Source organism: Streptomyces sp. NPDC059828 (assembly GCF_042731955.1).
Lineage (GTDB): Bacteria > Actinomycetota > Actinomycetes > Streptomycetales > Streptomycetaceae > Streptomyces.
The window spans coordinates 1-57,053 of the sequence record NZ_JBHWIW010000020.1; the positions used below are offsets into that span (position 1 = coordinate 1).

A 57,053-nucleotide genomic window follows, 5' to 3' on the forward strand; every position below is an offset into this window, starting at 1 on the left:
GACCGCGCATCCCGCGCGGTCCGAGCCCCTCCCCAGTGGGTGCCTGCTCTGCCCGTCAGCCCTTGTGGATCTCCCAGAAACGGAAGACCGTGGAGGCGTCGAGCGTCCACTCCAGGCCGGTGATGTTGCCGTGGGCGACCGCATACTGCTTGCCCTGCCACAGCGGCAGCACCGGGACGTCCTCGGCGACCAGGTTCTGAAGCTCGGCGAACTTGCTCTCGGTCGCGGCGCGGTCCGCCATGGCCGAGGTCTCCGGAATGATCTTGCCGGAGATCTGCTTGTTCTCGTAGTTGTTGTCGAGGACGTTGTCCGGGCCGAAGAACGGCTGGGTGAAGTTGTCCGGGTCCGGGTAGTCGGGGACCCAGCCCTTCACATACACGCCGTACTTGCCGGCCTTGATGTCCTTCTCGTACTGGTCGATCTCGACGGACTTGACGTCCGCCTTGAACAGGCCGCTGTCGTTGAGCTGCTTGGCGATGGCCTGGAGCTCCTGGTCGGTGGCCGGGCCGTAACGGCTGGACGTGGACCACAGGGTCAGCTGGACCTTGCCGGTGACACCGGCGGACCGCAGCGCCTGACGGGCCTTGTCGGGCTGCGGGCGGTCGCCGTAGCGCTCGAAGAACGCGGTGTTGTGTCCGGAGATACCGGCCGGGACGATCGAGTACAGCGGTTCGGCGGTGGCGTCGTAGGTGTCCCGTACGAGCGCGTCACGGTCCACCAGGTAGGCGAAGGCCCGGCGCACGGCGAGCTTGCCCGCGACCGGGTGCTTCATGTTGAAGACGAGGTGCTGGACCTCGGCGCTGTCGCCTTCGATGACCGAGATCTGCTGGTCGCCGGCGGACGCGTCGCCCTGGAGCCCGGCGACGTCCTTGGCGGTGAGGCCTCGGTACGCCACATCGACCTCGCCCTTCTTGAGCGTGGCCGCGAGCTTGTCCTGGTCGCCGTGGAAGAGCTTGAGGGTCACGCCGCCGTTGCGCACGGTCGCGTTGCCCTTGTAGTCCGGGTTGACCGAGAAGACCGCTTCGTCGTCGTTGAAGGAGTCCAGCTTGTACGGGCCGGAGCCGATCGCCTTGCCGTCGGCACGCAGGCCGCCGCCGTCGTACTCGCGGTGGTCGACGATTGAGCCCGCACCGGAGGCGATCTTGCTCGGGAAGGTGGCGTCCGGGCTCTTGAGCCGGAAGACGACCGTCCGCGCGTCGGGGGTCTCGATGCTGCCGATGGTGGCGAGCAGCGGGCCGGGGCCGGAGTCACTGGCTATCTTGATCGCACGCTCGAAGGAGAACTTGACGTCCTCTGAGGTCAGCGCATTGCCATTGCTGAACTTGAGGTCTTCGCGCAGGGTGCATCGGTAGACGGTGCTCGCGCCGCCCGAGAAGCCGCAGTCCTCGGCCGCGTCGGGCTCGGGGGTGGTGCCGCCCTTGGGGAAGCTCAGCAGGGACTGGAAGACGTTGTTGAACAGCAGCCACGAGCCGGGGTCGTAGCCGTCGGCCGGGTCGGTGGCCAGGACCTCGTCGGACATACCGACGACCACCCGGCTTCCCTCGGACGCGCCGTCGCCCTGTTCCCCGCCGCAGCCGGCCAGCAGGACGAGGGAGAGCCCCGCGGCGAGCGGGGCCGTCCTCTTGATGAGTCGTGCCTTCACAGAACCTTGCCTCTTGCTCTCGGATGCCGACCGCGACGTTCGCGGCCTGGTGCTGAAGTTCAGTCGGAGCCCTGCGCGAGCTCCCACAGCTGGAGGTCTGACGACGAGTTCAGCGCCCATTCGACGCCGGTGACCTCCGACCGGGCGGCGACGTACTGCTTGCCCTGCCACAGCGGCAGCACGGGCACATCGGCGGCCACGATGTCCTGCAGCTTGGTGAAGGACGCGGACGCGGCCTCCCTGTCGGCCTCGCGGCGCGAGGCCGGGATGAGCTGGTCGCGGGCGGCGGTGCTCACGTAGGGGCTGTTGAGGAAGTTGTCCTTGTCCAGGAACGGAGCGATGAAGTTGTCCGGGTCCGGGAAGTCCGGGAACCAGCCGAGCCCGTAGACCGCATAGTCGCCGCGCTTCTGGGCGGGGCGGAACTTGGACCACTCGGCGCCCTTGATCGTCACGCTGAAGAGCTTGGTGGCGTTGAGCTGGTCGCGCAGCGCCGCGAACTCGGCGGCCGTTCCGGGACCGTAGTGGTCGGTGGTGTAGTTGAGGGTGAGCTTGACGGGGGTGTCGATCCCGGCCCCGCCGAGGATGGCGGCGGCCTTCTCCCGGCTCGGCTCGCCGTACCGGTTGAAGAACGAGTTGGTGTGGCCGGCGATGGACGACGGAATCAGCGAGTAGAGCGGCTCCGCGGTCGCGCCGTACACCTTGTCCGCGATGCTTCCACGGTCGATGACGGAGGCCATGGCCTGGCGGACCGCCTTGTCCTTCACGGACGGGTCCTTGGTGTTGAAGCCGAGGTAGCGGATCTCCAGGCCGGGCATCTCGGTGAGCGCGATGTCCTTGCGAGGGTTCTCGGAGAGCTCGGCGATCTGGTCCGGGGCCATGGCCCGGGCCATCACGTCGATGTCTCCGGAATCCAGGGCACTGCCCATGCCGTGGGCATCGGCGAAGGGGCGCAGCTCGACCTTGCCGCTGCGGATCTTCAGATCCCCCTTGTAGTGAGGGTTCTTGGTGAAGACGGCGCTGACGAGCTTGTCGCCGTCCCGCTCGGTCTCGAGGGTGTACGGGCCCGAGCCGCTGACGTCGAAGCCTTCCCGCAGCTTCTTGCCGTCGTACGCATCCCGGCTGACGATGCCGGCGACGGGCGTCGAGAGCTTGTAGGGGAAGGTGGCGTCGGGGGTGCTCAGGTGGAAGACGAGCTCCTTGTCGCCCTTGACCTCGATGGTGTCGATGTTGGCGAGCAGACCGGCAGCGCCGTTGTCGGACCTGATCTCGAGGACGCGCTCGATGGAGAACTTCACGTCCTCCGCGGTGACGGGCTTGCCATCGGAGAACTGGAGACCGTCACGGAGGGTGCACCGGTAGCTCTCGCTCGCGTTGTCCGTGAAGGCGCAGCGGGAGGCCGCCTCCGGTACCGGGTCACCGCCGCCGCGCGGCACGTGCATCAGCGTCTGCAAGGTCTGGCGGAGTACGTTCCAGGCACCGGTGTCGTAGGCGTAGGCAGGGTCGAAGGGCGCCGGAGTGTCACTGTTGGCGACGAACTGGTCCGTGGTTCCCACGACAATGGCGCCGCCCTTGTCCACTCCGCCGACGGTCGCCCCACAGGCGGCGAGTACGGGGGCGAGCAGGCCGGCTATGAGCGGCAGCACCAGTGTCTTGCGGTTCATCCTGGATGTTCTCTTCCTCATCCCACACTGGGATACAGCGGCGTATGGATACTTCGCCGCGGGGTGCCCGGTCGGGGCTGGGCGATCGGGTCGGGACACAGCGCGATCGAACCTGTGACGTGGGGCAATGAGTGTGGCCCGTGACACAGGGGGTTTGCGGCAAAGTGCTCGCGTCGAGATTAGTGGGCTAGGCCACGAACACCGGACCGGACCCGAGTTGGGCCGCTGCCACCGGGTGAGCAGGCATGGTGGCGTATCGATAGTCATGCGGGTGGGCAATCCGGACGTCGAGCAGGGAACCGGGACACAAAGGCGCTTGTGAATGAGCTTGGGGCAGGACCTGCCCGTATGACCAGTCCCCGATGAGGTCACTTGGAGTGAGGAACCTCACGTTCTGTCGTGATTACGGAAGAGACACGTCCGGATGCCCAGAGTTCCCGGATGATTTGCGGGCCACCGTCGGTGTGCGCCTCAGTTCATCCGGGTGATCAGGGTGCGCAGGAAGGGCAGGTCGACCTCTTCGAGTGAGGTCACCACCACCCGGCCGTCGGCGGGGGCGATGGGCGCGACGGACGGAACCGCGACCACGCGGCAGCCGGCCGCCTCGGCCGCCGCGACCCCCGTCGCGGTGTCCTCGATGACGGCACAGCGGGCGGGGTCGGCACCCAGGCCCTGGGCCGCGAGGAGGTACGGGTCGGGGTGCGGCTTGGTCCGGGCGACCTCGTCGCCTGCGACGGTGAGCGCGAAGCGGTCGGCGCCCAGGGAGGCCAGCACCCGGTCGATGATGCGCCGGTGCGACGCGGACACCAGCGCCGTGGGCACATTGTGCGCGGCGAGCTCGGTGAGCAGCCGCTCGGCGCCCGGCATCAGCGGTACGCCGCTGGAGATGCGCCGCTCGAAGGTTTCGTTCAGCAGCACGGTGAGCTCCGCGAGGGTGATGTCCGCTCCGGTCGCCTCGATGAGATAGCCCGCGCTGCGGGTCATCGGGCCGCCCACCACCACGTCCCGCCAGGCCGCGTCCAGCTCATGCCCGAGGTCGGCGAACACCTCCACCTCGGCGTCCCACCAGAAGCCCTCCGTGTCCACCAGGGTGCCGTCCATGTCGAGGAAGACCGCTTGCAGGGCGGAGCCCGCACGCGTGTGCGTCGAGGACGCGGGGACCGTACTGGTCATCGGCACACCTCCGAGAGGGACGAGAAGGCCGGCCGCCTCCCGGTGAGGGAGGGCGACCGGCCTGCACTGGACCGATAAGTGTACGTCGCGAGCGTCCGCAGTGCGCCATCGAAACTCCGGGGCGTCCGGGCGACCCGGAACACCCCGGGAACGCCGTCACCAGGAGTAACCGGGCGCCGCGGGCCGCCCACCGGCTTCCAGGTGGCGCTGAGCGGGCGGCCCGGACGTGGCCCTAGCGCGCGTTGAAGTACTTCGCCTCGGGGTGGTGGATCACGATGGCGTCCGTGGACTGCTCGGGATGCAGCTGGAACTCCTCGGAGAGCTGCACGCCGATCCGCTCGGGCTGGAGGAGATCGGCGATCTTCGCCCGGTCCTCGAGGTCGGGGCACGCGCCGTAACCGAGGGAGAAGCGCGCTCCCCGGTACTTGAGCGCGAACATGTCCTCGATGTCCGCCGGGTCCTCGCCACCGAAGCCGAGCTCGGCGCGCACCCGGGCGTGCCAGTACTCCGCCAGCGCTTCGGCCAACTGCACGGAGAGCCCGTGCAGTTCCAGGTAGTCGCGGTAGGAGTCGGAGGCGAAGAGCTGCGCCGTCGCCTCACCGATCCTGGATCCGACGGTGACCACCTGGAAGCCGACCACATCGGTCTCGCCCGACTCCTCGGGGCGGAAGAAGTCGGCCAGGCACAGCCGCCGCCCGCGCCGCTGGCGCGGGAAGGTGAAGCGGGTGCGCTCGGAGCCGTCCTCGCCGAGGATGATCAGATCGTCGCCCTTCGACACACACGGGAAGTAGCCGTAGACCACGGCCGCCTCCAGCATGTTCTGGGTGTGCAGCTGGTCCAGCAAGCCTCGCAGCCGGGGGCGGCCCTCCGTCTCCACCAGCTCCTCGTACGACGGGCCGTCGCCGTGGCGGGCCTGCTTGAGCCCCCACTGGCCCTTGAACAGCGCGCCCTCGTCGAGCCAGGAGGCGTACTCCTTGAGCTGGATGCCCTTGATCACCCGGGTGCCCCAGAACGGCGGCTCGGGGAGACGGTTGTCGGTCGCCACGTCGGAGCGGGCGGAACCCTCGGGACTCTCGGCGGGCTCCTCGGCCACCGCCGCGGTCGCCCGTACCCTGCGCTGCTTGAGCTCGGGGAGGCTTGCGCCGGGGACGCCGCGCTTGACCGCGATCAGGGCGTCCATCAGGCGCAGCCCCTCGAAGGCGTCACGGGCGTAGCGGACCTCGCCCTCGTAGATCTCGTGGAGGTCCTGCTCGACGTAGGCGCGGGTGAGGGCCGCGCCGCCGAGGATCACCGGATAGTCGGCGGCCAGCTTGCGCTGGTTGAGCTCCTCCAGGTTCTCCTTCATGATCACGGTGGACTTCACCAGGAGCCCCGACATGCCGATCACATCGGCCTTGTGCTCCTCAGCGGCTTCCAGGATCGCGGAGACGGGCTGCTTGATGCCCAGGTTGACGACGTTGTAGCCGTTGTTGGAGAGGATGATGTCCACGAGGTTCTTGCCGATGTCGTGGACGTCGCCGCGGACGGTGGCGAGCACGATGGTGCCCTTGCCCACCTCATCGCCTTCGGTCTTCTCCATGTGCGGTTCCAGATAGGCCACCGCGGACTTCATGACCTCGGCGGACTGGAGCACGAAGGGGAGCTGCATCTGGCCGGAACCGAAGAGTTCGCCGACCACCTTCATTCCGTCGAGCAGGATGTCGTTGACGATCTCGAGGGCCGGGCGCTGCTGAAGGGCCTCGTCCAGGTCGGCCTCCAGGCCGTTGCGCTCGCCGTCGATGATGCGCCGCTTGAGGCGCTCCTCGAGCGGCAGCGCCGCCAGTTCCTCGGCCTTGCCCGCCTTCAGGGACTTGGCGGTGGCCCCCTCGAACAGCGCCATCAGCTTCTGGAGCGGATCGTAGCCTTCGCCGCGCCGGTCGTAGATCAGATCCAGTGCGGTGCCGACCTGCTCCTCGTCGAAGCGCGCGATGGGCAGGATCTTGGACGCGTGCACGATCGCGGAGTCCAGGCCCGCCTTGGTGCACTCGTCGAGGAAGACCGAGTTCAGCAGGATACGGGCGGCCGGGTTGAGGCCGAAGGAGATGTTGGACAGGCCGAGGGTGGTCTGGACGTCCGGGTGGCGGCGCTTGAGCTCGCGGATGGCCTCGATGGTGGCGATGCCGTCCTTGCGGGACTCCTCCTGGCCGGTGCAGATGGTGAAGGTCAGCGTGTCGATGAGGATGTCGGACTCGTGGATGCCCCAGTTCGCGGTGAGGTCCGTGATGAGCCGCTCGGCGATCTCCACCTTCTTCTCCGGGGTACGGGCCTGGCCCTCCTCGTCGATGGTGAGCGCGATCAGGGCCGCTCCGTGCTCCTGGGCGAGACGGGTGACCTTGGCGAAGCGGGAGTCCGGTCCGTCGCCGTCCTCGTAGTTGACGGAGTTGATGACCGCCCGGCCGCCGAGCTTCTCGAGCCCGGCCCGGATGACCTCGACCTCGGTGGAGTCGAGCACGATGGGCAGGGTGGAGGCGGTGGCGAAGCGCCCGGCCAGCTCCTCCATGTCGGCGACACCGTCGCGGCCCACGTAGTCGACGCACAGGTCGAGCATGTGGGCGCCTTCGCGGATCTGATCACGGGCCATCTCCACGCAGTCGTCCCAGCGGCCCTCCAGCATGGCCTCGCGGAACTTCCTGGACCCGTTGGCGTTGGTCCGCTCCCCGATGGCGAGGTACGAGGTGTCCTGGCGGAACGGCACGGTCTGGTAGAGGGAGGCGGCACCGGGCTCCGGGCGCGGCCGGCGCTCAGCGGGCGCCAGGTCGCGTACGCGCTCCACGACCTGCCGCAGATGTTCGGGGGTGGTGCCGCAGCAGCCGCCGACCAGGGAGAGGCCGTACTCGCTGACGAAGGTCTCCTGGGCGTCGGCGAGCTCGGAGGCGGTCAGCGGGTAGTGGGCTCCGTTCTTGCCGAGCACCGGCAGGCCGGCGTTCGGCATACAGGACAGGGGAATCCGCGAGTGCCGGGCGAGATAGCGCAGGTGCTCGCTCATCTCGGCGGGCCCGGTGGCGCAGTTCAGCCCGATCATGTCGATGCCGAGGGGCTCCAGCGCCGTGAGGGCCGCGCCGATCTCGGAGCCGAGCAGCATGGTGCCGGTGGTCTCGACGGTGACCGAGCAGATCAGCGGCAGGCTGAGGCCGGTGGCCTCCATGGCGCGGCGGGCGCCGATGATCGCGGCCTTGGTCTGGAGCAGGTCCTGCGTGGTCTCCACGAGCAGCGCGTCGGCGCCGCCGGCGATCATCCCCTCGGCGTTCTGCTGGAAGGCGTCGCGCAGTGTGAGGTACGGGGCGTGGCCGAGGGTGGGCAGTTTGGTGCCGGGGCCCATGGAGCCGAGCACCCAGCGCTGCTGTCCGGTGGCGGCCGTGTACTCGTCGGCGACCTCGCGGGCGATCCGGGCACCGGCCTCCGACAGCTCGTACACCCGCTCGGCGATCTCGTACTCCGCCAGCGCGGCGAAGTTGGCGCCGAAGGTGTTGGTCTCGACGCAGTCGACGCCGACGTCGAAGTACTCGGAGTGCACCGAGCGGACGATGTCCGGGCGGGTGACGTTCAGGATCTCGTTGCAGCCCTCGAGGTTCTGGAAGTCGTCCAGTGTGGGGTCCTGCGCCTGGAGCATCGTGCCCATGGCTCCGTCGGCCACCACCACACGGGTGGCGAGCGCCTCGCGGAGGGCGTCGGCCCGGGCCCTGTGCTCGACTGGGACGGCGGGCTCGGCGGGGACTGCGGACCCCGCGGACGTCGCCGCGGGTGTCGTGCTGTCGGCGGAAGGGGTCGGCAACGAGGCCATGGATTGCTCCCTGGGATGCGACGGCTGTCGGCTTTGCGGGCCCTCGGGGGCGCCGCACCCGGCCAGCCTAGCCGGGAGTCTCGATCTGTGGGGCGCTGTCCCAGCCGGTGGACGGCATGCCGTACCGGCAATCGGGTGATGACCCGATGATGTCTGAAACCGCGCGGTCTTGACACACTGTCCTCGCGGTAACACCTATTCGGCATCGGCCGATAGTGTTCAGCATTGTCGAACCCACGGGGAGAAAGGTCCGGGCGATGGCGAAGAACATCCAGTCGCTTGAACGGGCGGCGGCCATGCTGCGACTGCTCGCGGGCGGCGAGCGCCGACTCGGGCTGTCCGACATCGCCTCGTCCCTCGGCCTCGCCAAGGGCACGGCGCACGGCATCCTGCGCACCCTCCAGGCGGAGGGCTTCGTGGAGCAGGACGACGCGTCGGGCCGCTATCAGCTGGGCGCGGAGCTGCTCCGGCTCGGCAACAGCTATCTGGATGTGCACGAGCTGCGGGCGCGGGCCCTGGTCTGGACGGACGACCTGGCCCGTTCCAGCGGTGAGAGTGTCCATCTGGGGGTGCTGCACCAGCACGGCGTACTGATCGTCCACCACGTCTTCCGCCCCGACGACAGCCGTCAGGTGCTGGAGGTCGGCGCGATGCAGCCGCTGCACTCCACGGCACTGGGAAAGGTGCTGGTCGCTTACGACCCCGTGGCCCACAGCGAGGTGCTCGAGATCGACCGCAAGCAGTTCACGCCCCGTACGGTCACCAAGCCCTCGGAGTTCGAGGAGCTGCTGGATCTGACCCGGGCGCGCGGCTGGGCGGCCGATCTCGAGGAGACCTGGGAGGGCGTGGCCGCGGTGGCCGCACCCATCCACGACCGTCGCCGGATGCCGGTCGGCGCGGTGGCCATCACGGGCGCGGTGGAGCGGGTGTGCAACGACGGCGAGCTGCGCTCCGAGCTGGTGGCGGCGGTACGGGACTGCGCCCGCGCCGTCTCCCGCGATCTGGGCGCGGGGCGCTTCTGAACGGGCGGGGCCGCTCGGGTCGGGACGTACGCCGGGGCCCGTAGAGCGTCGGCGCGACGGTCGGCGCGTCCCGCCGTGACGCGGAGCGGCCGCCGAGTTCATGCCGTCCCGCCGGGCGGAACGCTGGCTGGATCCCGCCGCGAAAGGCCTGCGACTGGGCCCACGTGAACCCACACAAACCCCCCACACCAGGCGCTTCTGATCGTTCAGGCGCATCATCGATAACGATCGGGTTTTCAGCCACACAACCCTTGACGTGGTGTTAACCACAGGGCAAAACTGCCGTTCAACGGTCGGCATTGTCGAACACCTACCGGTATTGCACGCTAGAGTGTGGCAACGCCAAGGCCGGTACCGCTCTCATTCCTCGAGGGCGCGAACCGCGGAGGGGACCCGCTGGTTCGTCTTGCCCTGGACGCAAGTACTAAGGAGTCGCGGGTGTCCAGCTCCGACATCTTCATCGGCGAGGTCATAGGGACCGCCACGCTCATCCTGCTCGGCGCCGGCGTTGTCGCCGCCGTCGTGCTCAAGCGCTCCAAAGCGCAAAACGCCGGCTGGCTGGCCATCACCTTCGGGTGGGGCTTCGCAGTCCTGACCGCTGTCTACATCTCCGCCCCGCTGTCCGGTGCCCACCTCAACCCTGCGGTCACCCTGGGCATCGCCATCACCAGCGGCGACTGGAGCCAGGTCTGGCTCTACTGGCTGGGCCAGCTGATCGGCGCCATGATCGGCGCCTTCGTGGCCTGGCTCGCGTACGCCGGACAGTTCAAGGCCCATCTGACGGACCCGGAGATCATCTCCGCTCCGCCGCACGAGGAAGGTCTGGTCAGCGAGAAGGCTGCCCCCAAGGCCGGTCCGGTGCTCGGCATCTTCTCCACCGGCCCGGAGATCCGTGTCGTCTGGCAGAACCTCGCCACCGAGATCATCGGCACCTTCGTTCTGGTGCTCGCCGTACTCACCCAGGGCCTCAACGACAGCGGCAAGGGTCTCGGCCCGGTCGGCGGTCTGATGGTCGCCCTGGTGGTCGTCGGCATCGGTCTGTCTCTCGGTGGACCGACGGGCTACGCGATCAACCCCGCGCGTGACCTCGGCCCCCGCATCGTCCACGCCCTGCTGCCGCTGCCGAACAAGGGTGGCTCCGACTGGGGGTACGCCTGGATCCCCGTCATCGGTCCGCTGATCGGTGCGGCCATCGCCGCGGGTATCTACAACATCGCATTCGCGTGAGCCGTACGTCCTTTCCTCAGATTTCCGGGAGTACACCGTGACCGACGCACACACCGCCGGCCCGTTCATCGCGGCCATCGATCAGGGCACCACCTCCTCTCGCTGCATCGTCTTCGACAAGGACGGCCGGATCGTCTCGGTCGAACAGAAGGAGCACGAGCAGATCTTCCCGAAGCCGGGCTGGGTCGAGCACAACGCCAGCGAGATCTGGACCAACGTCCAGGAGGTCGTGGCCGGCGCCATCGAGAAGGGCGGCATCTCCGCCGCCGACGTGAAGGCCATCGGCATCACCAACCAGCGTGAGACCACGCTGCTGTGGGACAAGAACACGGGCGAGCCCGTCCACAACGCCCTCGTGTGGCAGGACACCCGCACCGACACGCTCTGCAGGGAGCTCGGCCGCAATGTCGGGCAGGATCGATTCCGCCGTGAGACCGGTCTTCCGCTGGCGAGCTACTTCTCCGGCCCCAAGGTCCGCTGGCTGCTGGACAACGTCCCGGGTCTGCGCGAGCGCGCCGAGCGCGGGGAGATCCTCTTCGGGACCATGGACTCCTGGGTCATCTGGAACCTGACCGGCGGTGTCGACGGCGGACACCACGTCACCGACGTCACCAACGCCTCGCGCACCATGCTGATGAACCTCCACACCATGGAGTGGGACGAGAAGATCGCCCAGTCCATGGACGTGCCCATGGAGGTACTGCCGGAGATCCGCTCGTCCGCCGAGGTGTACGGCCACGTCAAGGGCGGCGTCCTGGACGGCGTCCCGGTCGCGTCGGCGCTCGGCGACCAGCAGGCCGCGCTGTTCGGCCAGACCTGCTTCGCCGAAGGTGACGCGAAGTCCACCTACGGCACCGGCACCTTCCTGCTGATGAACACCGGCAGCAAGATCATCAACTCGTACTCGGGCCTGATCACCACCGTCGGATACAAGATCGGCGACGAGCCCCCGGTGTACTCGCTCGAGGGCTCCATCGCCGTCACCGGCTCCCTCGTGCAGTGGATGCGCGACCAGATGGGCCTGATCAACTCCGCGGCGGAGATCGAGACCCTCGCGTCCTCGGTCGAGGACAACGGCGGCGCCTACTTCGTCCCCGCCTTCTCCGGCCTGTTCGCCCCGTACTGGCGCTCCGACGCCCGCGGTGTGATCGCCGGACTGACCCGCTATGTCACCAAGGCGCACATCGCGCGCGCCGTTCTCGAGGCCACCGCCTGGCAGACCCGCGAGATCACCGACGCCATGACCAAGGACTCCGGCGTCGAGCTCACCTCGCTCAAGGTCGACGGCGGAATGACCTCCAACAACCTGCTGATGCAGACGCTCGCCGACTTCCTCGACGCACCGGTGGTGCGGCCGATGGTCGCCGAGACGACCTGCCTCGGCGCGGCCTACGCCGCCGGCCTGGCCGTCGGCTTCTGGCCGGACACCGACGCCCTGCGCGCCAACTGGCGCCGGGCCGCCGAGTGGACCCCCCACATGGACCCTGCCAAGCGTGACGGGGAGTACAAGGACTGGCTCAAGGCCGTGCAGCGGACCCTGGGCTGGATCGAGCACGACGAGAGCTGACGAGGAGCACCAAAGATGACCACCCTCCAGAGCGTCCCCGTCCCGGGGACGCACCCGGCCTCCGGTTCGTTGCCGAGCCGCGCCGAGACCCGGGAGCAGCTTGCCAAGGCGACGTACGACCTCCTGGTGATCGGCGGCGGCATCCTGGGCATCTCCACTGCCTGGCATGCCGCGCAAGCCGGACTGCGGGTGGCCCTGGTGGACGCCGGCGACTTCGCCGGCGCCACCTCATCCGCCTCCTCCAAGCTGCTCCACGGCGGTCTGCGATACCTCCAGACCGGCGCGGTCAAGCTGGTCGCGGAGAACCACTTCGAGCGCCGTGCGGTCTCCCGGCAGGTGGCCCCCCATCTGTCGAACCCCCTGACCTTCTACCTTCCGGTCTACAAGGGCGGACCGCACGGCGCCGCGAAGCTGGGCGCGGGAGTCTTCGCCTACTCGGCGCTCTCCGCGTTCGGTGACGGCGTGGGCCATGTGATCTCCCCGGGCAAGGCGCAGCGCGATGTGCCCGAGCTGCGCACGGAGAACCTGCGGGCCGTGGCCGTGTACGGCGACGACCAGATGAACGACTCGCGTATGGCACTGATGACAGTCCGCGCGGCCGTCCAGTCCGGAGCGGTCGTGCTCAACCACGCCGAGGTCACCGGCCTGCGCTTCACCCAGGGCCGGGTCACGGGTGCGGAGCTCAGGGACCGCACGGACGGTACCGAGTTCGGCGTCGACGCCCGGCTGGTGCTCAACGCGACCGGACCGTGGGTGGACCACCTGCGGAAGATGGAGGACCCGAAGGCGGCGCCCTCCATCCGTCTCTCCAAGGGCGCCCACCTGGTGCTCAAGCGGACGGCCCCGTGGAAGGCCGCTCTCGCGACCCCGATCGACAAGTACCGCATCACTTTCGCCCTCCCCTGGGAGGACATGCTCCTGCTGGGTACGACCGACGAGGAGTACGAGGGCGACCCGGCGGATGTCTCGGTCAACGAGAAGGACACCGCCCAGATCCTGGACGAGGCGGCCTTCTCCATCCGCGACCAGCAGCTCTCCCGCGATCTGATCACCTACTCGTTCGCGGGGCTGCGGGTGCTGCCCGGTGGCCCCGGCGGCACCTCTCAGGCCAAGCGCGAGACGGTGGTCACCGAGGGTCGCGGCGGGATGCTGTCGGTGGCCGGCGGAAAGTGGACGACATTCCGCCACATCGGGCGCACGGTGATGTCCAAGCTGGCCGCGCTGCCGGGCCGGCCGTTGGCCGACGACATGGAGCCGCTCTCGCAGCTGCCGAAGAAGCTCCCGCTGCCGGGCATAGCCAACCCCCGCGCGGTGGCCCACCGGCTGCTGGTGGACGGACCTGCGCCCGGCCCCCGTATGGCCGCCGACACCGCCCGGCACCTGGCCACGCACTACGGTTCGCTGTCGTTCGACATCGCGCGCCTGGTGAGCCAGTCCCCCGAGCTGGGCGAGCGGATCCACCCCGACGCCCCGGAGATCTGGGCTCAGGTGGTCTACGCTCGCGATCATGAGTGGGCCGAGACCGCGGACGACGTGCTGCGCCGGCGTACGACCCTGACGATCCGCGGACTTGCCACGGACGACATCCGCACCAAGGTCGAGGACCTGCTGGAGCGCACGCCCTGATAGGGCCTGAGCTGGGCCCGGGCAGGGCCTGAACCAGAGGTTCCGCGCCGATGCGGCGACGGGGGCGGCTCGATCTGCGAGCCGCCCCCGTCGTCTGTGCGTCCCCTGTGTGCGCCACCGGCCGCGCAGCCCCAACTGCTCATCGGGGCACTGGGGATCGAAGTTCACCCGGCCGTGCACAGGGGCTCGGGCGGGCTTCCCTGAAGCCGTAAGGTTGGTCCGTACACAAGGAAACGTCGGAAGGAGGCACTGGGTGATCGAGCTCGAGGGGGTTCCCGAGCTGATCGACCCGGTCATGGTGGCCGCGTTCGAGGGCTGGAACGACGCCGGCGACGCTGCCTCCACCGCGGTCGCGCATCTGGACCGGGAGTGGAAGGGCGAGGTGTTCGCGGCGCTTGACGCCGAGGACTACTACGACTTCCAGGTCAACCGGCCGACTGTGTGGCTGGACGGCGGGGTACGGAAGATCGTCTGGCCCACCACCCGGCTCTCCGTGGTCCGGGTCGGCGGCGAGAAACCCCGCGACCTGGTACTGGTGCGCGGGATCGAGCCATCCATGCGCTGGCGCTCGTTCTGCAACGAGCTGCTGGGCTTCGCCCATGAGCTGGGCGTGGAGATGGTCGTGATCCTGGGCGCGCTGCTCGGCGACACTCCACACACCCGTCCGGTGCCGGTCAGCGGAGTCACATCGGACCCCGACCTGGCCAGAACGATGGATCTGGAGGAGACCCGCTACGAGGGCCCGACCGGCATCGTCGGCATCCTCCAGGAGGCGTGCACCCATGCCGGTGTGCCGGCGGTGTCCCTGTGGGCTGCTGTTCCGCACTACGTCTCCCAGCCGCCCAACCCGAAGGCGACGCTGGCCCTGCTGAACCGGCTGGAAGACCTCATCGGCCTCCGCATCCCGCTGGGTGAACTCCCGGAGGACGCACGGGCCTGGCAGCTCGGCGTCGACCAACTCGCCTCCGAGGACAGCGAAGTGGCGGAATACGTCCAGACGCTGGAGGAGGCGCGGGACACCGCCGAGCTTCCCGAGGCCTCCGGCGAGGCGATCGCGCGCGAGTTCGAGCGCTATCTGCGGCGGCGGGACGGTGGTCCGGCCTCCGGACAGGGGCAGCCGGGCGGGCACGCGACGGACGGCGGCGACGGCGGCTCGTATCTGCGCGATCCGTCGAGCGGGCGGACCCGCCCGCCCAGGCCGCAGCGGCCGGATCCGGAGCAGGAGTCCGGGGACGATCCGGACTCACGGGACTCGTCCGAGGACTGAGCGAAGGGACCCAGCGAAGGGACTGAGCGGGGCGGTGCCATACCGGCACCGCCCCGCTGTCGTGTCCTGCGTGCACCTGCGGTGTCGTGCAGGTCCTGTCCGGGGCCTAGAGAGCGACACCCAACAGGGCGTCCACGGCGCGCGACACGAGGCCGGGGGCACCCTCTTCCGTGCCGCCGTCGGTCTGCTGCCGCGCGGCCCAGCGGTCGACGGCGGCCAGTGCGGCAGGAGCGTCCAGGTCGTTGGCGAGGGCCTCGCGGATCTCCTCGACGAGGGCGTCGGCCGACGGTCCGTCGGGCCGCGAGACGGCGGCGCGCCAGCGGGCCAGGCGGCCCTCAGCGTCCTGGAGCACCTGGTCGGTCCACTCCCAGTCGGCGCGGTAGTGGTGGGACAGCAGCGCCAGCCGGATCGCGGCCGGGTCGGTCCCGTCACGGCGCAGCGTGGAGACGAACACCAGATTGCCCTTGGACTTCGACATCTTCTCGCCGTCCAGCGCCACCATCCCGGCGTGGACGTACGCCTTGGCGAACGGGTGCTCGCCGGTGAGGGCCTGGGCGTGCGAGGCGCCCATCTCGTGGTGCGGGAAGGCCAGATCGGAGCCGCCGCCCTGGACGTCGAAGCCCATGCCCAGGTGGTCGAGGGCGATGGCGACGCACTCGATGTGCCAGCCCGGACGTCCCTGTCCGAGGCTGCCCCCGTCCCAGCTCGGCTCGCCATCGCGGGCGGCCATCCAGAGCATGGGGTCGAGAGGGTTCTTCTTGCCGGGGCGCTCGGGGTCGCCGCCGCGCTCTGCGGACAGGGCCCGCATCACCTCGGCGTCGTAGCGGGAGACCTCCCCGAAATGCGGGTCGGACTCCACGGAGAAGTAGACGTCACCGTCCAGCTCGTACGCGGCACCGGCGTCGCGCAGCCGCTCCACGAGCGGGACGATCCCCGGTATCGCCTCGACGGCGCCGATGTAGTGCTTGGGGGGGAGCATCCGCAGCGCGGTCATGTCCTCCCGGAACAGCGAGGTCTCGCGCTCGGCGAGCGCCATCCAGTCCTCGTTGTCCCGCTTCGCGCGGTCGAGCAGGGGATCGTCGACGTCCGTGACGTTCTGGACGTAGTGGACCTGCCGCTTGGTGTCGAGCCACACGCGCTGAACGAGGTCGAACGCGTTGTAGGTCGCCGCGTGACCGATGTGGGTCGCGTCGTACGGGGTGATACCGCAGACGTAGATACGGGCGACGGGACCGGGGTCGAGGGTCACCGGACCCCTGGTCGACGTGTCGTGGATCCGGAGGTCGCGGCCCTTGCCGGGCAGGGCGGGGACCTCAGAAGCGGGCCAGGCATGCATGCCATGAGCGTAACCGGATGCGGCTTCCGGATACGAACCGGATATCGGCTCTTGGCTGGTTGGGCACTCTTGCGCGGTTCGGTGAGCTGGCGATATGGCGCCGGTCGCGGATACGGTACCGAACGGCCATACCGGTGGCGGGCGGGGCCGTATCGGTGGCCGGACCGCCCCGGACGGGGTCAGACGGGCGGCCAGGGGATGGCGGGCCAGGTCCCGGACGGTTCCGGGTGGTGTCCGTCTGCCAGCAGAGCGGCCACCCGCGACCGGACGGCCGTCACCTCGGCGGCCGTGAGCAGCTTCGCCAGCCGGTCCGCGAGGCACGAACCGTCACTGAGTGCCGTGGCGAGCGCCCCGAGAACCTCCCTGGTGTCCGCTGTGAGTGGCTCCCCCGCCCAGCCCCAGAGCAGGGTGCGGAGCTTGTCCTCCACGTTGAAGGTGACGCCGTGATCGATCGCGTACAGGCGGCCGTCCGCCGTCGGAAGCAGATGACCACCCTTGCGGTCACCGTTGTTGATCACCGCGTCGAGCACGGCGAGCCGCCGCAGCCGGGGATCGTCGGCGTGTACGAGCAGCGCGGTGCGGCCCTCCCCCACATCGGCGAGCCCGACCGCCTTCCAGCCGTCGCCCGGCTCGTCCGTGTCGACCAGGGCGAGCAGCCCGTCGGCGGACGGATCCGCCTCGATCCAGAGCTGGACCATGCCCTCGCCGTACGGGCCGTCCCTCAGCGCGGTCGGCGGCACAAGACCCCACCCGGTCGCCTCGGAGATCTCGTACGCCGCGACCTCGCGCTGCGCGAGTGTCCCGTCGGGGAAGTCCCACAGGGGCCGCTCACCAGCGACCGGCTTGTAGACGCAGTGCGCCTCCTCGCCGTCGTAGGCGACGGTGCAGAACAGCACCGCGTTGGACGCCTCGCGAACCCGCCCCTTCACCGTCAGCTCACCTTTGGTGAGCAGCTCGAGGGCGGTCACGCTCCGCGACGGTATCCGTTCTGGCGCGGACATACGTGTCCCTCCGGGTCGAGCGGCAGGCTGCACAGGGGGCATGGCGGCCGCCCCGCGTTCACGACGTCCAGGGCGCGCTTGGCGAAGGCCCTCGCCTGCACCCCGCTCAGCCGGACGCGCAGCATCGGCGGTCCGTTCTCCTCGTCCTGCAGCAGCCGTTCCTCGGCCTCGGCGAGGTCCTCCTCGGAGTCCGCGTCGAGCTCGACGAGCGCCTGCGCCTCGACAATCATGCGCTCTTCCTCGCCGTCCCAGGCCAGCGCCATCGTGCCGACCCTGAACTCCTCCTCCACCGGGGCGTCGAGCGGTGCGGTGTCGGCGACGTCCGTGGGGGCCATGGCCGGCACGGGGGCGTTGCCCCCGGTGCGCCGCACCACTTCGTCGAGCAACTCGTCGATCCGCTCGGCGAGCGCCGCGACCTGGGTCTTCTCCAGGGCGACGCTGGTGGTGCGTCCGCCCGCGGACGCCTGGAGGAAGAAGGTGCGGCGTCCAGGCAGCCCGACCGTACCGGCCACGAAGCGGTCCGGCGGGTCGTAGAGGAATACCTGACGGGACACGTCCTGTCTCCCTTGAGAATCAGCGGGCTTTCGGCCCGTCCACCCTACTGCGCCAACCGATCACCGTGCGCCCGCACCGCCCCCGACCACGGCGGCTCCGTCCTGTGCCTCCGCCGTGTGCTTCGCGGGCGCCAGCGAGCCGAAGTCCCCTGTGTCTCCGAGCCGGAGCAGAAAGGGGCGGGTGCGCGTGTAGCGGATGGCCGTCACGGAACACGGTTCGACATGGATCCGCTGGAAGAGGTCGAGGTGCATGCCGAGGGCGTCCGCCACGAGGGACTTGATGACGTCGCCGTGCGAGCACATCAGATAGACCACGTCTTCGCCGTGTTCCTGCGCCAGACGTGAGTTCCAGTCGCGTACGGCGTCCACGGCACGTGCCTGCATGGCGCGCATCGACTCGCCACCGGGGAACGCCGCCGCGGAGGGATGCTGCTGGACGACCTGCATCAGGGGCTCGTCGGCCAGCTCCGCGAGCTTGCGGCCCGACCAGTCGCCGTAGTGGCACTCGCCGATCCGCTCGTCGGTGTGCAGCGGCAGTCCCGGTCGCGCGTCCAGCAGCGGCTGGAGGGTCTCCAGACAGCGCTGGAGCGGGCTGGTGACCACGGCGGCGAGCGCCACGGGGGCGAGGCGTCCGGGCAGCGCGGCGGCCTGCAGCCCACCACGCTCGTCGAGGCCGACTCCGGGCGTCCAGCCGGCGAGCACCCCCGCGGTGTTGGCGGTGGAGCGTCCGTGGCGTACGAGGATCAACGTGGCCATGCCGGTCAGCGTAATGCCGATGGGGCGGCGGGGAGCCGTCCAGGTGCGGGCGGGCACCAGGCGCGGAAGAATGCGCGCCGTGATCGTGGATTGCGCCATCTACCGGGAGGGCCGCCGCACCAAGGGTCCCGATGATCTGTCCGATGCCCTCGCCGAGGCCCGGGCGAGCGGGGACGCCTTCCTGTGGATCGGGCTCCACGAGCCGACGGCGGCGGAGTTCGACCGCGTCAGCAGCGAGTTCGGACTGCACGCGCTGGCCGTGGAGGACGCGCTCAGCGCGCATCAGCGGCCCAAGCTGGAGGTGTACGACGATTCGCTGTTCGTGGTCCTCAAGCCGCTGAAGTACGACGCCGAGACCGACACCGTTTCCGCCGATGAGGTGATGGTCTTCATCGGGGACTCGTTCGTGGTCACGGTGCGGCACGGGGAGAGCGCGCCGCTCCACTCCGTACGGATGCGTCTGGAGGCCTCTCCGGACGTGCTCAGACACGGTCCGACCGCAGTGCTCTACGCCGTCTGCGACGCGATCGTGGACCACTACATCGAGGTCGCGAGCGAGCTCCAGATCGACATGGAGGGCCTGGAGGCGGAGGTCTTCGCGCCCGACGGGGGCGGCTCCCGGAACACCGCGGCGAGGATCTACACCTTCAAGCGCCAGGTGCTGGAGTTCCGCCGGGCGACCGGACCGCTGGCTGCGCCGGTGGAACGGCTCACGAACGCGACGGTCCCCTTCGTCCACGAACACGCCCAGCCGTTCTTCCGTGATGTGAGCGACCATCTGATGCGGGTCAACGAACAGGTGGAGGGGCTCGACCGGCTGCTGTCGGACATCCTGGCGGCGCACCTCGCGCAGATGGGCGTCCGGCAGAACGACGACGTGCGGAAGATCTCGGCCTGGGCCGCCATGGTCGCCGTACCGACGATGGTCGCGGGGATCTACGGGATGAACTTCGAGCACATGCCCGAGCTGGGCTGGACTTGGGGGTATCCGGCGGTCCTGCTGCTGATGGCGGCTGTGGTGTACGGGCTGTACCGGATGTTCAAGCGTCGCGGATGGCTGTGATGCGGGTGGGGCGGCACCGGTGTGCCCGGTTCACGGTGATCAGAGGACGGGAGCCGTCGTCGCCGGGCCGCCGAGGGCATTGCGCCGTTCGGGCATCTTCAGGCTGACCATGCGCCGCCAGCCTCCGGCGCGCTCATAGGCGTACATCGCGTGGATGCCCGCGGCGAGAGCCGCCGACTTGGCCTTCGGCCAGCGCAGCAGCCTGCCCATATGGGACATGACGGCGAGGCTGACGTCCCGGTAGACGGTGATCTCGGTGAGGGCGCACTCGTGCAGGGTGCGCTGGATCGCACGCCCGTGCCCGGCGTAGGCGAGGCGGAGCAACTCTTCGTGGCAGTAGGCCAGGTGGTTGTCCTCGTCATGACAGATCTGCCGGATGGCCCTGCCGACCTCGGGGTGATCGCCGAAGTACCTCACCAGCATGTCCATCTGGTCGGCCGCGCGCTGCTCCGTGACCCGGCTGTGGGAGAGATAGACGATGATGTCCCGCTCGCTCAGCCGCTGGTCCTGGCGGAGCTTGTCGTGGGCGAGGCCGATGCCCTGACGCTCCAGGAGCATGGTGTAGTCCGTCTCGGGCGGGACGTCGACCGGATCGAGCCCACGCTTCTTCAGCAGCCCGTTGAAGATCCGCCCGTGCTTGTCCTCGTCCGCGCCGTGCCGGATGATCTTCGGCGCGAGCTCGCACATGGAGTCGGGCACCAGTGCCGCGATCCTGCCGTTCTCCCAGCCGCCCTGCGTCTCGCCACTGGCCGCGATCGAGCAGAAGAGCTGGTAGGAGTCATCACTGTCGAGGATTTCCTGGAACAGGCTTCGGGCCGAGAGCATCACTGCCACCTCCAGTCGGACACCCGCAAAGAACGAGTCAAGTGCGGACCGGCCGGTCAGGCAACCGAGGGAGCGGAGAACTCAGCCAAAAGAAGGAGCGCGCGAAGCGTGTGGGGGGCACCGGAGAGCCCGCATCCACGCGGCTGCCCCTGGCGCCGTGACCCGCGGACGCCCGACGCGTTAGACGCCATGACGGCCGTGGCGGGGATGACCCCCGAGCCCCCACCACGGCCGCAGGCATGTCGCATGCGCCGGATCACGCGTCTCAGGCCGGATCAGGCGAGCCCGGAGCGCTCCAGGGCATCGGTGCCGGCCCGCAGGGCGGCGAGCCGCTCGTCCAGGGTGAAGCCCGCCGGGGCAAGCGTCAGCGTGGTGACCCCGGCCGCGGCGTAGGCCTGCATCCGCTCGGCGATCCGCTCCACGGGGCCGAGCAGCGCCGTCGAGTCGACCAGCTCGTGCGGCACCGCCGCGGCTGCGCCGTTCTTGTCCCCGGAGAGGTACTTCTCCTGGATCTCCGCGGCTTCCTTCTCATAGCCCATGCGCTGGGCGAGCTGGTTGTAGAAGTTCTGCTTCCGGCTGCCCATGCCGCCGACGTACAGCGCGGTGTACGGACGGAACATGTCCGCGAGGCCCCTGACGTCGTCACCGAGGGCGAGCGGGAGGGTCGGGCAGACGTCGAAGCCCTCCATGGTCTTGCCGGCCTTCTCGCGGCCCGCGCGGATGTGGCGGATCGCGGTGTCCTCGATGTGCTCGGCGGCCGCGAAGAGCAGCAGGGCGCCTTCGGCGATCTCACCGGTCTGCTCGAGGTTCTTGGGCCCGATGGCGGCGATGTAGACCGGGATCTGCTCGCGCTGGGGGTGCACGGTCAGCTTGATGGGCTTGCCCGGGCCACCCGGCAGCGGAAGGGTCCAGTGCTCGCCCTCGTAGCTGAGGCGCTCGCGGGTCAGGGCCTTGCGGACGATCTCGACGTACTCACGGGTGCGGGCGAGCGGCTTGTCGAACTTCACCCCGTACCAGCCCTCGGAGACCTGCGGCCCCGAGACGCCGAGGCCGAGGCGGAAACGCCCTCCGGAGAGGGTGTCGAGGGTGGCCGCGGTCATGGCGGTCATCGTGGGCTGGCGGGCGGGGATCTGGAAGATCGCGGAGCCGATGTCGATGCTCTCGGTGTGAGCGGCGACCCAGGCCAGGACGGTCGGGGCGTCGGAGCCGTACGCCTCGGCGGCCCAGCAGACGTCGTAACCGAGGCGGTCCGCCTCCTGCGCGACGGCGAGGTTGTCGCCGTCCATGCCGGCGCCCCAGTAGCCAAGATTGATGCCGAGCCGCATACCGCTCCCCTTACCGATGAGTAACGTCTTTCTTCGCGGACTCTAGCGCGACGGTCCCGGGTTCGTCAGGAGTGACTTATCCACAGGGTGGATTCGGGTGGAGCCCTGGCCAGTAATCTCGCCGCATGGAGCAGAGGCATCTCGGCCGTACCGGCCTGCGTGTGTCCCGGATCGGGCTCGGCACCCTCACCTGGGGGCGCGGCACCGACGAGCACGACGCCGCTGAGCAGGTGAAGGCCTTCTGGGAGGCGGGCGGCACGCTGGTCGACACGGCCGATGTGTACGGCGGCGGGGAGGCCGAGTATCTGCTCGGGCGGCTCATGGAACGGCTGGTGCCACGTCGTGATCTGGTCATCGCGACGAAGGCGGGAAGCGTGCTGGAGCCGGACCGCAGGTTCGACTGCTCGCGCGGCCATCTACTGGCTGCCCTGGACGCGTCGCTGGACCGCCTCGGCACGGACCACGTCGATCTCTGGCAGATCCATGCCTTCGATCCGCTGACCCCCTTGGAAGAGACCCTCCAGGCCCTTGACCTCGCCGTGAGCAGCGGACGCGCGCGATACGCGGGTGTGTCGAACTTCTGCGGCTGGCAGCTGTCGAAGGCGGCCACGTGGCAGCTCGCCGCTCCGGGCATACGGACGCGGCTGGCGAGCACGCAGATGGAGTACTCGCTGCTGCAGCGCGGGGTCGAGCGCGAGGTGCTCCCGGCGGCGCTGGACCTGGGTGTGGGGCTGCTGCCGTCGTCCCCGCTGGGGCGCGGGGTGCTCACGGGCAAGTACCGGGCGGCGACGCCGGCGGACTCGCGCGGGGCGTCGGAGACGATGGCGGGGTTCGTCGAGCCCTATCTCGACGACACGGCGAGCCGCATCGTCGACGCGGTGGCGACGGCGGCGGACGGCCTGGCGACCACCCCGCTCGAAGTGGCGCTCGCCTGGGTGCGCGACCGCCCCGGAGTGGTGGCGCCCATCGTCGGGGCACGCACGGCGAAGCAGCTCGAGGCGGCGTTGTCAGTGGAGGGCCTTAGTCTGCCTGACGAAATCTGCCAGGCGCTCGACGACGTGTCGGCGCCCGTGCACCGCTATCCCGACCAGGACTGGAGCACGCTGTGACTGCGCAACCCGGGGCGAACCCCGGCCCCCCGGAGGACGAGCACGAGGACGCCGCCGTCCCCGACGGCGTGGACACCGGGGAGGCAGCCGGGAAGCTCCCGTCCGCGGAGAGCGGGCAGGACGGCGGGGGCGGGCTCTCCGAGACGGAGACCGAGCTGGCGGCGCAGCGGGAGCTGAGGGCCAAGATCGAGCGGCGCAAGGCGGAGAAGGCCGGCCCCGTCGAGGCGGGGGCGAAGCTGAGCGGAACGGCCGCCGACCTGCTGGCGGCGGTGCGGGCGGTGGAGAGCGGACAGAAGCCGGGGAGCGCGCTGTTCGAGCAGCCCACCGCGCCGAGGCCGCCGGCCGCCTCGTCCATGCCGCAGCCGGAGCGGCCACGGGAGCCGGAGCGCGAGCCTCGGCAGGCCGACCCCGCGGTGGTGGCCGCGGTGCTGGAGGTGCTCGTGTCGGGCGGTGCCCCCGAGGGACTCGCGGAGCGGGTCGCCGGGGTGCTCGGGGAGCGGGCCGCACAGGTGCTGCGTGACGATCCCTGGCGGCTGCTGGGCGTGCCGGGTGTCCGGCCGGAGCAGGCCGACGGTTTCGCCAGGGCCCTGCTCGGTGCCGCGTGCGAACCGGGCGATACGCGGCGTGCGGTGGGTCTGGTGACCTGGCTGCTGGAGCAGGCCGCGCAACAGGGCCACACCGCGCTGGAGGCGTCCGCCGTGCACGAGGCGCTCGGTGCGCGCTCCATGCCGGACCCCGGGGAGGCGCTCGAGCAGGTCATCGCCGAAGGCGCCGTTCTGGTCTTCCATGACGGGCTGGAAGAAGACGGCTACGAGGAGGACGAAGGGGCCCCGGAGGGGGCAGGCGGAGCCGGGGAGGCGGAGCAGGTCGCAGACGCGGGGAAGGATCGGCCGGATGTGCCGGTCCTCGTGGGTCTTGACCGCTACGCCCTCGCGGAGGAGAGCCTTGCCGACGGTATGGCCCGCCTGGTGCGGACGGGTCCGGGCGACGTCTGGGAAGGGCCCGAGCTGGTGCGGGCGGCCGCCGGCCATGGGCTGATCGTGCACACGGGCGGCGAGGCGGCGCGCACCGAGGCCCTGGCGCTGATCGAGGCGGCCCGCGGGCACGGGCTGCGTGCGGTGATCGCGACCCACGGCGAGAACGGCCGCCGGCGGCTGGCTGACGGCGACGAGGCGGTCACCGTGCGGGGGTTGCTCTCCGGTGCCCAGGGTCCCGGCCGGGACGAGGACGGCAGCCTCGCCCTCGACGTGCTGGCCGTGCTGGACGCGCCACAGCTCGATGTCGAGAGCGCCGCGATGCTGGTGGAGTCCCTCTCCGACGGCAGCCGACTGGTGCTGAGCGGTGACCCCGGAGTGCTGGGCTCGGCGGGTGCGGGGCGGGTGTTCGCCGATGTGCTGGCGGCCCGGGTGTGTCCGCAGATCGCCTCCCGGGTGCCCGACCCCGGCCCGATCGGTGAGTTGGTCTCGGGCATCGGGATCGGTGAGCTGAACCAGGTGGCGGCGCCGGGCAAGGAGGTCGTGATCGTCCCGGTCAGGGACGCCGCCGAGGCCGTGCACCGTACGGTCCAGCTGGTCGCGGACTCGGTACCGCGGGCGATCGGCGTCCCGTCGGACCGGACCCAGGTGATCACGGTCGGCCACGGCGGCTCGGCGGGCACCCGCGCGCTCAACGCGGCACTCAAGGAACGGCTCAATCCCGGCCCTGGTCGCTTCGGGGGCTTCGATCCGGGTGACCGGGTGGCGTATGTCCCGGGTCCCGGGCGGACCCTGTGCGGCACGGTCGTTTCGGCGGATGCGGAGGGTCTGCGTATCGACTGCGAGGGGACGCCCGTAATCGTCCCGAGGCAGCAGCTCGGAGCGGCGCTGCGGCACGGCTGGGCGCTCACGGCACACCAGGCTGCGGGGAGCCGCTGGCCGGCCGCTGTCGTGGTGCTCCCGGGAGACGCCGCACAGGGCCTGAGCCGTCCCTGGGTCTACACCGCCTTCAGCCGCGGTGAGCAGCACCTCTCGGTGGTCCACGGTGTGGAGCAGGCCCTGGCGCACGCGGTCGCCCATGTCCCGGCCCAGGCCCGCACGACCCGTCTGCGCACCCTGCTGGAGGGGCTGCTGGCCGCGCCGGACGCATAGGCCACATGCCCCCGGTCAGCGGACCGCCCCGCCGGACAGAGGCTCGGCCGGGCGGTCCGGGACGAAGCGGGCTCGGGCCGGTCAGGTGTCCGCCGTGTCCAGGTCGCCGTCGAGGTCCTCGTCGAGATCGTCCTCGTCGAAGACCGCGCTGACGTCGAAGCGGCATACCACCCGCTCGGGATCAGCCTGGTCGAACGGCGTGCTCAGCCATTCCCCCGGCTCTGGGAGGTCGTCCAGCGCGGAGACCCACAGTGTGGAGTCTCCTTCCTCGAGGCCGAACTCCTTGTGCCGGGACGCGATTTCATCCGCTTCGTACTCACCGAAGAGCACGCCGAGCGCGGCGTGCACGCTGGTGCCCACCATGGCCGCCGTACGGTCCGGGGTGTCGTCCTGGTCCACATCGGCGATGCGCTGGGCCTGGGCGAGCAGTCGCTGCGGGTGGGCCACGGCGTAGTCACGCCGGATGAGCACGCTCAGGGCGTTTGGCTCTTCGGGACCGGCGTAGGGCGGAAGGGAGTCATCCGCTCCGGGAATCTCGAAGGGGGTGACTTCGTCATAGCGGTCATACAGGCGTTCGTCATAGGCCTCGGCTGCCGCGGCGAGAGCGTTGAAGGCGTCGTATACCGCCGGGTCGTCCTCTCCCGTGCGGCGTTCGACCGCTTCGAGGTGACGGTCCAGCGCGGCTTTGACCGCCTCGGCGGCGGCGCGAACCTCGGCAGCTGTGGGCTGCGCAGGAGCGGATTCATCAGACATAGGGAAGACGCTATCCGTACCGGGGCTCTGCCCGCACAATAGATGCGATGCCGGAATACGAATTTGTCGACGTGTATGTGCCGCGCGGGGTCTCTCGCAAGGAGGCGACCCGTCTGCTGACCGACCATGCCGAGTACGGACACTGGGAGTTGGACCGACTGAGTCTCCGCCGGGATGGCAGCCGCAAGGTGCGGCTGCGCCGGCGCATCATCCGTCAGGTTCGCGCCACCTGGTGAGTCCCTGCCGCAGGAAAAGACGGATCGGGCCCGCTGCTGCGGGCCCGATCCGTTTTCACGCCGCTGGGTAACGCCACGATCACGCTGAGGCGCGGGCCTTGCGGTAGAGGATCGCACCGCCGAGCAGTGCGGCGCCCGCGGGGAGCACGAAGCCGAGCGAGCCCGCACCGGTGTGCGCGAGCTGGTCCGTGGCCCTGGGCGGGGTGACGGTGTTGGTACCCGGTGTGTTCGGGGTGTTCGGGACGGTCGGCTCCTCCGGCGTTCCGGGCTGACCCGGCTCACCAGGTTCTCCCGGCTCTCCCGGCTCTCCCGGCTCTCCCGGCTCACCAGGTTCCCCCGGCTCACCAGGTTCTCCCGGCTCCCCGGGCTCACCAGGTTCTCCCGGCTCACCAGGCTCACCAGGTTCCCCGGGCTCTCCCGGTACGCCGGTGCCCTCGCCGTTGCGGCAGCCATTGCCGACGGCCGCGTTGCCGAGGCCGATGACCGTCACGCTGTTCCCGCACGCATTCACGGGAACGTCGACAGGGACCTGGACCGTGTTTCCGGATCCGACTCCCGGCGAGTTCGTGGTCCCGCCATCGGCGTGGGCTCCGCTGCCGCCCTCACCCGAGCCGTTGGCGCAGCGGTTTCCGAACGCGGGGTTCAGCAGCCCGACGACATTGACGGTGTTACCGCAGACATTGACCGGGACGTGCACCGGCACCTGGACCGCGTTTCCGGAGAGGACCCCCGGTGAATTCGACGCACTGCCGTGGGCATCAGCGCCACCGTGCGCCTGTGCGTAGCCACCGCTCAGGGCGAGCATTCCGCCCGCGGCAGCCATGGTGATCAGGCCTTTTCGCGTGACCTGTCGCATAGGTAGTTCCCTGCCTTCTGACTTCCGGAACACCCCCGGGCGCTGTCGCCCGGAGGCGGAATGTCAACGGCCCCGGAGCACGCGGCGCGCACTCCGGGGCCGCCGGACTCCTCAGGAGTCGAGGTGCAACGTCACGCGTTCTGGCAGTAGTTGCCGAAGGCCGGGTTCAGCAGCCCGATCACGGAGACCGTGTTGCCGCAGACGTTCACCGGAACGTGGATCGGAGCCTGGATGACATTGCCGGACAGCACGCCCGGGGACTGCACGGCAGCGCCCTGAGCACCGGAGTCGGCGACGGCCATCCCCGCACCCGCGAGAACCAGACCACCGGTGGCAGCCGCAGCAGCGACGACCTTCTTGATCATTACTTCCTCCTTATTGGCAATGCGATCCCAGCCGCGGACCGCACACCTTGTAACGAGGGGGAAGTAATGGAGCTACTAGCGTATGGTCCCATTCACTCTTTTCAGTCAAGTACGTACGCACGGCCGAATACGGGAATGATGGAAACCCCGGCGGCTCAGTGCGGTCCACATGCCCGGTACAGCCCGTCAGCTCGCATCGAGGAATCGGTCGAGCACCCGGACGCCGAACTTCAGCCCCTCGACCGGCACACGCTCGTCCACCCCGTGGAACATCCCGGCGAAGTCCAGCTCGGGCGGCAGCTTCAGCGGCGCGAAACCGAAGCAGCGAATCCCGAGATCGTCGAAGGACTTGGCATCGGTGCCTCCGGAGAGCATGTACGGCACGGCCCGCGCGATGGGGTCCTCGGCCTTCAGCGCCGACTGCATCGCGTCCACGAGATCGCCGTCGAAGCTGGTCTCCATCGCCCTGTCCGCGTGCACGTCCTCGCGCTTCACCCGAGGCCCGAGCAGCCGGTCGAGATCGGTCAGGAACTCCTCCTCGTACCCCGGCAGGAAGCGCCCGTCGACATGCGCGGTGGCCTGCCCCGGGATCACGTTCACCTTGTAGCCGGCGCCGAGCATGGTGGGCGCCGCCGAGTTGCGCAGCGTCGCGCCGATCATCTTGGCGATCCCGCCCAGCTTGGCGAGGGTGGCGTCCATGTCCTCCGGGTCGAGCGGGGTACCGAGCGCGTCGGACAGCTCGTCCAGGAAGGACCGTACGGTCTTGGTGACGCGCACCGGCCAGGTGTGCCGTCCGAGCCTGCCGACCGCCTCGCACAGCTCGGTGATGGCGTTGTCGCTGTTGGTCATCGAGCCGTGCCCCGCGGTGCCTTCGACGGTGAGCCGCATCCAGTGCATGCCCTTCTGAGCCGTCTCGACCAGATAGAGCCGCAGGTTCTCGTTCACGGTGAAGGAGAAGCCCCCGACCTCGCCGATCGCCTCCGTCACGCCTTCGAAGAGGTCCGGATGCTTGTCGACGAGGTAGCGCGCCCCGTAGAGGCCTCCGGCCTCCTCGTCGGCGAGGAAGGCCAGGACCACGTCACGCGGGGGCTTGCGGCCGCTGCGCAGCCGGTCCCGTACGACCGCGAGGGTCATCGCGTCCATGTCCTTCATGTCCACCGCGCCCCGGCCCCAGACGCAGCCGTCGGCGATCTCCCCGGAGAACGGGTGGTGGGTCCAGTCGTCCGCGTTGGCCGGCACGACGTCGGTGTGGCCGTGGATCAGCAGGGCGGGCCGGGACGGATCCTCGCCCTCGATGCGCGCCACGGTGGAGGCCCGCCCCTTGTGGGACTCGATGATCTTCGGCTCCAGGCCGACCTCGGCGAGCTTCTCCGCGACGTACTCAGCGGCTGCCCGCTCCCCCGGGCCCGAGTGGTCGCCGTAGTTGCTGGTGTCGATCCTGATCAGATCGCGACAGAGGTCGACGACCTCGTCCTCGCCGGCGATCGTCCGGCCGGTGCTCGACTCGCTCACGCTGTTTCCTCCCGCTGTCGCTCGGTGGTCCCTCACATCCTCCCGCGCCCTGCGCCCGCGCCCCAAGAGCGCCCGCGTACCGGCACACGCTCACCCCCGGGCCGGCCGCCGGGGGCGTGATCGAGCACCCTCGAATGTTTGCTATGGTTTTCCACGTCGGAACGGCCGCAGGCCGCAAGACAGACACCTTGTCCGGGTGGCGGAATGGCAGACGCGCTAGCTTGAGGTGCTAGTGCCCTTTATCGGGCGTGGGGGTTCAAGTCCCCCCTCGGACACCAGCGAGGACCCCTGTTGATCAGGGGTTTTCTGCTTTTCTGGGCCTTCTGGCGAGCTACTGGGCACTGAGTGCGGGAGCTGTGGGACGCAGACGACGGACGGTGCCGGTGGCACCGCTGCCACAGCGGGACGGGATCGACCCCGTGCGCATCCGGCTGCCCGCCGACCCGGATGGGGCCTGGCCCACCCTGCGGGAGCATCTCGTCGCGCGGTTCGGCGCGGCGATCGGCGCCGCGAAGGTGGAGGCGATGCTGCGCGAGGGGCGGTTCGTCTCGGCGGACGGTCCCGTCGCCGCGGACGAGCCGTACACCGCGGGCCGTCATCTGTGGTTCCACCGGGACTTCGCGACCGAGGAGCGGGTGCCGTTCGAGGTGGGGATCGTGTACCGGGACGAGCGCCTGGTGATCGCCGACAAACCGCACTTCCTCGCCACCACTCCGCGCGGTCGGCACATCACCGAGACCGCGCTCGCCCGGCTGCGGCGGGACCTGGGGCTGGCACGCTTGCAGCCCGCCCACCGGCTCGACCGGCTGACGGCGGGTCTCGTGCTGTTCGTGGTGCGTCCCGAGGACCGCGGGGCGTACCAGACGCTGTTCCGGCAGCGGCTGGTGCGCAAGGAATACGAGGCGGTGGCGCCGTACGACCCCGGGGTCGCGCTTCCGGTCACGGTCCGCAGCCGGATCGAGAAGGAACGGGGGGTGCTGGCGGCCCGCGAGGTACCCGGCGAGCCGAACAGCGAGAGCCGTGTCGAGCTGCTGGAGCACCGCGGCGGGCTCGGCCGGTACCGGCTTGTGCCGGTGACCGGCCGGACCCACCAGCTGCGGGTGCACATGAACCGGCTGGGGCTCCCCATCCTGCACGACCCCGTGTATCCGGTGGTGCGCGACGAGGAGCCCGGGGGCGGGACGGATTACTCCCTGCCGTTGCAGTTGCTCGCGCGGTCGCTGGAGTTCGTCGATCCGCTCACGGGACGGGAGTGCCGCTTCGAGAGCAGGCTGACCCTCGCAGCCTGGTGAGGGCCCACCAGGTCACATCCTGGGCTACGGCTACAGCACCACCACGGACCGCAGCACATCGCCCTCGTGCATCCGGTCGAAGGCCTTCTCGATGTCGCCCAGGCCGATCGTCTCGGTGACGAAGGCACCCAGGTCGATACGGCCCTGCCGGTGCAGGTCGATGAGCATGGGGAAGTCGCGCGACGGCAGACAGTCCCCGTACCAGGAGGACTTGAGCGCGCCACCGCGGCCGAACACGTCCAGGAGCGGGAGTTCGAGCTTCATCTCCGGGGTGGGCACGCCGACGAGGACGACGGTGCCGGCCAGGTCCCTGGCGTAGAAGGCCTGGCGGTAGGTCTCGGGGTTGCCGACGGCCTCGATGACCACATCGGCACCGAAGCCGCCGGTGAGCTCGCGTACGGCCTCGACGGGGTCGGTGGTACGGGAGTTGACGGTGTGGGTGGCGCCCATGGAGCGGGCGGTCTCCAGCTTCCGGTCGTCGATGTCGACGGCGATGATGCGGGCGGCTCCCGCGAGCCGGGAACCCACGATGGCCGCGTCGCCGACGCCGCCGCAGCCGATGACGGCCACGGAGTCGCCACGGCCGACGTTTCCTGTGTTGATCGCGGCGCCGATGCCGGCCATGACTCCGCAGCCCAGCAGCCCGGCCACGGCGGGGCTGACCTCGGGGTCCACCTTGGTGCACTGGCCGGCTGCGACCAGGGTCTTCTCGGCGAAGGCACCGATACCGAGCGCCGGGGAGAGCTCCGTCCCCGCCTGCGGTCCGCTCGCCAGCGTCATCTTCTGGCGGGCGTTGTGGGTGTCGAAGCAGTACCAGGGCTTGCCGCGCAGGCAGGCGCGGCAGCGGCCGCATACGGCGCGCCAGTTGAGGATCACGAAGTCGCCGGGGGCGACGTCGGTGACACCCGGTCCGGTCGACTCCACGATGCCCGCGGCCTCATGGCCGAGCAGGAAGGGGAAGTCGTCGCTGATGCCGCCCTGTTTGTAGTGGAGGTCGGTGTGGCAGACCCCGCAAGCCTGGATCTTCACCACGGCCTCGCCGGGCCCCGGGTCGGGGATGGTGATCTCCATGACCTGGACGGGCTCGTTCCTGCCTGGGGCGACGACCCCCTTGACCTGCTGCGGCATTGCGGTGCTTCCCTTCCTCGGGATCCTCGGGACAGGTGCGTACTGCATGTGTACCGCATCACCATGCTCGGGGAGGCGCCAACGGCGAGGCCCCCCGACGGATCTTCCGTCGGGGGGCCCGAGCGTGCGGGGGCTTGTGGATGCCCCTCGGCCTGCTGACCTCAGCGCTTGGTCTGGCCCGCGGCGATCCTGCTGACCTTGCCACGCACCAGGTACCAGCCGCCGACGAGCGTGAGCGCGATCAGCGGGACGAGGTTGACCGTGGTGCGGCTGATGCCGCCGTCCATCCACATCAGGACCAGCACGGAGGCGAGGAACACCAGTGTGATCAGCTGGGTGTACGGAGCCCAGGGCAGCCGGTAACCCGGGCGGGTGACCCGGCCGTCCTTGGAGCGGTGCCAGAACAGCAGGGAGCAGAGCATGATCATGCCCCAGGTGCCGATGATGCCGATCGAGGCGAAGTTGAGCACCAGCTCGAAGGCCTCACCGGGCATGACGTAGTTCAGGAGCACGCCGGCGACGCCGAAGCCCGCGGTGAGCAGGATGCCGCCGTAGGGGACGCCGCCCTTGTTCATCACGCCGGTGAACTTGGGCGCGGAGCCCGAGAGCGACATGGAGCGCAGGATGCGGCCGGTGGAGTAGAGGCCGGAGTTCAGGCTGGACAGGGCGGCGGTGAGCACCACGAGGTTCATCGCATGGGCACCACCCGGGATGCCGAGCTTGTTGAAGACGGTGACGAACGGGCTCTGGTCTCCGGAGTACGCGGTGTACGGCAGCAGCAGGGCGAGCAGCACGACGGAGCCGACGTAGAACAGGCCGACGCGCCACATGATCGAGTTGATCGCCTTCGGCATGATCTTCTCGGGGTTCTCGGTCTCACCGGCGGCGACGCCGCAGAGCTCGACGGAGGCGTAGGCGAAGACGACGCCCTGGATGAGCAGCAGCATCGGCATCATGCCGTTGGGGAAGATCCCGCCGTTGTCCGTGATGGTGGCGAGGCCCGGGGTGTGGCCGCCGACCTCGTGCTGGGTCGCGACCAGATAGATGCCGACGAGCATGAAGACCACCAGCGCGGCGACCTTGATGATCGCGAACCAGAACTCCATCTCGCCGAAGTACTTCACCGAGATGAGGTTGGCGGCGAGCACCACGGCGAGCGCGATCAGGGCGAGCACCCACTGCGGGACGTCGCTGAACATCGCCCAGAAGTGGGCGTAGGTGGCCGCGGCCGTGATGTCCGCCACAGCGGTCGTCGACCAGTTGAGGAAGTACAGCCAGCCGGCCGTGTAGGCACCCTTCTCCCCCATGAACTCACGGGCGTACGAGACGAACGCACCGGAGGACGGCCGGTAGAGGACGAGCTCGCCGAGCGCGCGCACGACGAAGAAGGCGAAGACACCGCAGACCGCGTACGCGATGAAGAGCGAGGGGCCGGCGTTGGCCATCCGGCCACCGGCACCCAGGAAGAGGCCCGTACCGATGGCGCCGCCGATGGCGATCATGTTGATGTGGCGTGACTTGAGGTCCTTGCGGTACCCGGCGTCACCGGCGTCCACATGGGGAGTGCCCGTGGCAGGGGTCCCGGCGACGGACGTTTCGGCCGCAGTCATAGTGCGGTCACTCATAGAGCTGTTCGCCTTCGTGAGGGGGTGTGCGGTACCCGGTCGTCCACCGGGCGGCCTTCGCGGTGGAGAAGGTCGGTCACCGCAACAAGGCATGAGGGCGCAGAGGGCCCGAGACCACATAGTCACGGCAACCCTGGGATTTTGGCAGTGGTGAAGCTCACTAAGGTATAAATCTGAGGTTTTTCAGAGGTTTCGACAAGCGATGCAAGGTGTTCAAGAAGTTCCGCTGTGCACCCGATATCAAGGGTCGAGATCCGCGTCGCCTTCGCGAACGGCCTCGGCGACGTGACGAGGACGGCATCGGACGATGACGGCTTCAGCAGCCGGGTTCGTGTCGATGGAGACAGCGAGGCACCGATGAGCAATGCTCCCGTCGTCGTGGTGATGGGTGTGGCGGGGACCGGGAAGACCACGATCGGTCCCCTGGTCGCCGCACGCCTGGGCGTTCCGTACGCGGAAGGCGACGACTTCCATCCGCAGGCCAATATCGCCAAGATGTCGGCCGGGCTCCCGCTGGATGACGCGGACCGCCGGCCCTGGCTCGACGCGATCGGCCGCTGGGCGGCCGGCCGGGCGGGCAGGGGCGGGGTGGTCTCCTGCTCGGCGCTGCGGCGGAGCTACCGGGACCGGCTGCGCGCGGCGGCCCCCGGGGTGGTGTTCCTCCACCTCAGCGGAGACCGCGCGCTCATCGAACGGCGCATGGCCGAGCGTGCGGGGCACTTCATGCCGACCGCGCTGCTCGACTCCCAGTTCGCGACCCTGGAGCCGCTCGAGCAGGACGAGTCCGGTGTCACCGTCGATGTGACCGGCTCTCCCGGCGACATCACCGGTCGGGCCGTCGCGGCGCTGCAACCGACCGGGGGCTTCGAAGGGCGTGGGACCGGGGCCGGGTGACGCTCTCGGACCCGGTCAGGGCCTGAGGGATCACCACGCGGGACCCGCCCCGGGAGTCAGTCCCTGTCGGGGTCCCATAGCGGGTGTTCCCGCCTGGCCCAGGGGCGCTCGACCGACCCCGTGCGCATACCGCGGCGCGCCTCCGGGTCGGCGACGGCCATGCCGATGTGCCCGGCGATGACGATGCCGACCGTGAGCGCCAGCCAGTCGTGGACGAAGGTCGCGCTGGTCCGCCACACCAGTGGCGTGAGGTGTGTGAACCACATCAGCAACCCGGTGCCGAGCATCACCAGCACCGCACCCGCGATCCAGGCGGCGAAGATCTTCTGCCCGGCGTTGAACTTGCCCGCAGGACGGTGCGCGGGGCCGTGCAGCCGGCGCCGCACGGCGGCCAGCCACTGCCGGTCGTGCCGCCCGAAGCGGTTGAGCCGCCCCAGGTCGGCCCGGAACGCACGCGAGGCGAGACCGAGCAGGAACGGCACCGGCAGCAGCAGTCCGGACCACTCGTGCAGGGTCACCACGAGGTAGCGGCGACCGACGAGTTCGGCGAGCTCGGGAAGGTACAGACAGGCCGCGGTGGCCACGCACAGCAGCATCAGGACGGCCGTGGCACGGTGGACCCAGCGCTCGGCGCGGCTGAACCTGCGTGCCTTCGGGTCCTTCTCAGACGGTGGGTGCGTCGTCCCGGCCGTTGGACCGGCCGACCCAGGCGTCGACGTCATAGCCCCGCTCCTCCCAGTAGCCGGGCTGCACCTTGGAGGTCAGCGAGATTCCGGACAGCCATTTCGCGGACTTGTAGAAGTACATGGGTGCGACGAAGAGGCGCACCGGGCCGCCGTGTGAGTGGCTGAGCGGCTCGTCCTGCATCCGCAGGCAGACCAGGACATCGGAGCGGCGCGCCTGGTCCAGCGTGAGGCTCTCGCTGTACGTGCCGTCGAAGCAGGTGAAACGGATCGCCCGGGCCTCGGGCCGCACCCCGGCCGCGTCGAGCAGCGCGGAAAGTGTCACGCCCTCGAAGGCCGTGCGGGGCACCCGCCAGCCGGTGACGCACTGGACGTCGCGCTCTACACGGGTCTGCGGCATGGCCCGGAGCGCGTCGAGGGTGTAGGTCGACGGCCGCTCGACCAGTCCGTCGACGGTGAGACGGTAGTCAGCCGCACCCTTGTGCGGTACGGAGGAGGCGACCGAGTAATAGCGGAAGCCGCCGCCGTTGGGGAGCAGACCTGTGAGCTTGGTGGGGTCCTTGTCCGCGATCGAGCCGAGGACGGACTCGAGGCCCCGCTGGAGGTACGGGGCGGTGGCCACGCCTGCGGCGCCGAGGCCGAGCACGGAGAGCAGGAGGCGCCGCCCGAGGGGCGTGCCCTGACCGTCCTGGTCCGGGATGGGGGTCGGGTCCGGGTCCGACGTGAGATCCGGGCCGGGGTTCGGGTCGTTCACATGGCGATTCGAACACCCGCGGTCACGGGAATCCAGTGACCGCGGGCGTTTGTCAGACTTCCTTAAGAATCGGCACTAGGCTCCCCGCGCTCCGCGGCCCGCTCGAGCTGGAAGGCCTCGTTGCCCAGGCCGATGCGCGCGTGCACCTCGGGGCGTACGGTCCTGAGCACCACGCCGTAGAGCAGACCGGCGACCAGTGCGAGGCCGATGATCCCCGGCAGGATCCAGTTGAGCGAAGAGCCGGGTCCGGCACCGATCAGCACGTCGAAGTCCTTCACCGTGTAGACCGCGATCCCCACGAGGGCCAGGCCCGCGAGCGCGGAGGCAGTGAGCCGCCATGCCTGCGCCCGCGCGGCGCCGCGCCGCGCGAAGAACGCGATCACGGCGAAGGAGGCGGCGGCCATGAGCAGGATGACACCCAGCGCGCCGACGTTGCCCATCCAGGTGAACAGACGCAGCACGGGAGTGGTCGGATCGCCTGCGGGAAGTCCGTCACCCGCGGCGAAGGCGATGACGACGAGGACCGAGACGGCCGACTGGAGCAGGGATCCGGTGGCGGGGGCGCCACTCGCCGAACTCGTACGGCCGAAGGCGGCGGGCAGCAGCCCCTCGCGGCCCATGGCGAAGGCGTACCGGGCCACCACGTTGTGGAAGCTCAGGAGTGCCGCGAACATGCCGGTGACGAAGAGGACGTGGAGCACATCGGTGAAGGTGCCGCCGAGCCGGGTCTCGGTGAGCGAGAAGAGCAGCCCCGGCCCCTGCTCGGCCGCCGCTTCGACGACCGCGCCGGGTCCGGTGGCCACCGTGAGCGCCCAGGCACCGAGCGCCAGGAACAGGGCCACGAATCCCACGGCCAGGAACATCACCCGCGAGACGATCACCTGGGGCCGGCTGGTCTCCTCCGCGTACACGGGGGACTGCTCGAAGCCGATGAACGCCGCGATGCAGAAGCACAGCGCGGTGCCGAGCCCCGCCCCGGCGAGGGTGCCGGGGTCGAAGGCGGCGAACGAAACCCCCTCGGGGCCCGGGTCGGTGAGCGCGGCGACATCGAAGATCACGACGAGAGTGCACTCGATGACGAGGAGTACGCCGAGGGCCCTGGCGTTGAGGTCGATCTTGAGCCAGCCCAGTACGGCGACGAGGGCGGCGGCGGCCAGGGCGGGTATCCACCAGGCGACCGTCAGGTCGAGATGCGTGGCCATCAGGCCGGAGATCTCGAAGCCGAGGATGCCGTAGATGCCGACCTGCATGGCGCTGTACGCGACCAGGGCGACGTAGGAGGCCCCGGCGCCCGCGGTGGGGCCGAGGCCGCGGGCTATGTACGCGTAAAAGGCGCCGGCGTTGTGCACATGGCGGCTCATCTCGGCGTATCCGACCCCGAACAGCATCAGGACGACGCCGAGGATGACATAGAGCAGCGGCTGGCCAAGCATGCCCATGACACCGAACGCGGTGGGCATGACCCCGGCGACGACCATCAGCGGAGCGCTGGCCGCGAGTACCGAGAGCAGCAGGCCGGCGGTGCCGAGCCGGTCGGCGCGCAGGGCGCGGTCCTGCCCCTTGTAGGTGTTGATCTCACTGGACTCACTGGACGCGGCGCTCGTGGAGGTGGCGGCGCGCGTATGCGAAGTGCCCGGCGACATGGCGGTTTCGGCCTCTCAGGTCGGAGTCGGAGCAGTCAGAGGGGTCATTCGGTCGGTCAGACGGTGCCGAGCGCGGCTCTGCGCGCGGCCTGGAACGCATGGTGCGGATCCTGGTCCGGGTACGACCAGGGAGCGGGAGTGGCGTGCGAGCCGATCCGGTGGAAGAGCGCGGCGGCCTCCGCGGGCCGGCCCTCGCAGAACTTGGCGTGGGCGAGGAAGTTGAGGTCGACGCGGTTGCGTGGGTGGTCCTCGCGTTCCCACTCGAGCCACCAGTCGAAGGCGGCCTTCATGACCTGCCGGGCGCGGCGGCCGGTCCAGTGCCCCGAGGTCAGCGGGTCGGCGGACTCACTGCCACTGGCGGCCAGCACCCGGTAGCGCTCGGCGTGGGCGACGACCGGAAGGATGGCCAACGGGGAGTCGGCCGGGGCCTGTTCGGCGGCCCAGGCAGCGAAGTCGTACACCTCGTGGAGCGGGTCCTGGCCTGCGTCGGGGTGGCGTTCGGCGAGCCGGGCGGCCATCAGATGGTGGGCGTGGTGGTGCTCGGGGTACCGGGCCCGGACCTCGTCGAAAAGGCGCACCACCTCGCCCTCGGTGCCGAGACTGCGGGCGAGCACCAGTAACGCCAGCCAGGGGCTCGGGTCTTCAGGAGCGAGTCCGGCGGCGGTCAGGCAGGCCGTACGCGCCTGATCCGGGTGTTCCGTACGGCGCAGGGCCGCGCTGACGGACGCGCTGGCGAGCAGCGCGGCGGCGTCGGGGCTGCCGGGCTCCGCCAGCAGCCATTCGCGCGCCCAGGCGGCGGCCGACGGGGCATCACCGAGCGCCAGGAGACGGTGTCCTCTGCGATCCCAGTCGTCCCTGGTCGCGGCCAGCAGCGAGCGCGCGGCTGTCCACCGGCCCTGGGCCAGCTTGGTGCGGGTGGCGATGAGCTCAAGGTCGCCGAGTGCCGGGTCGAAGGCGGGCCCGGTGCGCGCACCGCGACGTCGGGCACGTCCGAGCGGCGGAGGTGGGGGCATCCGCTGGGCTTCCTTCTGCGTGTGATGAGCGCTTCACGTGATGAACGCGGGATGTGAGCGAACGGTCGCGCACAGCAAAGCGGTAGGCAAGGCTCCGCGTCAAGGGCGGCCCGGCAGATGAGCAACACACGTGTGGATATGGCTGGTTGAACCCGGATCCCGGTCAGACCCGCACCGCGCAAGCACCCACCTCGTCAGGCGCGCGTCGTGGGCATCCGCCTCCCCGGTCGCGCGCGCCGCGGGCTCCCATCCCGTCAGCGCGTGCCACCGGTGTCCGCCCCCTCAGCCGACCGCCTTCGCCGCCGCCCGCCCCGCCGCCCGCCCCGAGAAGATGCAGCCGCCCAGGAAGGTGCCCTCGAGCGCGCGGTAACCGTGCACCCCGCCGCCGCCGAAGCCGGCCGCCTCCCCCGCGGCGTACATCCCGGGCAGGGGCTCCCCGTCCGCGGTGAGCACCCGCGACGACAGGTCGGTCTCAAGGCCGCCCAGCGACTTGCGGGTGAGGATGTTCAGCCGTACGGCGATGAGCGGCCCGGCGGCCGGGTCGAGTATGCGGTGCGGTGCGGCGGTGCGGATGAGCTTGTCGCCGAGGTATTTGCGGGCGCCGTGGATCGCCGTCACCTGGAGGTCCTTGGTGAAGGGGTTGGCGATCTCCCGGTCGCGTGCGGTGATCTCGCGGCGCAGCCGGTCCTCGTCGATGAGCGGTTCCTTGGTGAGCGCGTTCATTCCGCGCACCAGGGCGCCGAGGTCCTTCTCGACCACGAAGTCCACACCGTTGTCCATGAACGCCTTGACCGGGCCCGGCACTTCGGCGCGGGCACGCCCGATGACCCCGCGCACCGACTTGCCGGTGAGGTCGGGGTTCTGCTCGGAGCCGGACAGGGCGAACTCCTTGCCGATGATCCGCTGGTCAAGGACGAACCAGGTGTGGTCATGGCCGGTGCCCATGATGTGTTCCAGCGTTCCGAGCGTGTCGAAGCCGGGGAAGAGGGGAACGGGGAGCCGATTTCCGCGTGCGTCCAGCCAGAGCGAGGAGGGCCCGGGCAGAATGCGGATGCCGTGCCGCGCCCAGATGGGGTTCCAGTTCTCGATGCCCTCCGTGTAGTGCCACATCCGGTCGCGGTTGATGTGGCTGGCTCCGGCGGACTCGGCGATTCCGAGCATCAGCCCGTCGACGTGCGCGGGCACACCGGACAGCAGCTTGGCGGGCGGCGCGCCGAGCCGTTCGGGCCACTGGGCGCGTACCAGGTCGTGGTTGCCTCCGATGCCGCCGGAGGTGACGATCACGGCCTGGGCGCGCAGTTCGAAGGAGCCGGTGACCTCCCGGCTGCTCGCCTCCCCTCGCGCCACCGCGGACGGCTCCAGGATCTCCCCGGTGACGGTGTCCACGCTGCCGTCCGAGCGGCCGAGCCCGGTCACCCGGTGCCTGAAGCGCAGATCGACCAGACCGCGTGCGGCGCCCGCCCTGACCCGTCGCTCGAACGGCTCGACCAGTCCGGGCCCGGTCCCCCAGGTGATGTGGAAGCGCGGCACCGAGTTGCCGTGCCCGATCGCCCCGTAGCCGCCCCGCTCCGCCCAGCCGACCACCGGGAAGAACCGCACTCCCTGGGCGTGCAGCCAGGACCGCTTCTCGCCGGCGGCGAAGTCGGTGTACGCCTCGGCCCAGCGCCGCGGCCACAGATCCTCGTCACGGTCGAAACCCGCCGTGCCCAGCCAGTCCTGGAGGGCGAGTGCGTGGCTGTCCTTGATGCGCATACGGCGCTGCTCGGGGGAGTCCACGAGGAACAGTCCGCCGAAGGACCAGTGCGCCTGTCCGCCGACGGACTGCTCGGGCTCCTGGTCGAGCAGGATCACGCGGCGGCCCGCGTCCACGAGCTCGGCGGTGGCCACGAGGCCCGAGAGCCCTGCCCCGATCACGATGACATCGGCGTCGTACGCCATGGGTTGGGACCCTCTCGGAGCGGGCGCCTGCGGCGCGGACCTCTGCGGTGGCTCCGATCTTCGGTACGCGCGGGTAACTCGTCAACAGTCCGGGACGAACCGGCTGGGACGAACCGGCATCGGGCTGCTGATTGGATGGACGGTATGAGAGACGACACCGACGGCGCTCCGAGCCCTTCCGAGGAGATCCTGGACATCGTCGATGAGCATGACAAGGTCATCGGCCGGGCCGCGCGGGGCGAGGCGTACGCGCGCGGTCTGCGTCACCGTTGTGTGTTCGTCCAGGCCAGGGACGCACAGGGCCGGATCTTCGTGCATCGTCGGACGGCGACGAAGCTGGTCTTCCCCTCGCTGTACGACATGTTCGTCGGTGGTGTCGTCGGCGCGGGCGAGTCGTACGACGACGCGGCGCTGCGTGAGGCCCAGGAGGAGCTGGGCGTCAGTGGACTCCCGCGTCCGGTCCCGCTCTTCAGGTTCCTGTACGAGGCCTCCGCCACCGGCCGGGACGGGATCCGGCAGACGTGGTGGTCGGCCGTGTACGAGGTGCCGTGCCTGCTCCCGGTGCGTCCGCAGGCCGAGGAGGTCGCCTGGTACGACTTCCTGCCGCAGCAGGAGCTGGACGCCCGGCTGGGCACCTGGGCGTGGGTACCGGACGGCCTGGCCGCCTACGAACGCCTGCGCGCCTACCGCGGGTAGGGTGCGGCGCGTGAGCGAATTCGTACGGAATCTGCGGCTGTGGGTGTCGCCAGGGCGGATCCGGGAAGAGGGCGAGACTCCCGACTACCGCTTCTCGCTCGCCAATGAGCGCACGTTCCTCGCCTGGATCCGTACGGCGCTCGCCCTCATCGCGGGCGGCTTCGCCGTCGATCAGTTCCTGCCGGAGCTGCGCTGGGGTGTGCGCGTGGGTCTGTCTTTCGCGCTGATCGGGGCCGGCGTGCTGTGCGCGCTGCGCGGGGTCAACCACTGGGTGCGGTGTGAGCGGGCGATGCGGCGGGGCGCGGATCTGCCGGTGTCGCGCTTCCCCACGGTGCTGGCGCTCGTCGTGGGCGCGGTGTCGGTCACGATGATGGTGGTCGTCGCCTGGGGACCGCGGTGAGCGGGGCGGCACGCGACCCGGGGTTGCAGCCGGAGCGCACGCGGCTGGCGTGGCGGCGCACGACGCTGGCGTTCACGGTCGCAGCGGTGCTGGCGGCGCGGCAGGTCGTCCACCATGAGGAGATCCGGGGCGGCGATCTGGTGGCACTCGGGCTGAGCGCGCTGGTGTGGCTGGGGTTCCTGACAGTGGCTCACCGGCGCATCGGGGCGATGGCCACGGCGCGCCCGCCGGGTGCGATGCCACCGGCCCAGGCCCTCGGCGCCGCCGCCTGCACACTCGCGCTGGCGGCGTTCGCCGTGGCGATCGTATGGTGATCCGCCCTGCTCCGTGCCGCCCTGCTCCGTGCCGGGCCGGTGCGCCGGGGCCGTGCGTCGCTGGGCGCGTCAGCTCTCCCAGTCGACGGTGACGACGATCTTCCCGCGGGTGTGCCCGCTCTGGCTGAGCCGGTGGGCTTCGGCCGTCTCCTCCAGGGGGAGGCTGCGGGCCACGTGCACGGAGATGACCTCCTCCTCGGCGAGCTCGCTGAGCCGGTAGAGGTCCGCGGTGTTGGGGCGCACGAACGCGTAGTGCCCGCCCAGGGTGGTGACGGCCGGATCCGCGATGGAGGCGATCCGGCCGCCTTGGGCCAGAAGTTCGGCGGAAGCACTCAGCGCCTCGCCGCCGATGGTGTCGAAGACGGCCTGCACTCCGTCGGGCGCGAGGGCCCGTACCCGGTCCACGAGTCCTTCGCCGTAGGTCACCGGCTCCCCGCCGAGCTCACGCACATACGCGTGGGACGACTCGCTCGCGGTGCCGATCACCCGGGCGCCGAAGTGGTGGGCGAGTTGTACCGCCATCGAGCCGACCCCGCCGGCCGCGGCGTGCACGAGGAGGGTGTCACCGGTGCCCACACCGAGGTCATGGGTGAGGACCTGGTAGGCGGTGAGCCCGGCGAGAGGCAGGCCGGCCGCCTCCTCGAAGCTGAGGTTGCGGGGCTTGCGGGCGAGGGTGCGGACCGGGGCGGCCACGTATTCGGCGAAGGTGCCCCGGGAGAGGAAGTCCTCGCGGACATAGCCCATGACCTCGTCGCCGACAGAGAACTCGGGGGCGGACACCCCTGGCTGCACCACGACCCCGGAGACGTCCCAGCCGGGAATCACCGGGAAGACGGTGTCGATGAGCCCGTCCAGATAGCCTTCGCGGCACTTCCAGTCGACCGGGTTGACGGCCGCCGCCCGCACCTTGACCAGGACGCTGTCGGGTCCGAGCTTGGGCTCGGGGAGCTCCCCGTACTCCAGGACTTCGGGACCGCCGTAGCGGCTGTAGCTGATCGCCTTCATGGGTCCGACACTCGGGCTCGCGAGGGCCTTGTGCAAGCAGAAGCGCCGTTGGCACGGCCCAGGCGCGGGAAGCCTCCACCGGCCGGAGCACTGGACGGGCGCCGATCGGCCGGGAAGGCTGCTCCCGTCAGCCGGTCGCAACCGACGCCGACCGGCTGCGACCGACCTCAGCCGACGCCTCTCCCGGGGAGCCGCAGTGCCCGCGACCGATCCGTACACCGTTCCGCTCGCGCCGTCCGTGTACGCCTACGTCCAGCCCGACGGCGGCTGGTGCCTCAACAACGCCGGGTTCGTCAGCGACGGGGATGCCACCCTCCTCGTCGACACGACCGCCACCGAGCACCGCGCCCAGCTGCTGCGGGAGGCGCTGCTCGCGACCGGCGCCCCGGCGCCGCGACTGCTCGTCAACACGCACCATCACGGGGACCACACCTACGGGAACGCCGTCTTCCGCCCGGAGGCGACGGTCGTCGGCCACGAGGCCTGCCGCAGTGAGGTCGTCGCCGCCGGGCACCAGCTCCACCTCATCTGGCCCGGCACCGATTTCGGCGACATCGCGATCACCGCGCCGGAGGTCACGTACAGCGAGCGCCTGACCCTGTACGCGGCGGGCACCGAGGTACGGCTGATCCACCCCGGTGTGGCGCACACCGTCGGCGACACGATCGTGCACCTGCCGGAGCACGGCGTGGTCTTCACGGGGGACCTGATCTTCAACGGGGGTACGCCGTTCATCCCGATGGGCTCGCTCACCGGCTCGCTGAAGGCGCTGGAGCTGTTGCGTTCGCTGGACGCCACGGTCGTCGTCCCCGGGCACGGTCCGGTCACCGACCCCGGTGCCTACGACGCGACCGAGCGCTATCTGCGCTTCGTCGCGGAGATCGCCGAGGTCGCGCACGCCAAGGGGCTGACGCCGCTGGAGGCGGCCAAGGGGGCTGACCTCGGTGAATTCGGGGACCTGCGCGAGAGCGAGCGGCTGGTGGCGAACCTGCACCGTGCCTACGCGGAGCTCGACGGCCTGCCCGGTGGTTCGCCGCTCGATCCGGTCGCCGTCTTCGGGGACATGGCGGTGATGAACGGCGGGGTGCCGGTGGCCTGCCACGCCTGACGGCAGGGCCCTCCGCGGGTCCCGGCCGGACGGACCCTGGACGACATACCGACCGGTCGGTCATGATGGGGAGACGACCCGCAGCCCCACCGGAGGTGCCCCATGAGCTCAGTCCCCCCGCCAGGCTTCGACCCCGAGCGGCTGCGCGGCCATCTCGACCACGTGCTGCCCGGCCTGGTGAGCGGACCGCTCAGTGCCCGGCTGATCCAGGGCGGCCGGTCCAACCTCACGTATGCCGTGACCGACGGTTCGAACCGCTGGGTGGTCCGCAGGCCTCCCCTGGGACACGTCCTGGCCACCGCCCATGACATGGGCCGCGAGCACCGGGTCATCAGCGCGCTGCACCCCACGGCGGTACCGGTGCCGCGGCCCGTGCTGCTGTGCGAGGACGATGCGGTCATGGGGGCGCCGTTCTACGTCATGGAGTTCGTCGACGGCACCCCGTACCGCACTGCCGAAGAGCTCGCTCCGCTCGGCCCGGAGCGCACCCGGGGCGCCGTGCTCGGCCTGGTCGACACGCTGGTCGAGCTGCACGCCGTGGAACCCGCGGCGGTGGGGCTCGGCGACTTCGGGCGCCCCGACGGCTTCCTCGACCGTCAGCTGCGCCGCTGGGGCAAGCAGCTCGACGCCTCCCGCAACCGGGAGCTGGCGGGCATCGACGAGCTGCACGTCGCCCTCGGCCGCTCGCTTCCGGCGTCGCCACGGGCCACCGTCATCCACGGCGACTACCGCCTCGACAACGTACTGATCGGCGAGGACGACCGGATCAGGGCGATCCTCGACTGGGAGATGTCCACACTCGGCGATCCCCTCACCGACCTCGGGCTGCTGGTGATGTACAGCCAGAAGCTGGAGCTGCCCGGCTCCCCCATCAGCACGACGGCCGGGGCCGCTGGCCATCCGGACCCCGCCGAGCTGGTCGGGCGCTATGCCGCCCGCTCCGGCCGGGACACCTCCGCGATCGCCTGGTACACGGCCTTCGCATGGTTCAAGCTCGCCGTGATCCTGGAGGGCATCCACTACCGCTACACCCTGGGCCAGACCGTCGGCGCGGGCTTCGACCGTATCGGCGAACTCGTGCCCGTCTTCATCGAGCACGGCCTCACCACCCTTCAGGAAGGCTGATCAACCCCATGGACTTCGCGTTCGACGCACGCACCGAGGAACTGCGGGCCAGGCTGCTCGCCTTCATGGACGAACACGTGTACCCGGCAGAGGCGGTCGCGCACGAGCAGCTCGTCCGGTCGGCCTCCCCCTGGGACACCCCCGCAGTCATCGAGGACCTCAAGGCGGAGGCCCGCAGGCAGGGGCTGTGGAACCTGTTCCTCCCGGATTCGGAGTACGGGGCCGGGCTCACCAACCTCCAGTACGCACCACTCGCCGAGATCACCGGCCGCTCCCCGCACCTCGGGCCCACCGCGCTGAACTGCGCCGCCCCGGACACCGGGAACATGGAGGTGCTCGCGCTCTTCGGCTCCGACGAGCAGAGGAAGCAGTGGCTGGAACCGCTGCTGGCCGGTGAGATCCGCTCGGCGTTCGCGATGACCGAGCCCGCAGTGGCCTCGTCGGACGCCACCAACATCGAGACGCGGATCGAGCGGGCCGCGCAGGGCACGGACGGCACCGACGAGTACGTCATCAACGGCCGCAAGTGGTACATCTCCGGTGCGATGAACCCGAACTGCAAGGTCTTCATCGTCATGGGCAAGACCGACCCCGGGAATCCCGACATCCGGCGCCAGCAGTCGATGATCCTGGTCCCGCGCGACACCCCCGGGCTCGAGGTCCGGCGCGCGATGACGGTGTACGGCTATGAGGACCATCTGCACGGCGGCCACGCTGAGGTCGTCTTCGACAACGTGCGCGTACCGGCGTCCAACCTGATCAGCGAGGAGGGCAGCGGCTTCGCGATCGCCCAGGCACGCCTCGGGCCGGGCCGTATCCACCACTGCATGCGGCTGATCGGCATGGCCGAGCGGGCCATCGAGCTGATGTGCCGCAGGGCGGTGTCCCGTACCGCGTTCGGCAAGGCGATCGCCCAGCAGGGTGTCGTCCAGTCCTGGATCGCGGACGCGCGGGTCACGGTCGAGCAGCTGCGGCTGCTGGTGCTCAAGACCGCCTGGCTGATGGACACCGCGGGCAACAAGGGAGCGCACACCGAGATCCAGGCCATCAAGATCGCCACTCCGCGCGCCGTGGTGGACATCCTCGACCGGGCGGTCCAGGTGCACGGTGCGGGCGGCGTCAGCCAGGACTTCCCGCTGGCCGAGCTGTGGGCCGGGGCGCGGACGCTGATGCTGGCGGACGGTCCGGACGAGGTGCACCAACGGTCGCTGGCGCGGCAGGAGCTGAAGAAGTACCTGTAGCGCCTGAGGGCCGCCCCGGTCCTGTCCTGGACCTAGGCCCGTGTTTGAGAACTCCCGCCTGGCTCGCGACGCCAGTTCTCAAACGCGGCCTAGGGACGCAGGGCCCGCAGTAGCAGGTCGGCGAGGTGGTCGGCGACCTGCTGCGGGCTGAGCGGCCCGTCGGGCCGGTACCAGGTGGACAGGTGGTGGACTGAGCCGAAGTGGTAGTCCACGACCAGATCGGCCGGGGTCGCGCCGGAGAACACCCCGCTGCGCTGGCCTTCCTCGATCAGCGCCCGGAAACGCTCGTGGTAGTGCCGGCGCTCGGCACGGACCTGCTTGTTCTTCTCCGGGCTGAGGTGGTGCATGGAGCGGAAGAAGATCGAGGCGTCGTCGAGGTTCTCAATGGTGGTCACGACGACATCGGCGGCCGCGGCGCGCAGGCGCTGCTCGACCGGTGCGTCGGCCTCGGCGAAGGCGTCCAGACGCTCCTGCTGGAGACGCAGCACTCGGGCGTAGACCTCCTGGAGGAGGTCCTCCTTGGAGCCGAAGTAGTGGTAGAGGGCGCCCTTGGTGACACCGGCCGTCTCCACGATCTCCTGGACGGAGGTGCGGTCGTAGCCCTGTTCGGCGAAGAGCCGGGTGGCCGTGGCCAGCAGCCTCTGGGGGACGGGAGTGCCGTTCCCGTCCGTTGTCCTGGCCATTGCCGCCACCCGCCCTTCCGTAACGTCTTCCGTGCCGGCATCCGGTGCCGTTCGTGTTCGGGAACGCGACTCCCGTCCGGAGATCTTCCCACTAGTCGCGATCGGGAGCTTCTCGCAGTCGGGTGTCGCCTCCCGTGCGCTCCGCTCACGCACCACCCATGCCTTCCCACTTCTGCTGGATGTGGTTCATGCTGTCCAGCCAGCGATCGGTGTCGGTGGCCCTGGCCTGGTAGTACCCGGCGACCTCGGCGTGCGGCAGGATCAGGAAGCGGTCGGCCCCGATGCCGTCCATGAGGGCGTCGGCGACGTCCTCGGGCTCGATGGCGCCGGGCGCGAGGACGAGCTGACCGGCCGTTCCCGCCTGGGTGAGCATGTCCGTGCGCACCCCCTGGGGGCAGATGGCGTGGACCTTGAGCCCGCGGTGACGGTAGGTCAGCGACAGCCATTCGGCGAATGCGAGTGCGCCGTGTTTGGTGACGCTGTACGGGGCGGCGCCGACCATGCTCAGCAGCCCGGCGGCGGAGACGGTGGAGACGAAGCGGCCGCTGCCTCGCTCCAGCCAGTCGGGCAGCAGGGTGCCCACGGCGCGCACATGCGCCATGACGTTGACGTCCCAGGCGGCGGCCCAGGCGTCCTCGTCGGCGAGAGACCCGCCTGCGGCCGAGAGTCCGGCGTTGGCGCAGTAGATGTCGACGGTGCCGCCGAGCGCCTCACGGGCCTGCTCCACGATGGCGGAGGCATCGCCGGGGACGGCGATGGCGCCCGTCTCCTCGGCGACGGCCGCGGTCCTGTCGGAGTCGAGGTCGTTGACGACGACCCGTGCGCCCTCCGCGGCGAACCTGCGGGCGAGTGCGGCTCCGATGCCGCCGCCCGCTCCCGTGACCACCACGTTCGCACCCTGCACCTTGCTCATGGGACCTGCCTTCGGTAGCGGCTCGACTGGGACGGCTCGGCGGTGTGGCCGCCTCAGCAACAGACTAACCAGTCGGTATGTCCTACGAAAGGCCTGGGGAGCAGCTGCGGGAAGGGTTCTGCTGGCGTGTGTGCGCCAACGCTCTGGTCGTCCACCCCTCCTCGCGGGATGCTTTCCACACAGCCGTTTCGCGGCGTACGTCGCCCCTGGTGCGAATCCTGGGGACGTGCGCGGGGAGAAGGGACACGCTCGTGACCGAGATGGGTGCCGAGCCGTATCGGGAGCTCACGTTCGACGCGCAGGGGGATGTGCACCGCGCCCAGCGCGACGCGCTGGCGGCGCTGAAGGTCACGGATCTGGTGATATTCGCGCACGGGTGGAACAACTCCCCTTCCGTGGCCCGGGGCTTCTACACGCGCTTCTTCGAGCCGTTCCCCCGGTTCGTGGCGAGCGGGGCCACCGTCGGCTACGTGGGCGTCGTCTGGCCCTCGATGATGTTCACCGATGAGCCGATCCCGGACTTCGACACCCTTGCCGGGGTCTTCCCAGGTCAGGATCGTGTGCTCGCACGGTTGTCAGCGCTGCTCGCGGACGAGCCCGAGGAGCGGGCGGCCTTCGAGGAGTTCGGGGCGCTGGTGCGGGAGCTGGTCGACACCGATCCGGCCGAGGGCTGTGCCGGCGATCTGACCGATCCGGACGGGGAGGACGCGCCCGCCTTCCTCGATGAGGACCCGGTCGAGGTGTGCCGGGTGTTCACCGAGGCCCTGGATGGGGCAGAGCCGTCCCTGGCCCTCGGTTCCGGACTCAGGAGACTGTGGAAGGGCGGGCGTGAGGTGCTGCGCCAGGCCACGTACTACACGATGAAGCGGCGGGCGGGGACGGTGGGCGAGCGGGGTCTCGGGCCCGTGATCGGTCATCTGGCCCGCTCATCGCCCCGGACCCGGATCCATCTCGTCGGGCACAGCATGGGAGCCCGGCTGGTGGCCTTCGCGCTGCGCGGGCTGCCGGACGGGATCCGGACGGTGAAGTCGGTGACGCTGCTCCAAGGTGCCTTCTCGCACTACGCGTTCGCACCGTCGCTCCCCCATGCGCGCGGCAGCGGCGGGGCGCTGCGCGCCATGGAGACACGGGTGGACGGCCCAGTGGTCGGGTGTTACTCACGCCATGACACCGCGCTCGGAGTGCTTTACCCCCTGGCGTCACGGATGGCGAGGGACTCCTCGACCATCGTCGGTCTGGACAAACGCTGGTGGGCAGTGGGCCACGACGGCATACAGGCGGTCACCGGCGCGCGGCGACTGACCCTGGAGGCTGCGTTACGGGAAGGGCTTCCCGCCTCTGGCTGCGTCAGCGTGGACACGGGGACGGTGGTGTGCAGCGGCGGGCCGCCGTCCGGGGCGCACAGCGACATCCTCCATCCGGAGCTGGCACGGGTGGTGCTGCGCGCGGGCCGGATCGGGCGCTGAGGGCGGCGCCGGGAGCACCCGATCCGGGTCCCGCGTGGTCGATCTCCTGTCAGCGGTGCGAGGGGAATTCGACGACCTGCTGGTAGGTCGGGCGGTTCTGCCAGTTGATCGCCGGATGGGTGATCCCGCCGAGGGCACGATGCATCACGGCGTCGGAGCACCACTGGTCACCGGCCTGGCAGCTCGTGTCCCCCGGGTAGACCTCGGTGGCGGGCTTCGCCACCGCCTGCCTCAGCGTGGTGAGCAGCGCCTCGCGGCAGGCGGCGAGTTGGCCTCCGCCGCAATAGGTCGCGGCGAGCGGACCGGCGACCGGGTCGCCGAGGACCTGCCTCAGGTCCTTGTCCACGAAGCCCCACCAGCCGGATTGGAAGGCCGAGCCGCTGTGCCCGCCCGTAGGGCCGTGGGACGCCGCGGGCGACTCGTCGATGGGCAGGTTCGCTGCCAGGGCCTGGTAGAGAGCGTCGCCGAGTCCGGGCCTGAACTCGGCGCCGACCAGCAGCGGCCACCAGGCGTCCATGATCCGTACGGCGTCGGCGTGCCCGTAGACATGCGAGCCGGAGGTGGTCTCCTTGCGCTGTGCTCCAGCGGCCCGCCATGACTCCAGCTGCTGGACGGCCGTGCTGAGCTGGGGATCGGTGACGGGTGAGCTCCTTACGACCCGCAGCAGCTCGGGCAGCAGCTGCTCGCCGCGCAGATCGGTGACACCGGCCTCGGCCATGGCCCGGGTGAGCGAGGCACGGGTCACCCCGCCGCTCCGGACCAGCTGGGCGACACGGTCGTCGAGCAGGTCGCCGCGGTGAACGGCGCCCATCCCGAAGCCCGCGGTGTTGTAGTCCTTGGCCTGCCGGTTGTTCCAGGAGATGTAGAAGTCCTGGCCGGTGGAACGGGGGTGTTCGGTGAAGGGGGTGTACTCGGCCGCGTTGGCGACCGGGTCGAAGCCGCGCCACTCATAGGCCGGTTCGGCCTTCACCGGCAGGGCCGGGTCGACGCCGGGGGCACGCACCGGGTTCATGCCGCTGTTGTAGTAGGCGGCGGTGCGCGAGTCCGCGTAGAACCAGTTGAAGGCGTAGTCGATCTGGTGTGCGGCCTGCTGGAAGGAGGCGGCGTCGGTCACGAACGAGGGGTCGTTGAGCATCTGGAAGCCGATGATCGAATCGGCTTCATGGCCATAGGTGCTGCGGAGCGAGGTATAGGCCACGGGCTTGCTGCCGATCGTGGCGCGGTGGGTGACTGTGCCGTACCTGGTGCGCCACACCTGGAGCCGGTAGGAACCCACCGCGGTCCCGTCGGCGACGGTGGGCTTCCAGGCGTTGCGTCGTTCCAGCTTCTCCATCGGGGTGCAACTGCCCCGGTAGAGGTAGTGGTCGGCGTCCAGGCCGGGTGTGCCGCCGCCGGGCACGCACAATTCGACGGCGTAGGTGTCGGTGATGTCCTGGCCGGCGGAGGTGGCGGACCAGGCGTAGTCCTGGCCGCGCCCCATCTGGACGTACATCCCGACGCCCGCGAAGGAGACACCGCGGGCGGAGATCCCCGGCCCCTGGATCTCCTGCAGCATCAGCAGCTGCGGAGCGAAGTAACCGGTCTGCGGGCCGAAGACGGCGACGGGGTGGCCGCTCGCGGTGTGGGCTCCGGAGACAAGCAGGGCGTTGGACATACCGCGCTTGGGGTTGAGCGCCCCGGGCGCCAGCACGCCCTGGTCGAAGATCCCCTGGGCGGGCGCCAGAGCTCCCGGGTTGCGCACCGGAGTCTTGGCGTTGGTACCGGCCGAGCCGGTGCGGTCGTAGACCAGCGGTTCGGCACGCACCGAGCCAGGGTCGGGCAGGGCGGTGCCGCGCGGGTTCTCGGGCCGTTGCGCGTAGGGGAAGGAGGCTCCGTCGTGGACGGTGAGGACGGCTTCCGGGTCGTTGCGCTGGCGGAAGGACTCCCAGACCCGGGTTCCCTCGGCCACGCCGTACTTCTGCTGGGCGGCGAGCAGCGCGAGCGCTGCCTGGACCTCGCCGCCGCCCCCGCCGCCGAACTGCCCGCCGACGACGGAGGCGATGGAGATCAGATCGGTCAGGCTGAAGGGCGCGATCTCACCGGCGTTGGTGATCGCGTCGATATGACCGGTGAGGACGTATTCGCCGGGGAAGTAGCGACCGTTCTTGGACTGCGTGCGATAGGCGTTGATGCCGTCGACATAGGCCTGTGCGTCGGCCATCGCCTGTGCGCCCCGGGGCCCTTCGCCGGTGCGGATACGGTCGATCTGGGCCTGGAAGTCGGCCTCGGTGTAGGGGGCTCCCGGCCAGAACTGCTGCTCAAGACCCTGGTTGGCCAGCGCACCCCCGGCAAAGGGAGTGAGGTTGCCGCGGCCGATGTGCCGGAAGAGGTCCATCATCCAGAGCCGGTCCTGGGCGGCGGCGTATCCGGCGCCGAACTCCGTGCCGTACCGGGTGGTGCCCTTGATGTGCGGGACACCGGTCTTCTTGTCCCGGGTGATGGTGACGTCCGAGCGCGGGGTGGCCACCGACTCGACCTGGTTCGACGCGACGCCAAAGGAGGCGTCGTTGAAGAATTCGGTCAGCTTGGCATCGGTGAGCCCGCCGTACCCGCCGGCCAGTGCGTCATAGCGGCCGAGCTGGTCGGAGCTGTGGCCGGGGCGGGTGCCCAACAGCCGGTGGAGCAGGATGTCGGTGAGGGTGGCGTTTCCGTTCTGTCCTGGTGGCAGGATGTCGGCGCACTGGCTCTGCCCCTGTGCGAGGCAGTGGTCCACGACGGGGGCGGGGTCCTCGGCGGCGGTGGCCTGGGGCAGCGGCACCAGGAGGGCCGTGCCGAGTACGAGGGCTGCACAGGCGGTTCTCAGTCGTCCGGTGGGGTGTCCGGTGAAGCGTCGCATGGGTGCTCCTCGGTGAAGCCGGTGCGGCGCAGGCTACTGGCCATATGACCCGTCGGTAAGATGAGTGACCGTCACTTTTTCTGCTTGCGTCCGCGCTGTCTCGCGCCGCCTGTCGGGACCATCCGGCTGAATTCAGCCCCGCATCCCGGGACGGATGTTCGAGGGAGCCGGATTGGGTAGTCGTACGTCCATTCCTCAACGCGGAAGTACGAGCCATGAAGTACGAGCGACGGAGGTGGCGTGCGATGGCCGGTTTCCGGAGTCTTGCCAGACAGGTCCGCGACCCGCGAGGTGATCTGGCGCTGCGGCGCTATTCCCTGCGCAAGTGCCTGGAGCGGTTCGCTCCTTATGGACACCGGGCGACCTGGAATCATCTGTGCAGCAGGCACGGTATCGAGCCCGAGGACCGGGCTCCCGATCCGGCGCGGCTGGTGGCCGCGCTCAACGAACTGGAGCAGGCGCGGGCCGTATGGCTCGCCTACGAGGAACGGTTCGCCGAGCGCCGCAAACGCGAGAAGCACGACGGGCTGCGGCGGCCCGGGTCGATCGACGACTGGCACCGGCGCACCTGGGGCGGCAACGGGATCGCGCGGTGCGACGACCCGGAGGTGCACCCCACGGACCCGCTGGACGTGGTGCTGCGCCGGCTGATCAAGGCGCTGGGGTCGCGCCCGAGTGCGGTGTGCCCGGTGTGTGCGGACCGGCGCATCGTCTGGCGGCAGGATCTCGAACACGACCCGGGCTTCGGTCCGGTGTGCGCGGGCTGCGGGGTCGTGGTGCCCCAGCCCGTGCTGACGAACGAGGCGCTCAGGAGCGCCAAGCGGACGTGCGGCAGGGCACTGGCGTCGGTGGCCTGACTCCCGCACGGCGGGCGCGGGGCACCGGCGGTGCGAAGCCGGTCCCCTGCGCCGCGGTGCGACCGTAGCAGAGCGAAATTCGGTGGCTCACCGCAATTCCCCACGGCGACAGTGGCGTTGTTATGCGAACCACGTCCAGGGAGCCGTGACATGTCGACGCTGCGCGTCACCGCCGAAGTGCTGACCATCCATGAGCATCCGAACGCCGATGCCCTTGAACTGGCCCAGGTGGGCCTGTACCGGGCCGTCGTCGCCAAGGGCGCCTACCGCAGCGGCGACATCGCCGTCTACATCCCGGAGCAGGCCGTGCTGCCTGCCGGGCTGATCGAGGAGCTGGGGCTGACCGGACGACTGGCGGGGCGGGCCTCCGACCGGGTCAAGGCGGTGCGGCTGCGGGGCGAGCTGTCACAGGGGATCGTGTGCCGACCCAAGGCGCTCACGGAGACCGACCTGGAGCGCGCGGCCACCGAGGGCACCGACTTCGCCGGGCTGCTCGGCATCACCAAGTGGTCGCCGCCGATCCCGCCCACGATGAGTGGCGAGGTCGAGTCGGCTCCCGAGCTGCTGCCCTGGGTCGACATCGAGAATCTCCAGCGCTATCCGGACATCTTCGCTCCGGATGAGCCCGTGGTGCTCACGGAGAAGCTGCACGGCACGGCCTGCCTGGTGACCTATGTCGCCTCGACGGGGAGGCTGCTGGTGTCGTCGAAGGGCTTCGGGTCGAAGGGTCTCGCCCTGAGGGAGGACCCGCGCAACCTGTACTGGCGCGCCGTGCGGGGCCACGGCGTGGCGGAGGTCGCTGCACGGCTGGCCGAGCGGTTCGGCGCGGAGCGGGTGGGCATCTTCGGCGAGGTGTACGGCGCCGGAGTGCAGGACCTCGTGTACGGCGCGGACGCCCGTTCGGCCGCGCTCGGCTTCGCGGCGTTCGACGTGTGCGCCGAGATCGGCGGGCGGGTCGAGTGGCTTGACGCGGCGGAGCTGCTCGACGGTGAACTGCCCCTGGTTCCGAGGCTGCACGAGGGCCCGTTCGCGCTGGACAAGGTGCTGGAGCTCGCGAGCGGTCGCGAGACCGTCTCCGGCCGGGAGCTGCATCTGCGCGAGGGAGTGGTGATCCGTCCGGCCGCCGAGCGCTACAGCCCGGTGACGGGCGGCCGGGCGATAGCCAAGGCCGTCAGCCCGGCGTATCTGACCCGCAAGGGCGGCACCGAGTACGAGTGACCGGTCCGGCGCGGGGTGGGCCGACACGGGGGTGCGGGCCGCCCCGCGCCGCCGTTCTCCCGGCCGGGGCATCCGTTGACAGACGACCGGCGGCCCACCATGCTAAGCAGTCGCTTAGATGCGCGATCGCCACGGATGAGAGGCAGGGAAGAGAAGATGGCCGAGCCGAGGATCTTCACGTCCGCCGATGAACTGGTCGCCGGGGTCGGTGAGCAGCTCGGGTACAGCGACTGGCTGGAGGTCGACCAGAAGCGGATCGACCTCTTCGCCGATGCCACCGGCGACCACCAGTGGATCCACGTGGACCCCGAGCGCGCCGCCGCCGGCCCGTTCGGCAGGACCATCGCGCACGGCTATCTCACCCTGTCACTGCTGCCCGCGCTCGTCCCTCAGATCATGCGGGTCGAGGACATCAGGATGGGCATCAACTACGGCACCAACAAGGTCCGCTTCCCCGCGCCCGTGCCGGTCGGCTCCCGGCTGCGCGCCACGGCGGTACTGAAGGGCGTCGAGGAGGCGGGCGGCGGCGTCCAGGTGACGGCCGTCGTCACCGTGGAGCGCGAGGGCGGCGACAAGCCGGTCTGCGTGGCCGAGTCGGTGTCGCGCTACTTCTTCTGAGCGCCACGCCTCCCGGGCCGCCGCCTCCGGGCCACTAGCACTCCAGCAGTACTTCGTGGTTTGACCTGGGGAAACGTCGGGCGGTGGGAGTGTAGCGGGCAGAGTGCCGTCACGGACGGGTTCTGCCCGCCGGCCCCTCGAAGGAGTGCACACGACGACGTGAACACCCCGGGTCGGGGAAGCCGGGTCATGATCACCGATCAGGCCGAGGCCTGGGACCGAAACCTGGACCACCCCTTCACCACCATCGGGCACCACTTCGGCCGCGTCGAACCCCGCCGCCGGATGCGGGACTACGTGCGCGGACGGTCGCTTCGCAGCTTCAGTCCGCGTAAGGCACGATTCGGTGTGCGTTCCGGTCGGGTAACGATCAGTTCTGGCGACTCTGGGGTGACATACGGCCCCGTAGAGCATACGTATTATGTCTTGAACATGTTCAAGTGAACATGTTCGTACGCCGGGTCGTCCGTACGGGGCTCTTGGGGAGGGACTGCACCATGCGCAGCGGAGTGAAGACCGCCTTCGTCGGCGGGGTGTTCGTCCTGGTGGCGGGCGGGGTGGGGTTCGCGGGCTACGAGATGCTGGGCGGGGACTCGGATGGTGCGGGCCTCGGTGGCGCGGACGCCGCGCCGCTGAACTCGTCCAGGTCCGGGGAGGTTACTGCCAAGGAGGTCGAGCGGACATCGCGGGACTTCCTGGCGGCGTGGGCTCGCGGGGACGCGGACGCGGCGGGGACGCTGACCGACGACCCGGCGGCGGCCGGGGAGGCGCTGCGCGGCTTCCGGGAGACCGGGCATGTGGAGAACGCCGTGGTCACGCCGGGCGCGGCGAGCGGCGCCACGGTGCCGTACACGGTGAAGGCGACCATCAGTTTTAAGGGGCACGAGAAGGAGCTGGCGTACGCCTCGGAGCTGACCGTGGTGCGGGGCAAGAGCAGTGGGCGGGCGCTGGTGGACTGGCGGCCGACGGTGCTGCACCCGAAGCTGATCGAGGGCGCGACCCTGCGGACCGGTGAGGCGAAGACGATCCAGGCGGTGGACCGCGAGGGCCGGGAGCTGACCGCCGAGAGGTACCCGTCGCTGGCCCCCGTGCTGGACACCCTGCGTACCCGGTACGCGGACGGGGCCGCGGGCGAGCCCGGCGTCGAGACCTGGATCGAGCCGGCCGACGCGGACGCGCCGAACCGGACGCTGCTCACCCTCGCCAAGGGAAAGACGAAGAAGCTCCAGACGACGCTGGACGCCGATGTACAGGCCGCCGCCGAGCAGGCGGTGAAGAAGTACGACCGGGCCTCGGTGGTCGCCGTCCGGCCCAGCACCGGCGAGATCAGCGCGGTCGCCAACAGCCCGGCCGGCGGGTTCAACGTGGCGATGGAGGGGGCGCAGGCCCCCGGCTCCACGATGAAGGTCGTGACCGCGGCGATGATGCTGGAGCACGGCCTGGTCGGCGGACCGACCTCCCCGGTCGAGTGTCCGAAGGAGGTGACCTGGTCGGGCCGGACCTTCCACAACAACAAGAACTTCTCGATCGCGAACGGCACCTTCCGGGACAGCTTCCGCCGCTCCTGCAACACCTTCTTCATGAAGGCGCTGGGCCCGCTGAACGCCAAGGGCGTGGAGGACATCGCCCTGAGCCAGACGGCCCGCAAGTACTTCGGCCTGGGCGGGGTGTGGTCCATCGGGATCGTCTCCACCGACGCCCGCATCCCGGTCTCGAAGGGCCCCGAGACGGCCGCCTCCTACATCGGCCAGGGCAAGGTCACCATGAACGCCCTCAGCGTCGCCTCCCTCTCGGCGACCGTGAAGAACGGCGCGTTCCGCCAGCCGGTGATCGTGCCCAGGGAGATGATCAAGGGCGAGCTGACCACCGCCCAGCCGCTGCCCGGGAACATGGCCGCCACCCTGCGCAGCGTGATGGGCGCCGCCGCGACCGACGGCACCGCCGCCAAGGCGATGTCCAAGGTCAGCGGCGACAAGGGAGCCAAGACCGGGTCGGCCGAGGTCGACGGGCAGAGCGACTCCAACAGCTGGTTCACCGGCTACGCGGACGACCTGGCCGCCGGCTCGGTCGTCCAGTCCGGCGGCTACGGCAGCGGGCCGGCGGGCAAGATCGTCGCGTCCGTGCTGAACGCACGGTAGGGCGGAGACGGTCCGGTCGGCAGCGCGGAGACGGCCGGACGGGCCGAGGCGCACGATACGACGGCGGAGGCTGTCGACGCCGTGGCCAGTCTCGTTCCAGTACATCCACACGGGGCCGACCGAGGGGGTCGGTAGCGGGCAGAGTGCCGTTCACGGAAGGGTTCTGCCCGCTACACTCCCACCGCCCGACGTTTCCCCAGGTCAAACCACGAAGTACTGCTGGAGTACTAGGGCCTTTGCTTCTCCTGAGCGGTAGTGGCACCGACCATGCGCAGCGCGAGGTCGGCGTAGAGAGCTCCGACCTCGTCCGGCGTACGGCTCCCCTGGGCGCTGAACCACCTGGCCACGTCGATGCAGAGGGACAGCACGGCGAGAGTCGTGCCCGGGACGTCCGGTACGTCGAACTCCCCTGCCGCGACGCCTTCTTTGACGAGGCGCTGGACCACCGCGTCGGATTTGCGCCGCAGGGCGACGATCTCTGCGCGGTGCTCCTCGCTGAGCGCGTCGAGCTCGTACTGCACGACCCGCGCCGTGGTGTGCCGCTCGGCGTGCCAGCGGACGAAGCAGCGCACGGCGTCGGCGAGCCGTGCGGCGGCGGTGCCCT

The 57,053-nt window shown here is 70.1% G+C and carries 48 protein-coding genes and 1 tRNA gene (1 of these 49 running past the window's edge); 23 read left to right on the plus strand and 26 right to left on the minus strand.

Features of this window, described 5'->3' with window-relative positions:
* Positions 1-55: 55 nt before the first annotated feature.
* The 4 genes from ACFV6V_RS14510 to metH all read right to left on the minus strand — a co-directional run bounded on the left by ACFV6V_RS14510 (position 56) and on the right by metH (position 8,296).
* A complete protein-coding gene (locus ACFV6V_RS14510) occupies positions 56-1,642 on the minus strand; it encodes an ABC transporter substrate-binding protein (RefSeq protein WP_385564030.1) in 1,587 nt (528 codons plus the stop codon).
* Between the two features lie 59 nt (positions 1,643-1,701).
* Positions 1,702-3,303 (minus strand): ABC transporter substrate-binding protein, encoded by a 1,602-nt coding sequence (locus ACFV6V_RS14515; protein ID WP_385564033.1) that lies wholly within the window; start codon positions 3,301-3,303, stop codon positions 1,702-1,704.
* 471 nt (positions 3,304-3,774) lie between these two features.
* The gene (locus ACFV6V_RS14520) at positions 3,775-4,476 is read right to left on the minus strand and encodes an HAD family hydrolase (protein ID WP_385564036.1); all 702 of its coding nucleotides are present in this window, start codon (positions 4,474-4,476) and stop codon (positions 3,775-3,777) included.
* Positions 4,477-4,708: 232 nt separating this feature from the next.
* Positions 4,709-8,296: a methionine synthase gene (metH, locus tag ACFV6V_RS14525; RefSeq protein WP_385564039.1), complete on the minus strand. Its 3,588-nt coding sequence runs from the start codon at positions 8,294-8,296 to the stop codon at positions 4,709-4,711.
* 257 nt (positions 8,297-8,553) lie between these two features.
* On the opposite strand from metH, the gene ACFV6V_RS14530 reads away from it, so the two are divergent.
* The 5 genes from ACFV6V_RS14530 to ACFV6V_RS14550 all read left to right on the plus strand — a co-directional run bounded on the left by ACFV6V_RS14530 (position 8,554) and on the right by ACFV6V_RS14550 (position 15,005).
* Complete coding sequence (locus tag ACFV6V_RS14530) at positions 8,554-9,318, plus strand: IclR family transcriptional regulator (RefSeq protein ID WP_385564042.1); 765 nt, start codon at positions 8,554-8,556, stop codon at positions 9,316-9,318.
* Between the two features lie 438 nt (positions 9,319-9,756).
* Positions 9,757-10,545 (plus strand): MIP/aquaporin family protein, encoded by a 789-nt coding sequence (locus ACFV6V_RS14535; RefSeq protein WP_385564045.1) that lies wholly within the window; start codon positions 9,757-9,759, stop codon positions 10,543-10,545.
* A gap of 37 nt (positions 10,546-10,582) precedes the next feature.
* Positions 10,583-12,112: a glycerol kinase GlpK gene (gene glpK, locus ACFV6V_RS14540; RefSeq protein WP_385564048.1), complete on the plus strand. Its 1,530-nt coding sequence runs from the start codon at positions 10,583-10,585 to the stop codon at positions 12,110-12,112.
* Between the two features lie 15 nt (positions 12,113-12,127).
* Positions 12,128-13,738, plus strand: a complete 1,611-nt coding sequence (locus tag ACFV6V_RS14545) for an FAD-dependent oxidoreductase (RefSeq protein ID WP_385564051.1) — start codon at positions 12,128-12,130, stop codon at positions 13,736-13,738.
* A gap of 253 nt (positions 13,739-13,991) precedes the next feature.
* Positions 13,992-15,005 (plus strand): PAC2 family protein, encoded by a 1,014-nt coding sequence (locus ACFV6V_RS14550; protein WP_361286820.1) that lies wholly within the window; start codon positions 13,992-13,994, stop codon positions 15,003-15,005.
* Between the two features lie 106 nt (positions 15,006-15,111).
* Here the strand turns inward: ACFV6V_RS14550 and mshC are convergent, their stop codons facing one another.
* The 4 genes from mshC to ACFV6V_RS14570 form a co-directional block, all read right to left on the minus strand.
* Complete coding sequence (gene mshC / locus ACFV6V_RS14555) at positions 15,112-16,341, minus strand: cysteine--1-D-myo-inosityl 2-amino-2-deoxy-alpha-D-glucopyranoside ligase (RefSeq protein WP_385564055.1); 1,230 nt, start codon at positions 16,339-16,341, stop codon at positions 15,112-15,114.
* A gap of 179 nt (positions 16,342-16,520) precedes the next feature.
* Positions 16,521-17,342 carry an SCO1664 family protein gene (locus ACFV6V_RS14560; protein ID WP_385564058.1) on the minus strand — a complete coding sequence of 274 codons (822 nt, stop codon included), beginning with the start codon at positions 17,340-17,342 and terminating at the stop codon, positions 16,521-16,523.
* A complete protein-coding gene (locus ACFV6V_RS14565) occupies positions 17,306-17,896 on the minus strand; it encodes a DUF3090 domain-containing protein (RefSeq protein ID WP_385564061.1) in 591 nt (196 codons plus the stop codon). The genes ACFV6V_RS14560 and ACFV6V_RS14565 overlap by 37 nt, the downstream gene beginning before the upstream one ends.
* Positions 17,897-17,956: 60 nt before the next feature.
* Positions 17,957-18,652 carry a histidine phosphatase family protein gene (locus ACFV6V_RS14570; protein WP_385564064.1) on the minus strand — a complete coding sequence of 232 codons (696 nt, stop codon included), beginning with the start codon at positions 18,650-18,652 and terminating at the stop codon, positions 17,957-17,959.
* A 70-nt stretch (positions 18,653-18,722) separates the two neighbouring features.
* Here ACFV6V_RS14570 and corA point away from each other — a divergent pair, with 70 nt between their 5' ends.
* Positions 18,723-19,715, plus strand: coding sequence for a magnesium/cobalt transporter CorA (gene corA, locus ACFV6V_RS14575; protein ID WP_385564255.1), 993 nt, complete (start codon positions 18,723-18,725; stop codon positions 19,713-19,715).
* 39 nt (positions 19,716-19,754) lie between these two features.
* On the opposite strand, the gene ACFV6V_RS14580 is transcribed toward corA, so the two are convergent.
* Entirely contained in the window at positions 19,755-20,540 is a 786-nt protein-coding gene (locus tag ACFV6V_RS14580) for a ferritin-like domain-containing protein (RefSeq protein ID WP_385564067.1), read from the minus strand.
* A gap of 275 nt (positions 20,541-20,815) precedes the next feature.
* Positions 20,816-21,865: an LLM class F420-dependent oxidoreductase gene (locus ACFV6V_RS14585; protein WP_385564069.1), complete on the minus strand. Its 1,050-nt coding sequence runs from the start codon at positions 21,863-21,865 to the stop codon at positions 20,816-20,818.
* Positions 21,866-21,990: 125 nt separating this feature from the next.
* Between ACFV6V_RS14585 and ACFV6V_RS14590 the strand changes: the two genes are divergently transcribed.
* Complete coding sequence (locus tag ACFV6V_RS14590; RefSeq protein WP_385564072.1) at positions 21,991-22,974, plus strand: aldo/keto reductase; 984 nt, start codon at positions 21,991-21,993, stop codon at positions 22,972-22,974.
* Complete coding sequence (locus ACFV6V_RS14595; RefSeq protein WP_385564074.1) at positions 22,971-25,100, plus strand: helix-hairpin-helix domain-containing protein; 2,130 nt, start codon at positions 22,971-22,973, stop codon at positions 25,098-25,100. Before ACFV6V_RS14590 ends, ACFV6V_RS14595 begins: the two co-directional genes overlap by 4 nt.
* Before the next feature lie 81 nt (positions 25,101-25,181).
* Here the strand turns inward: ACFV6V_RS14595 and ACFV6V_RS14600 are convergent, their stop codons facing one another.
* Entirely contained in the window at positions 25,182-25,853 is a 672-nt protein-coding gene (locus ACFV6V_RS14600) for a hypothetical protein (RefSeq protein WP_385564077.1), read from the minus strand.
* A 47-nt stretch (positions 25,854-25,900) separates the two neighbouring features.
* Between ACFV6V_RS14600 and ACFV6V_RS14605 the strand changes: the two genes are divergently transcribed.
* Positions 25,901-26,089, plus strand: coding sequence for a DUF5703 family protein (locus ACFV6V_RS14605; RefSeq protein ID WP_175410115.1), 189 nt, complete (start codon positions 25,901-25,903; stop codon positions 26,087-26,089).
* A gap of 79 nt (positions 26,090-26,168) precedes the next feature.
* Here ACFV6V_RS14605 and ACFV6V_RS14610 read toward each other — a convergent pair whose 3' ends face one another.
* The 3 genes from ACFV6V_RS14610 to ACFV6V_RS14620 form a co-directional block, all read right to left on the minus strand.
* A complete protein-coding gene (locus ACFV6V_RS14610) occupies positions 26,169-26,945 on the minus strand; it encodes a chaplin (protein WP_385564080.1) in 777 nt (258 codons plus the stop codon).
* Between the two features lie 131 nt (positions 26,946-27,076).
* Positions 27,077-27,310: a chaplin ChpH gene (gene chpH / locus ACFV6V_RS14615; protein ID WP_361286853.1), complete on the minus strand. Its 234-nt coding sequence runs from the start codon at positions 27,308-27,310 to the stop codon at positions 27,077-27,079.
* Between the two features lie 186 nt (positions 27,311-27,496).
* Complete coding sequence (locus tag ACFV6V_RS14620; protein ID WP_385564083.1) at positions 27,497-28,822, minus strand: M20/M25/M40 family metallo-hydrolase; 1,326 nt, start codon at positions 28,820-28,822, stop codon at positions 27,497-27,499.
* A gap of 190 nt (positions 28,823-29,012) precedes the next feature.
* Between ACFV6V_RS14620 and ACFV6V_RS14625 the strand changes: the two genes are divergently transcribed.
* Positions 29,013-29,100 (plus strand) — tRNA-Leu (locus ACFV6V_RS14625).
* Positions 29,101-29,205: 105 nt separating this feature from the next.
* Complete coding sequence (locus tag ACFV6V_RS14630; protein ID WP_385564086.1) at positions 29,206-30,114, plus strand: RluA family pseudouridine synthase; 909 nt, start codon at positions 29,206-29,208, stop codon at positions 30,112-30,114.
* A gap of 30 nt (positions 30,115-30,144) precedes the next feature.
* Here the strand turns inward: ACFV6V_RS14630 and ACFV6V_RS14635 are convergent, their stop codons facing one another.
* Positions 30,145-31,242 (minus strand): S-(hydroxymethyl)mycothiol dehydrogenase, encoded by a 1,098-nt coding sequence (locus ACFV6V_RS14635; protein WP_385564089.1) that lies wholly within the window; start codon positions 31,240-31,242, stop codon positions 30,145-30,147.
* 161 nt (positions 31,243-31,403) lie between these two features.
* Positions 31,404-32,867, minus strand: a complete 1,464-nt coding sequence (locus ACFV6V_RS14640; RefSeq protein WP_385564091.1) for an amino acid permease — start codon at positions 32,865-32,867, stop codon at positions 31,404-31,406.
* Between the two features lie 357 nt (positions 32,868-33,224).
* Here ACFV6V_RS14640 and ACFV6V_RS14645 point away from each other — a divergent pair, with 357 nt between their 5' ends.
* Positions 33,225-33,761: a gluconokinase gene (locus tag ACFV6V_RS14645; protein ID WP_385564258.1), complete on the plus strand. Its 537-nt coding sequence runs from the start codon at positions 33,225-33,227 to the stop codon at positions 33,759-33,761.
* 56 nt (positions 33,762-33,817) lie between these two features.
* Here the strand turns inward: ACFV6V_RS14645 and ACFV6V_RS14650 are convergent, their stop codons facing one another.
* From ACFV6V_RS14650 to ACFV6V_RS14670, 5 genes are all read right to left on the minus strand, one after another.
* Positions 33,818-34,483, minus strand: coding sequence for a cytochrome b/b6 domain-containing protein (locus ACFV6V_RS14650; protein WP_385564093.1), 666 nt, complete (start codon positions 34,481-34,483; stop codon positions 33,818-33,820).
* Positions 34,425-35,144, minus strand: coding sequence for a molybdopterin-dependent oxidoreductase (locus tag ACFV6V_RS14655; protein WP_385564261.1), 720 nt, complete (start codon positions 35,142-35,144; stop codon positions 34,425-34,427). The genes ACFV6V_RS14650 and ACFV6V_RS14655 overlap by 59 nt, the downstream gene beginning before the upstream one ends.
* 116 nt (positions 35,145-35,260) lie before the next feature.
* Positions 35,261-36,841, minus strand: a complete 1,581-nt coding sequence (locus ACFV6V_RS14660) for an APC family permease (RefSeq protein WP_385564095.1) — start codon at positions 36,839-36,841, stop codon at positions 35,261-35,263.
* Positions 36,842-36,897: 56 nt separating this feature from the next.
* Positions 36,898-37,854, minus strand: a complete 957-nt coding sequence (locus ACFV6V_RS14665; protein ID WP_385564098.1) for a hypothetical protein — start codon at positions 37,852-37,854, stop codon at positions 36,898-36,900.
* A 282-nt stretch (positions 37,855-38,136) separates the two neighbouring features.
* Positions 38,137-39,792 carry an FAD-binding dehydrogenase gene (locus ACFV6V_RS14670; RefSeq protein WP_385564101.1) on the minus strand — a complete coding sequence of 552 codons (1,656 nt, stop codon included), beginning with the start codon at positions 39,790-39,792 and terminating at the stop codon, positions 38,137-38,139.
* Positions 39,793-39,936: 144 nt separating this feature from the next.
* Between ACFV6V_RS14670 and ACFV6V_RS14675 the strand changes: the two genes are divergently transcribed.
* Genes ACFV6V_RS14675 through ACFV6V_RS14685 form a run of 3 tightly spaced genes read left to right on the plus strand, consistent with a single transcriptional unit; the run spans position 39,937 to position 41,202 of the window.
* Positions 39,937-40,488, plus strand: a complete 552-nt coding sequence (locus ACFV6V_RS14675) for an NUDIX hydrolase (RefSeq protein WP_385564104.1) — start codon at positions 39,937-39,939, stop codon at positions 40,486-40,488.
* 10 nt (positions 40,489-40,498) lie between these two features.
* Positions 40,499-40,888, plus strand: a complete 390-nt coding sequence (locus ACFV6V_RS14680) for a YidH family protein (RefSeq protein WP_385564107.1) — start codon at positions 40,499-40,501, stop codon at positions 40,886-40,888.
* The gene (locus tag ACFV6V_RS14685) at positions 40,885-41,202 is read left to right on the plus strand and encodes a DUF202 domain-containing protein (RefSeq protein WP_385564110.1); all 318 of its coding nucleotides are present in this window, start codon (positions 40,885-40,887) and stop codon (positions 41,200-41,202) included. The genes ACFV6V_RS14680 and ACFV6V_RS14685 overlap by 4 nt, the downstream gene beginning before the upstream one ends.
* A 69-nt stretch (positions 41,203-41,271) precedes the next feature.
* Here ACFV6V_RS14685 and ACFV6V_RS14690 read toward each other — a convergent pair whose 3' ends face one another.
* Positions 41,272-42,207 (minus strand): NADP-dependent oxidoreductase, encoded by a 936-nt coding sequence (locus ACFV6V_RS14690; protein WP_385564113.1) that lies wholly within the window; start codon positions 42,205-42,207, stop codon positions 41,272-41,274.
* Between the two features lie 196 nt (positions 42,208-42,403).
* Between ACFV6V_RS14690 and ACFV6V_RS14695 the strand changes: the two genes are divergently transcribed.
* The 3 genes from ACFV6V_RS14695 (at position 42,404) to ACFV6V_RS14705 (ending at position 45,681) form a co-directional block, all read left to right on the plus strand.
* Positions 42,404-43,315, plus strand: a complete 912-nt coding sequence (locus ACFV6V_RS14695) for an MBL fold metallo-hydrolase (protein WP_385564116.1) — start codon at positions 42,404-42,406, stop codon at positions 43,313-43,315.
* Positions 43,316-43,417: 102 nt separating this feature from the next.
* Positions 43,418-44,440 (plus strand): phosphotransferase family protein, encoded by a 1,023-nt coding sequence (locus ACFV6V_RS14700; protein ID WP_385564119.1) that lies wholly within the window; start codon positions 43,418-43,420, stop codon positions 44,438-44,440.
* 8 nt (positions 44,441-44,448) lie between these two features.
* Positions 44,449-45,681, plus strand: coding sequence for an acyl-CoA dehydrogenase family protein (locus tag ACFV6V_RS14705; protein WP_385564122.1), 1,233 nt, complete (start codon positions 44,449-44,451; stop codon positions 45,679-45,681).
* A gap of 89 nt (positions 45,682-45,770) precedes the next feature.
* On the opposite strand, the gene ACFV6V_RS14710 is transcribed toward ACFV6V_RS14705, so the two are convergent.
* Together ACFV6V_RS14710 and ACFV6V_RS14715 are read right to left on the minus strand one after the other, a co-directional pair.
* A complete protein-coding gene (locus tag ACFV6V_RS14710; protein ID WP_385564125.1) occupies positions 45,771-46,364 on the minus strand; it encodes a TetR/AcrR family transcriptional regulator in 594 nt (197 codons plus the stop codon).
* A gap of 145 nt (positions 46,365-46,509) precedes the next feature.
* The gene (locus ACFV6V_RS14715; protein ID WP_385564128.1) at positions 46,510-47,277 is read right to left on the minus strand and encodes an SDR family oxidoreductase; all 768 of its coding nucleotides are present in this window, start codon (positions 47,275-47,277) and stop codon (positions 46,510-46,512) included.
* A gap of 260 nt (positions 47,278-47,537) precedes the next feature.
* Here ACFV6V_RS14715 and ACFV6V_RS14720 point away from each other — a divergent pair, with 260 nt between their 5' ends.
* Positions 47,538-48,743 carry an alpha/beta hydrolase gene (locus ACFV6V_RS14720; RefSeq protein ID WP_385564264.1) on the plus strand — a complete coding sequence of 402 codons (1,206 nt, stop codon included), beginning with the start codon at positions 47,538-47,540 and terminating at the stop codon, positions 48,741-48,743.
* A gap of 49 nt (positions 48,744-48,792) precedes the next feature.
* Here the strand turns inward: ACFV6V_RS14720 and ACFV6V_RS14725 are convergent, their stop codons facing one another.
* Positions 48,793-51,618, minus strand: a complete 2,826-nt coding sequence (locus tag ACFV6V_RS14725) for a penicillin acylase family protein (protein ID WP_385564131.1) — start codon at positions 51,616-51,618, stop codon at positions 48,793-48,795.
* Between the two features lie 245 nt (positions 51,619-51,863).
* On the opposite strand from ACFV6V_RS14725, the gene ACFV6V_RS14730 reads away from it, so the two are divergent.
* From ACFV6V_RS14730 to ACFV6V_RS14745, 4 genes are all read left to right on the plus strand, one after another.
* On the plus strand, positions 51,864-52,475 hold the full coding sequence (locus ACFV6V_RS14730; protein ID WP_385564134.1) for a hypothetical protein: 612 nt from the start codon (positions 51,864-51,866) through the stop codon (positions 52,473-52,475).
* Positions 52,476-52,625: 150 nt separating this feature from the next.
* Entirely contained in the window at positions 52,626-53,693 is a 1,068-nt protein-coding gene (locus tag ACFV6V_RS14735) for an RNA ligase (ATP) (RefSeq protein WP_385564136.1), read from the plus strand.
* A gap of 156 nt (positions 53,694-53,849) precedes the next feature.
* Complete coding sequence (locus ACFV6V_RS14740) at positions 53,850-54,311, plus strand: MaoC family dehydratase (protein ID WP_385564139.1); 462 nt, start codon at positions 53,850-53,852, stop codon at positions 54,309-54,311.
* 497 nt (positions 54,312-54,808) lie between these two features.
* Positions 54,809-56,449 (plus strand): penicillin-binding transpeptidase domain-containing protein, encoded by a 1,641-nt coding sequence (locus ACFV6V_RS14745; protein WP_385564141.1) that lies wholly within the window; start codon positions 54,809-54,811, stop codon positions 56,447-56,449.
* 227 nt (positions 56,450-56,676) lie between these two features.
* Here the strand turns inward: ACFV6V_RS14745 and ACFV6V_RS14750 are convergent, their stop codons facing one another.
* A protein-coding gene (locus ACFV6V_RS14750; RefSeq protein WP_385564143.1) for a TetR/AcrR family transcriptional regulator crosses the window boundary here: on the minus strand, positions 56,677-57,053 show its 3' portion. The gene runs 271 nt beyond the window's last position; 377 of the gene's 648 nt are visible here — the last part of the coding sequence; the start codon falls outside the window, past its right edge; it ends in the stop codon at positions 56,677-56,679.

Excerpts from the sequence above, each read along its gene's own strand:
- ACFV6V_RS14515 (WP_385564033.1), bottom strand. The coding sequence starts at position 3,303 with ATGAACCGCAAGACACTGGTGCTGCCGCTCATAGCCGGCCTGCTCGCC.
- ACFV6V_RS14520 (WP_385564036.1), bottom strand. The coding sequence starts at position 4,476 with ATGACCAGTACGGTCCCCGCGTCCTCGACGCACACGCGTGCGGGCTCC.
- metH (WP_385564039.1), bottom strand. The coding sequence starts at position 8,296 with ATGGCCTCGTTGCCGACCCCTTCCGCCGACAGCACGACACCCGCGGCG.
- ACFV6V_RS14530 (WP_385564042.1), top strand. The coding sequence starts at position 8,554 with ATGGCGAAGAACATCCAGTCGCTTGAACGGGCGGCGGCCATGCTGCGA.
- ACFV6V_RS14545 (WP_385564051.1), top strand. The coding sequence starts at position 12,128 with ATGACCACCCTCCAGAGCGTCCCCGTCCCGGGGACGCACCCGGCCTCC.
- mshC (WP_385564055.1), bottom strand. The coding sequence starts at position 16,341 with ATGCATGCCTGGCCCGCTTCTGAGGTCCCCGCCCTGCCCGGCAAGGGC.
- ACFV6V_RS14560 (WP_385564058.1), bottom strand. The coding sequence starts at position 17,342 with ATGTCCGCGCCAGAACGGATACCGTCGCGGAGCGTGACCGCCCTCGAG.
- ACFV6V_RS14570 (WP_385564064.1), bottom strand. The coding sequence starts at position 18,652 with ATGGCCACGTTGATCCTCGTACGCCACGGACGCTCCACCGCCAACACC.
- corA (WP_385564255.1), top strand. The coding sequence starts at position 18,723 with ATGCGCGCCGTGATCGTGGATTGCGCCATCTACCGGGAGGGCCGCCGC.
- ACFV6V_RS14580 (WP_385564067.1), bottom strand. The coding sequence starts at position 20,540 with ATGCTCTCGGCCCGAAGCCTGTTCCAGGAAATCCTCGACAGTGATGAC.
- ACFV6V_RS14585 (WP_385564069.1), bottom strand. The coding sequence starts at position 21,865 with ATGCGGCTCGGCATCAATCTTGGCTACTGGGGCGCCGGCATGGACGGC.
- ACFV6V_RS14590 (WP_385564072.1), top strand. The coding sequence starts at position 21,991 with ATGGAGCAGAGGCATCTCGGCCGTACCGGCCTGCGTGTGTCCCGGATC.
- ACFV6V_RS14600 (WP_385564077.1), bottom strand. The coding sequence starts at position 25,853 with ATGTCTGATGAATCCGCTCCTGCGCAGCCCACAGCTGCCGAGGTTCGC.
- ACFV6V_RS14605 (WP_175410115.1), top strand. The coding sequence starts at position 25,901 with ATGCCGGAATACGAATTTGTCGACGTGTATGTGCCGCGCGGGGTCTCT.
- ACFV6V_RS14610 (WP_385564080.1), bottom strand. The coding sequence starts at position 26,945 with ATGCGACAGGTCACGCGAAAAGGCCTGATCACCATGGCTGCCGCGGGC.
- chpH (WP_361286853.1), bottom strand. The coding sequence starts at position 27,310 with ATGATCAAGAAGGTCGTCGCTGCTGCGGCTGCCACCGGTGGTCTGGTT.
- ACFV6V_RS14635 (WP_385564089.1), bottom strand. The coding sequence starts at position 31,242 with ATGCCGCAGCAGGTCAAGGGGGTCGTCGCCCCAGGCAGGAACGAGCCC.
- ACFV6V_RS14640 (WP_385564091.1), bottom strand. The coding sequence starts at position 32,867 with ATGAGTGACCGCACTATGACTGCGGCCGAAACGTCCGTCGCCGGGACC.
- ACFV6V_RS14645 (WP_385564258.1), top strand. The coding sequence starts at position 33,225 with ATGAGCAATGCTCCCGTCGTCGTGGTGATGGGTGTGGCGGGGACCGGG.
- ACFV6V_RS14650 (WP_385564093.1), bottom strand. The coding sequence starts at position 34,483 with ATGACGTCGACGCCTGGGTCGGCCGGTCCAACGGCCGGGACGACGCAC.
- ACFV6V_RS14660 (WP_385564095.1), bottom strand. The coding sequence starts at position 36,841 with ATGTCGCCGGGCACTTCGCATACGCGCGCCGCCACCTCCACGAGCGCC.
- ACFV6V_RS14665 (WP_385564098.1), bottom strand. The coding sequence starts at position 37,854 with ATGCCCCCACCTCCGCCGCTCGGACGTGCCCGACGTCGCGGTGCGCGC.
- ACFV6V_RS14670 (WP_385564101.1), bottom strand. The coding sequence starts at position 39,792 with ATGGCGTACGACGCCGATGTCATCGTGATCGGGGCAGGGCTCTCGGGC.
- ACFV6V_RS14675 (WP_385564104.1), top strand. The coding sequence starts at position 39,937 with ATGAGAGACGACACCGACGGCGCTCCGAGCCCTTCCGAGGAGATCCTG.
- ACFV6V_RS14690 (WP_385564113.1), bottom strand. The coding sequence starts at position 42,207 with ATGAAGGCGATCAGCTACAGCCGCTACGGCGGTCCCGAAGTCCTGGAG.
- ACFV6V_RS14700 (WP_385564119.1), top strand. The coding sequence starts at position 43,418 with ATGAGCTCAGTCCCCCCGCCAGGCTTCGACCCCGAGCGGCTGCGCGGC.
- ACFV6V_RS14705 (WP_385564122.1), top strand. The coding sequence starts at position 44,449 with ATGGACTTCGCGTTCGACGCACGCACCGAGGAACTGCGGGCCAGGCTG.
- ACFV6V_RS14710 (WP_385564125.1), bottom strand. The coding sequence starts at position 46,364 with ATGGCCAGGACAACGGACGGGAACGGCACTCCCGTCCCCCAGAGGCTG.
- ACFV6V_RS14715 (WP_385564128.1), bottom strand. The coding sequence starts at position 47,277 with ATGAGCAAGGTGCAGGGTGCGAACGTGGTGGTCACGGGAGCGGGCGGC.
- ACFV6V_RS14720 (WP_385564264.1), top strand. The coding sequence starts at position 47,538 with ATGGGTGCCGAGCCGTATCGGGAGCTCACGTTCGACGCGCAGGGGGAT.
- ACFV6V_RS14725 (WP_385564131.1), bottom strand. The coding sequence starts at position 51,618 with ATGCGACGCTTCACCGGACACCCCACCGGACGACTGAGAACCGCCTGT.
- ACFV6V_RS14730 (WP_385564134.1), top strand. The coding sequence starts at position 51,864 with ATGGCCGGTTTCCGGAGTCTTGCCAGACAGGTCCGCGACCCGCGAGGT.
- ACFV6V_RS14735 (WP_385564136.1), top strand. The coding sequence starts at position 52,626 with ATGTCGACGCTGCGCGTCACCGCCGAAGTGCTGACCATCCATGAGCAT.
- ACFV6V_RS14740 (WP_385564139.1), top strand. The coding sequence starts at position 53,850 with ATGGCCGAGCCGAGGATCTTCACGTCCGCCGATGAACTGGTCGCCGGG.
- ACFV6V_RS14745 (WP_385564141.1), top strand. The coding sequence starts at position 54,809 with ATGCGCAGCGGAGTGAAGACCGCCTTCGTCGGCGGGGTGTTCGTCCTG.